The 57,012-nt window shown below is 67.4% G+C and carries 49 protein-coding genes (2 of these 49 only partly in view); 33 read left to right on the top strand and 16 right to left on the bottom strand.

Annotation, left to right across the window (positions count from 1 at the left end; genetic code table 11):
* The 8 genes from argE to FHR73_RS06380 all read right to left on the bottom strand — a co-directional run.
* On the bottom strand, positions 1-780 hold the 5' portion of the coding sequence (gene argE, locus FHR73_RS06415) for an acetylornithine deacetylase (protein WP_183630074.1). 372 nt of this gene lie to the left of the window's left edge; only the first 780 of its 1,152 coding nucleotides appear in the window; it begins with the start codon at positions 778-780; the stop codon falls past the left edge of the window.
* A complete protein-coding gene (locus FHR73_RS06410; protein ID WP_183630073.1) occupies positions 777-1,454 on the bottom strand; it encodes a DUF1028 domain-containing protein in 678 nt (225 codons plus the stop codon). Before FHR73_RS06410 ends, argE begins: the two co-directional genes overlap by 4 nt.
* A gap of 9 nt (positions 1,455-1,463) precedes the next feature.
* Entirely contained in the window at positions 1,464-1,880 is a 417-nt protein-coding gene (locus FHR73_RS06405) for a RidA family protein (protein ID WP_183630072.1), read from the bottom strand.
* Positions 1,881-2,015: 135 nt separating this feature from the next.
* Entirely contained in the window at positions 2,016-3,308 is a 1,293-nt protein-coding gene (locus FHR73_RS06400; protein ID WP_183630071.1) for an NAD(P)/FAD-dependent oxidoreductase, read from the bottom strand.
* Positions 3,309-3,388: 80 nt separating this feature from the next.
* Positions 3,389-4,120 (bottom strand): class II aldolase and adducin N-terminal domain-containing protein, encoded by a 732-nt coding sequence (locus FHR73_RS06395; protein ID WP_183630070.1) that lies wholly within the window; start codon positions 4,118-4,120, stop codon positions 3,389-3,391.
* Positions 4,121-4,139: 19 nt separating this feature from the next.
* Complete coding sequence (locus FHR73_RS06390) at positions 4,140-4,979, bottom strand: ABC transporter substrate-binding protein (RefSeq protein WP_183630069.1); 840 nt, start codon at positions 4,977-4,979, stop codon at positions 4,140-4,142.
* 29 nt (positions 4,980-5,008) lie between these two features.
* On the bottom strand, positions 5,009-5,881 hold the full coding sequence (locus tag FHR73_RS06385) for a phytanoyl-CoA dioxygenase family protein (protein ID WP_183630068.1): 873 nt from the start codon (positions 5,879-5,881) through the stop codon (positions 5,009-5,011).
* 29 nt (positions 5,882-5,910) lie between these two features.
* Positions 5,911-7,431, bottom strand: coding sequence for an amino acid ABC transporter permease/ATP-binding protein (locus FHR73_RS06380; protein ID WP_183630067.1), 1,521 nt, complete (start codon positions 7,429-7,431; stop codon positions 5,911-5,913).
* Positions 7,432-7,810: 379 nt separating this feature from the next.
* Between FHR73_RS06380 and FHR73_RS06375 the strand changes: the two genes are divergently transcribed.
* From FHR73_RS06375 to FHR73_RS06295, 17 genes are all read left to right on the top strand, one after another.
* Positions 7,811-8,740, top strand: a complete 930-nt coding sequence (locus FHR73_RS06375) for a LysR family transcriptional regulator (RefSeq protein WP_183630066.1) — start codon at positions 7,811-7,813, stop codon at positions 8,738-8,740.
* A 129-nt stretch (positions 8,741-8,869) separates the two neighbouring features.
* Complete coding sequence (locus FHR73_RS06370) at positions 8,870-9,382, top strand: sigma-70 family RNA polymerase sigma factor (protein WP_133861742.1); 513 nt, start codon at positions 8,870-8,872, stop codon at positions 9,380-9,382.
* Complete coding sequence (locus FHR73_RS06365) at positions 9,379-10,323, top strand: FecR domain-containing protein (RefSeq protein WP_221191472.1); 945 nt, start codon at positions 9,379-9,381, stop codon at positions 10,321-10,323. Before FHR73_RS06370 ends, FHR73_RS06365 begins: the two co-directional genes overlap by 4 nt.
* A 71-nt stretch (positions 10,324-10,394) precedes the next feature.
* Complete coding sequence (locus FHR73_RS06360; RefSeq protein WP_183630064.1) at positions 10,395-12,791, top strand: TonB-dependent receptor; 2,397 nt, start codon at positions 10,395-10,397, stop codon at positions 12,789-12,791.
* Positions 12,792-13,130: 339 nt separating this feature from the next.
* Positions 13,131-14,504 carry a diaminobutyrate--2-oxoglutarate transaminase gene (locus tag FHR73_RS06355; RefSeq protein ID WP_183630063.1) on the top strand — a complete coding sequence of 458 codons (1,374 nt, stop codon included), beginning with the start codon at positions 13,131-13,133 and terminating at the stop codon, positions 14,502-14,504.
* Between the two features lie 70 nt (positions 14,505-14,574).
* A complete protein-coding gene (locus FHR73_RS06350) occupies positions 14,575-16,347 on the top strand; it encodes an IucA/IucC family siderophore biosynthesis protein (RefSeq protein ID WP_183630062.1) in 1,773 nt (590 codons plus the stop codon).
* Positions 16,340-17,548, top strand: coding sequence for a type III PLP-dependent enzyme (locus tag FHR73_RS06345; protein WP_183630061.1), 1,209 nt, complete (start codon positions 16,340-16,342; stop codon positions 17,546-17,548). Before FHR73_RS06350 ends, FHR73_RS06345 begins: the two co-directional genes overlap by 8 nt.
* Complete coding sequence (locus tag FHR73_RS06340; RefSeq protein ID WP_183630060.1) at positions 17,545-18,951, top strand: DHA2 family efflux MFS transporter permease subunit; 1,407 nt, start codon at positions 17,545-17,547, stop codon at positions 18,949-18,951. Before FHR73_RS06345 ends, FHR73_RS06340 begins: the two co-directional genes overlap by 4 nt.
* Positions 18,948-20,789, top strand: coding sequence for an IucA/IucC family siderophore biosynthesis protein (locus tag FHR73_RS06335; RefSeq protein ID WP_183630059.1), 1,842 nt, complete (start codon positions 18,948-18,950; stop codon positions 20,787-20,789). The genes FHR73_RS06340 and FHR73_RS06335 overlap by 4 nt, the downstream gene beginning before the upstream one ends.
* On the top strand, positions 20,783-21,559 hold the full coding sequence (locus FHR73_RS06330; RefSeq protein WP_183630058.1) for an HpcH/HpaI aldolase/citrate lyase family protein: 777 nt from the start codon (positions 20,783-20,785) through the stop codon (positions 21,557-21,559). The genes FHR73_RS06335 and FHR73_RS06330 overlap by 7 nt, the downstream gene beginning before the upstream one ends.
* Positions 21,556-23,406 (top strand): IucA/IucC family siderophore biosynthesis protein, encoded by a 1,851-nt coding sequence (locus FHR73_RS06325; RefSeq protein ID WP_183630057.1) that lies wholly within the window; start codon positions 21,556-21,558, stop codon positions 23,404-23,406. Before FHR73_RS06330 ends, FHR73_RS06325 begins: the two co-directional genes overlap by 4 nt.
* Positions 23,396-24,313, top strand: coding sequence for an ABC transporter substrate-binding protein (locus FHR73_RS06320; protein ID WP_260175612.1), 918 nt, complete (start codon positions 23,396-23,398; stop codon positions 24,311-24,313). The genes FHR73_RS06325 and FHR73_RS06320 overlap by 11 nt, the downstream gene beginning before the upstream one ends.
* Positions 24,310-25,311, top strand: a complete 1,002-nt coding sequence (locus FHR73_RS06315) for an iron ABC transporter permease (RefSeq protein ID WP_183630056.1) — start codon at positions 24,310-24,312, stop codon at positions 25,309-25,311. The genes FHR73_RS06320 and FHR73_RS06315 overlap by 4 nt, the downstream gene beginning before the upstream one ends.
* Complete coding sequence (locus FHR73_RS06310) at positions 25,301-26,332, top strand: iron chelate uptake ABC transporter family permease subunit (protein ID WP_183630055.1); 1,032 nt, start codon at positions 25,301-25,303, stop codon at positions 26,330-26,332. Before FHR73_RS06315 ends, FHR73_RS06310 begins: the two co-directional genes overlap by 11 nt.
* A gap of 10 nt (positions 26,333-26,342) precedes the next feature.
* On the top strand, positions 26,343-27,140 hold the full coding sequence (locus FHR73_RS06305; RefSeq protein WP_183630054.1) for an ABC transporter ATP-binding protein: 798 nt from the start codon (positions 26,343-26,345) through the stop codon (positions 27,138-27,140).
* A complete protein-coding gene (locus FHR73_RS06300) occupies positions 27,131-27,916 on the top strand; it encodes an IucA/IucC family C-terminal-domain containing protein (protein ID WP_183630053.1) in 786 nt (261 codons plus the stop codon). Before FHR73_RS06305 ends, FHR73_RS06300 begins: the two co-directional genes overlap by 10 nt.
* The gene (locus tag FHR73_RS06295) at positions 27,901-28,512 is read left to right on the top strand and encodes an RraA family protein (RefSeq protein WP_183630052.1); all 612 of its coding nucleotides are present in this window, start codon (positions 27,901-27,903) and stop codon (positions 28,510-28,512) included. The genes FHR73_RS06300 and FHR73_RS06295 overlap by 16 nt, the downstream gene beginning before the upstream one ends.
* Before the next feature lie 5 nt (positions 28,513-28,517).
* Here FHR73_RS06295 and FHR73_RS06290 read toward each other — a convergent pair whose 3' ends face one another.
* On the bottom strand, positions 28,518-29,414 hold the full coding sequence (locus tag FHR73_RS06290; protein WP_183630051.1) for a LysR family transcriptional regulator: 897 nt from the start codon (positions 29,412-29,414) through the stop codon (positions 28,518-28,520).
* Positions 29,415-29,500: 86 nt separating this feature from the next.
* On the opposite strand from FHR73_RS06290, the gene FHR73_RS06285 reads away from it, so the two are divergent.
* Genes FHR73_RS06285 through FHR73_RS06270 form a run of 4 tightly spaced genes read left to right on the top strand, consistent with a single transcriptional unit; the run spans position 29,501 to position 33,839 of the window.
* Positions 29,501-30,277, top strand: coding sequence for an SDR family NAD(P)-dependent oxidoreductase (locus tag FHR73_RS06285; RefSeq protein WP_183630050.1), 777 nt, complete (start codon positions 29,501-29,503; stop codon positions 30,275-30,277).
* Between the two features lies 1 nt (position 30,278).
* Positions 30,279-31,034, top strand: a complete 756-nt coding sequence (locus FHR73_RS06280) for an SDR family NAD(P)-dependent oxidoreductase (RefSeq protein ID WP_183630049.1) — start codon at positions 30,279-30,281, stop codon at positions 31,032-31,034.
* A gap of 40 nt (positions 31,035-31,074) precedes the next feature.
* Positions 31,075-32,475 (top strand): aspartate aminotransferase family protein, encoded by a 1,401-nt coding sequence (locus FHR73_RS06275; protein ID WP_183630048.1) that lies wholly within the window; start codon positions 31,075-31,077, stop codon positions 32,473-32,475.
* On the top strand, positions 32,472-33,839 hold the full coding sequence (locus tag FHR73_RS06270) for a glutamine synthetase family protein (protein ID WP_183630047.1): 1,368 nt from the start codon (positions 32,472-32,474) through the stop codon (positions 33,837-33,839). The genes FHR73_RS06275 and FHR73_RS06270 overlap by 4 nt, the downstream gene beginning before the upstream one ends.
* Before the next feature lie 9 nt (positions 33,840-33,848).
* On the opposite strand, the gene FHR73_RS06265 is transcribed toward FHR73_RS06270, so the two are convergent.
* Positions 33,849-35,174, bottom strand: coding sequence for a tetratricopeptide repeat protein (locus FHR73_RS06265; RefSeq protein WP_183630046.1), 1,326 nt, complete (start codon positions 35,172-35,174; stop codon positions 33,849-33,851).
* Positions 35,175-35,506: 332 nt separating this feature from the next.
* On the opposite strand from FHR73_RS06265, the gene FHR73_RS06260 reads away from it, so the two are divergent.
* The 3 genes from FHR73_RS06260 to FHR73_RS06250 all read left to right on the top strand — a co-directional run bounded on the left by FHR73_RS06260 (position 35,507) and on the right by FHR73_RS06250 (position 38,826).
* Entirely contained in the window at positions 35,507-36,223 is a 717-nt protein-coding gene (locus FHR73_RS06260) for an HAD-IA family hydrolase (protein ID WP_183630045.1), read from the top strand.
* Positions 36,224-36,296: 73 nt separating this feature from the next.
* A complete protein-coding gene (locus tag FHR73_RS06255; RefSeq protein WP_183630044.1) occupies positions 36,297-37,580 on the top strand; it encodes an FAD-binding oxidoreductase in 1,284 nt (427 codons plus the stop codon).
* A gap of 157 nt (positions 37,581-37,737) precedes the next feature.
* On the top strand, positions 37,738-38,826 hold the full coding sequence (locus FHR73_RS06250) for an ABC transporter ATP-binding protein (protein WP_183630043.1): 1,089 nt from the start codon (positions 37,738-37,740) through the stop codon (positions 38,824-38,826).
* A 253-nt stretch (positions 38,827-39,079) separates the two neighbouring features.
* Here FHR73_RS06250 and FHR73_RS06245 read toward each other — a convergent pair whose 3' ends face one another.
* From FHR73_RS06245 to FHR73_RS06225, 5 genes are all read right to left on the bottom strand, one after another.
* Positions 39,080-39,874 (bottom strand): ABC transporter permease, encoded by a 795-nt coding sequence (locus FHR73_RS06245; RefSeq protein ID WP_183630042.1) that lies wholly within the window; start codon positions 39,872-39,874, stop codon positions 39,080-39,082.
* On the bottom strand, positions 39,874-40,803 hold the full coding sequence (locus FHR73_RS06240; RefSeq protein WP_183630041.1) for an ABC transporter permease: 930 nt from the start codon (positions 40,801-40,803) through the stop codon (positions 39,874-39,876). The genes FHR73_RS06245 and FHR73_RS06240 overlap by 1 nt, the downstream gene beginning before the upstream one ends.
* A 15-nt stretch (positions 40,804-40,818) precedes the next feature.
* The gene (locus FHR73_RS06235; RefSeq protein WP_183630040.1) at positions 40,819-41,871 is read right to left on the bottom strand and encodes an ABC transporter substrate-binding protein; all 1,053 of its coding nucleotides are present in this window, start codon (positions 41,869-41,871) and stop codon (positions 40,819-40,821) included.
* 483 nt (positions 41,872-42,354) lie between these two features.
* Positions 42,355-43,011, bottom strand: coding sequence for a response regulator transcription factor (locus tag FHR73_RS06230; RefSeq protein WP_183630039.1), 657 nt, complete (start codon positions 43,009-43,011; stop codon positions 42,355-42,357).
* Complete coding sequence (locus FHR73_RS06225) at positions 43,008-46,403, bottom strand: ATP-binding protein (protein WP_183630038.1); 3,396 nt, start codon at positions 46,401-46,403, stop codon at positions 43,008-43,010. Before FHR73_RS06225 ends, FHR73_RS06230 begins: the two co-directional genes overlap by 4 nt.
* Positions 46,404-46,698: 295 nt before the next feature.
* Between FHR73_RS06225 and urtA the strand changes: the two genes are divergently transcribed.
* The 9 genes from urtA to FHR73_RS06180 all read left to right on the top strand — a co-directional run bounded on the left by urtA (position 46,699) and on the right by FHR73_RS06180 (position 55,548).
* Positions 46,699-47,943, top strand: coding sequence for an urea ABC transporter substrate-binding protein (gene urtA, locus FHR73_RS06220; RefSeq protein ID WP_183630037.1), 1,245 nt, complete (start codon positions 46,699-46,701; stop codon positions 47,941-47,943).
* 63 nt (positions 47,944-48,006) lie between these two features.
* Positions 48,007-48,924 (top strand): urea ABC transporter permease subunit UrtB, encoded by a 918-nt coding sequence (gene urtB, locus FHR73_RS06215; protein WP_017640174.1) that lies wholly within the window; start codon positions 48,007-48,009, stop codon positions 48,922-48,924.
* A 10-nt stretch (positions 48,925-48,934) separates the two neighbouring features.
* Positions 48,935-50,098 (top strand): urea ABC transporter permease subunit UrtC, encoded by a 1,164-nt coding sequence (urtC, locus tag FHR73_RS06210; protein WP_183630036.1) that lies wholly within the window; start codon positions 48,935-48,937, stop codon positions 50,096-50,098.
* Positions 50,095-50,859 (top strand): urea ABC transporter ATP-binding protein UrtD, encoded by a 765-nt coding sequence (urtD, locus tag FHR73_RS06205; RefSeq protein WP_183630035.1) that lies wholly within the window; start codon positions 50,095-50,097, stop codon positions 50,857-50,859. Before urtC ends, urtD begins: the two co-directional genes overlap by 4 nt.
* A 50-nt stretch (positions 50,860-50,909) precedes the next feature.
* A complete protein-coding gene (gene urtE / locus FHR73_RS06200; protein WP_183630034.1) occupies positions 50,910-51,599 on the top strand; it encodes an urea ABC transporter ATP-binding subunit UrtE in 690 nt (229 codons plus the stop codon).
* A 187-nt stretch (positions 51,600-51,786) separates the two neighbouring features.
* Complete coding sequence (fmdA, locus tag FHR73_RS06195) at positions 51,787-53,016, top strand: formamidase (RefSeq protein ID WP_183630033.1); 1,230 nt, start codon at positions 51,787-51,789, stop codon at positions 53,014-53,016.
* 48 nt (positions 53,017-53,064) lie between these two features.
* Entirely contained in the window at positions 53,065-53,412 is a 348-nt protein-coding gene (locus FHR73_RS06190) for a zinc ribbon domain-containing protein (protein ID WP_183630032.1), read from the top strand.
* 33 nt (positions 53,413-53,445) lie between these two features.
* On the top strand, positions 53,446-54,489 hold the full coding sequence (locus tag FHR73_RS06185; protein WP_183630031.1) for an aliphatic amidase: 1,044 nt from the start codon (positions 53,446-53,448) through the stop codon (positions 54,487-54,489).
* A gap of 24 nt (positions 54,490-54,513) precedes the next feature.
* Positions 54,514-55,548: an AAA family ATPase gene (locus FHR73_RS06180; protein WP_183630030.1), complete on the top strand. Its 1,035-nt coding sequence runs from the start codon at positions 54,514-54,516 to the stop codon at positions 55,546-55,548.
* 53 nt (positions 55,549-55,601) lie between these two features.
* Here the strand turns inward: FHR73_RS06180 and atzF are convergent, their stop codons facing one another.
* Positions 55,602-57,012: the 3' portion of an allophanate hydrolase gene (atzF, locus tag FHR73_RS06175; RefSeq protein WP_183630029.1), read on the bottom strand. 392 nt of this gene lie beyond the right edge of the window; 1,411 of the gene's 1,803 nt are visible here — the last part of the coding sequence; its start codon lies beyond the right edge, outside the window; the stop codon is at positions 55,602-55,604.

Genomic DNA, 57,012 nt, shown 5'->3' with positions numbered 1-57,012 from the left:
CAGGGCGCGGATCTCGAAATCGAAGGCGCAGTCCTCGGGCACGATGTTCAGGGCCTGGCCGCCAGCGATCAGGCCGGTCTGGACCGTGGAGAAGGGCGGATCGAAGCGTGGATCCTGGCTTTCCGGGGCCTTGAGCGCCTCGCCGAGCCGGCCAAGTTCGACGACCAGGCGCGCGGCGTATTCGACGGCGTTGACGCCCTGGGGCGCATAGGCCGAATGACAGGCCGCGCCGTGCACCTGGCAGCGCATGGCCACCTTGCCCTTGTGGCCGAGCACCGGCTTGAGCTCGGTGGGTTCGCCGATGAGGCACAGCAGCGGCTTGACCGGGCGTTGGGCCAGCTGGTCGAGCAGGCTGCGCACGCCCAGGCAGCCGACTTCCTCGTCATAGGACAGCGCCAGGTGCAGCGGGCGGCGCAGGGCCGCGCGGCTGGCCGCCGGCACCAGCGCCAGCAGGCAGGCCAGGTAGCCCTTCATGTCGGCGGTGCCGCGGCCATAGAGGCGGCCTTCTTCTTCACTGAGTTCGAAGGCGGGGCGGGTCCAGGCCTGGCCGTCCACCGGCACCACGTCGGTATGGCCCGAGAGCACGATGCCCGGCACGTCCACCGGTCCCAGGGTGGCGAACAGATTGGCCTTGGTGCCCTCGGCGTTGTGGACCAGCTCATAGGGCACGCCGAAGCCCTTCAGGTAGCCGGCGACGAAGTCGATCAGCGCCAGGTTAGATTCGCGACTGGTGGTGTCGAAAGCCACCAGTCGCGCCAGCAGGTCGCGGCTGGCGCTCATCGGTCGTCCCCCGGTACGCCGTAACCGGGGGCGAGATCCGGGCGCACTGCGCGATCAAGGTAGTCCTGCAGTTGCGGCTCATAGGCGCGCCAGAGGGCAGCCAGTTGGCCGATGGGATCCGTCTCGGCCCAGTCGACGCGCAGATTGACGATGGGCCAGCTGGCGTCGCCCACCACCAGCAGCGCCGCCGAATGCACCGGACCGGCCTCGCCACCGGCGGCCATGGCCGCCTGCATGGCCAGCAGCAGGCGCTGGGCGAGGGCGCCCTGGCTGGTTTCGAAGCTTGCCACCAGCGCCTCGACCACCGCGGGGCTCGCCAGCATGTTGCCGGCGCCCACGCAGTTCAGGCCGCTCAAGGCCTGGTGCACGCCCAGGGTATGGGCACCGCTGTGGTGGGCGCTGCGGCCCTGGGCGTCGATGACGGTCACCTGGCGATACTCGGCGTAGCCGTCGCCGGCCAGGCTCTCGGCCAGGGCTGCCGCGGGTGTCAGACCTTGCGCCAGGCACTCCAGGGTGCGCGGCCCCAGGGCGGGCAGGGTGATGTTCTGCGAGCTGACCGCGCCGACCCCGGGTTGCAGCCAGGGGCAGCGGGCGCCCACGGCGATGCTCGATGAACTGATGGCGATACCGAACTGGCCGGTCGCGGCGCAACGGGCGGTAAGGGAAAAGGTCATGGCGTGGCCTCAGTCGGGGATCACGGCGATGACATCGATCTCCATCAGCCATTGGGGCTGGCCCAGGGCCGCCACCACCAGGCCGGTGGAGATGGGGAAGACGCCCTTGAGCCATTTGCCGACCTCCTGGTACACCGGCTCGCGATAGCGCGGATCGATGAGGTAGGTGGTGGTCTTGACGATATGGCTGAGGTCGCTGCCGGCTTCTTCCAGCAGTTGCTTGACGTTCTTCATCGCCTGCTCGGCCTGGGCGCGGGGATCACCCAGCCCGACCAGATTACCCTCGAAATCGGTACCCACCTGACCGCGTACATAGACGGTGTTGCCGGCGCGCACGGCCTGGCAGAGGTCGTTGTCCAGGGTCTGGTTGGGGTAGGTGTCCTTGGTGTTGAACATGCGGATACGGGTGTGGGTCGGGGTAGCCATGGGGATTCTCCTTGTTTCAAGGTAGGTTGGGCTGAGATGGCTTCATCGTCGAAGCCCAACACGGCGGACTTGATATCGATCCTGTTGGGCTTCGCCGGCGCTCAACCCAACCTACGCGCCCTGTAGGGTTGGCTGTCAGGCGCTGCGCGACTGCTGGGGGTGGGTGGTCGTCTCAGCGCTCGGACGGTAGTCCTGGTAGCGGCGCTGGATGGCGATCTGGTCGGCCACGTGGCGGGCGTCGTGCCAGCAGCCCCAGATGAAGGCCGAGCCGCGGCGACTGAGCCAGGGCAGACCGACGAAGTAGATGCCCGGCTCGGCGCCGACGCCGCGTTGGTGCTTGGGCTTGCCGTTGTCGCCGAAGGTATCCACCTGCAACCAGCTGAAATCGGTCGCGTACCCGGTCGCCCAGATTACCGATGTCACGCCCGCGGCCTGCAGGTCCAGTTCCTTGAGCGGTTCGCGGATGCAGGCGGCGTCCGCCACCCGTTCGCGGGCGGCGGGCTCCTCGGGCAAGTCCAGGCCGTGGCGGGCGGCATAGGCGTCGGCGGCGTCCAGCAGGGCCAGGTAGTTGGCGTCGCCGGCGTCGAGGTTCTGGTTTAAGTCCGGGCGGAAGCGCACCACCCCGTCGACGAAGGTGTCGGTGAGGCCCACCAGGGTCATGCCGGCCTGGGCCAGGCGGCGGAAGTCCACGGTATGGCCGCCGCGGGCACCGCTGACGGCGATGGTCACGTGCTCGCGACCCGGTTGCATGGTCTCGGTGTCCCACAGGCCGAGCACGCCCAGCCACCAGCAGAAGTCGCGGCCGCGATAGGCCCGCGGCGGCCGATCGTGAGGGCCGACGGAGAGATAGACGCGCTTGCCGGCACGCAGCAATTCCTCGGCGATTTGCACCCCGGAGGAGCCGGCGCCCACCACCAGCACCGCGCCGCCTGGCAGTTGCTGCGGATTGAAGTAATGGGCGGAATGGATCTGGTAGAGCCCCTCGTCCGTGGGCGCGATCGCCGGGATCACCGGTTTCTGGAAGGGGCCGGTAGCCACCACCACCCGCTGGGCGTTCAGGCTGCCCGCCGAGGTTTCCACCCGAAAGCCCGCCTGGCCGGCCTCGCGGGTCACCCGGGTGACGGCGACGCCGGTGCGGATCGGCGCGCCGATCTGCCGGGCATAGGTCTCGAAGTAGGCGGCGATCTCGTCCTTGCCGGGAAAGCCATCCGGCGCCGTCTGGAATTCCAGCCCGGGGAAGCGATCGTGCCAGGCCGGACCGTTGGCCACCAGGGAATCCCAGCGACCGGTGCGCCAGGCTTCGGCGATGCGGTTCTTTTCCAGCACCAGGTGCTCGATGCCGAGGCGTCCCAGGTGCTCGCTCATGGCGACGCCGGCTTGGCCAGCGCCTATCACCAGGGTGTCGATCGTGGTCGGTAATGTGGACATGAGGGTACCCTTCGGCCGCTCCGCAGGGTGCGGCCGTCATCTAAGCAGTAGGAGGGCGGAGCGCTGAGGCTCCGCGGCGATCAATCCAGCACGGAAGGGTCCTGCTGGATCATCAGTTCTTTCATCTCGGCGAAGTGCTGCTCGGAGAAGTCGGTGATGCCTTCCCAGGCGCGGGCGGTCTTTTCGGCGACCTCGGCGGAAAGCACCCTGAGCGGCTGGCCGGTGGACCAGGCGGTGACCAGGATCTGGCAGGCGCGCTCCAGGGTCCAGATGTCGTCAAAGGCCTGGCCGATGGTGGGGGCGATCACCATGACGCCGTGATTGCCCATCAGCAGCCGCTGCTTGCCATCCAGCAACCCGGCCAGGCGCGCGCCCTCGGCCTCGGTGTCGGCCATGCCCCCATAGAGTTCGTCCACCGCCAGGCGATTGAAGTAGCGCGCGGTGTTCTGGTCGATGGGCGGCACCTCGGACTTGGCCAGGCAGGCCACCGCCGTGGTGTAGACCGGGTGCAGGTGCAGCACCACCCTGGCCTCCGGCAGCCGGCGATGGATCTGCCCGTGGATCGACCAGGCCGTGCGGTCCACGTCGGGCCGCTCGGCGCCCTGCGGATCGTCCGCGTCGAGCAGCAGCAGATCACTGGCGCGGATGCGCGAGAAGTGCTTCCACTTGGGATTGGTCAGGAACTGCTTGCCGTCGGCGGAGACCGCGGCGCTGAAGTGGTTGGCGACGGCTTCGTGCATGCCGAGGTGGGCGATGACGCGAAAGGTCGCCGCCAGATCGATGCGCAGCCGTTCCTCGGGAGAAAGTGCCATGGTCGTGACTCCGGAAGGCTCAGGGCTTGGGCATCAGGGCGGCGATGTCCGCCTCGGTGGGTGCCTGGAAGTTGTACTTCTTCAGCAGCGCGGCGTACTCCGGGGTGGCGCTGTACTGCTTGAGCGCATCCACCAGGGCGGTCTTGACCGCGTCGTTGCCCTTTTTCACGCCGAAGCCATTGAGCACCGGGTAGATCAGGCTGTCCGAGGAAATCACCACGCGATTGCCGAGCTTCTCCACCAGGCCGCGGGCCACGGCGGCGTCGGTGATCTGCGCCTCCACGGCCTTGGACAGCAGTGCCTGGGTGGTCTGGGGATCGGTGCCGTATTCGCTCACGGCGATCGGCTGCAGACCATTCTTCACACAGTACTCGTCGGAGAGCTTGTGCAGCTGCTGCAGCCAGGAGGTGGCGCCCATGGAGCCGATCTTGTGGCCGCAGAAGTCTTCCGGCTTCTTGGGCTGATAGCTGCTGCCCTTGAGCGCGATGATCGACTCGCCGCTCTTCAGGTAGGGGATCATGTCGATCACCTTGAGGCGGTCCGCGGTGATGTACATCGAGGAGTTGGTGATGTCGAAGCGCCCGCCCTGCAGCCCGGTGATGAGGTTGGGGAAGCGGGTGTCGATCGTCTCCACGGAGCGGCCCATGAGCTTGCCCAGTCCCTCGACGAATTCGATGTCAAAGCCTGCCGGCTTGTTGTCCTGCACATATTCGTAGGGGAAGAAGGTCAGGTCGGATCCGGCGACCAGCTTGCCCGGCTGCAGGAAATCGGCCGAGGCCAGGCTGGAGACCAGCGCCAGGCCGGCGCCCGGTACGGCGGTGGAGAGGATTCGAATCGAGGCGCTGCTGACTCTTTGCATGGCGGTGCTCCTTGAGGGGGTAGGAAAGATCAAACGGCAGCCTGGTCGAGCCCGGCCTGCTGGACGAAGAAGGACGCGCCGCGCGGTTTCTGCGGCAGCCGCACGCTGTTGGCCACGCTGCGCACCAGCCCGCTTTCCTGACCGGCCACCAGCACGCCGGCGTGCTCGCTGGGCAGCGGATTCTCGCCAAAGGGCAGGGCGTCCTCGGCGGCATAGACGCTGATGAACAGGGTGCGCGGCAATTCGGTCTGGTTGGGGCTGGAGGCGTGCAGCAGGCGGGTGTGCATGAAGCACACCGAACCGGCCGGGCCGAAGCAGGCCACGGGCTGGCCGCAGTGCTCGGCGACTACCTCGTCATCGACGGCGCCGCTGAAGCGGCCGTCCTGCCAGTGCGACCACAGCGGCCCGCGGTGGCTGCCGGGAATGACCGTCAGCGGGCCGTTCTCAGGGGTCACTTCGCTCACCATCAGCAGCGCGGTAACCACGTCATCGTTGCTGTGCGGGGTAAAGAGGAAATCCTGGTGCCACTTCACCTGGGTGGCGGTATGCGGCAGCTTCGAGTTGATCTTGCTGTGGTGGAAGCGCGTACCGTTGCCACCGATCAACTGGGCGGCGACCCGGGCCATGCGTGAGGACAGGGCAACCTGACGATAGGCCGCGGAGATCTCGGTCGGCGAACTGACCCGGCGCAGGGAGGGGTGGTCGGGCCGGTGGTCCAGCTCCACGTCGAAACGGGCGCGGCCGTCCTGGGTCTCGCCCCAGGCCTCGGCGTGGCTGCGGCTGTCCTCCACCCAGAGATCGAAATCGGCCTGCAGGGTGGCGATTTCCTCGGCCGTCAGCAGATTCTCGACCACCAGGTAGCCGTCGCGGTGAAACTGGTCCAGTTGCGCTTGCTCGATCATAGGGGTTCTCCAGAAGCCAAGGGGTGGGGTCAAGCCAGGGACACGTCCTTGAGAAAGGCCTCGACGCGCGGATGCTGGCCGTTACGCAGTACCTGGGGCGCGTCGTCGCAGACCACGCGGCCCTTTTCCATGAAGACGATGCGGTCCGAGACCTTGAAGGCGAAGTTCATCTCGTGGGTGACGATCACCATGGTGATGCCCTCCTGGGCCAGGGCCTCGATCACCTGCAGCACCTCGTTGACCTTTTCCGGATCCAGCGCCGAGGTGGGTTCGTCGAACAGCATGATCTGCGGTCGCATCATCAGCGCCCGGGCGATGGCCACGCGCTGCTGCTGGCCGCCGGACAGCTGGTGCGGATACTTCCAGGTGTGGTCGAGCATCCCGACCTTGTGCAGCAGGGCATAGGCCTGCTGCCTGAGCGCTGCGAGGGTATCCAGGCGGTGATAGCGCGGCGCGAGCAGCAGGTTGTCCAGCACCGTCAGGTGGGGGAAGAGGTTGAAGCTCTGGAACACCATGCCGATGTCCAGGCGGTGCTCGCTGTGCTCGATGAAGCGCGGCTTCTGGGCGCCGTCCTTGCGGAGGTGGATGAACGGCTGGCCGTTGATGCGGATCTCGCCGTTGTCCAGTTGCTCCAGGCCGTTGAGCAGGCGGATCAGGGTGGTCTTGCCCGAGCCGGACGGGCCGATCACCGAGACCACCTCGCCAGGCTGGATGCGCAGGTTGACCGAGCCCAGCACCTCGACGTCGTTGTAGGCCTTGTGCAGGCGCGCCGCCTGCAGCGCAGGGGTGCTGGCGTCCCATTGCGGCTTGGCGCTGGCGGTCGACGCCTGGGTGGCCAGGGCCAGCACCTGGGCGTCGGGGGTCCGCACCACCTTGCGCTGGGTGACGTCGAGGAAGCGCTCCAGGCGTTTGAGCAGGAAGTCGAACAGGGTGACGATCAGCACGTAGTAGAAGGCCACCGCCACCATGGTCTCCATGACCAGGAAATTCTGCGAATAGAGGCGCTGGCCGACCATCAGGATCTCGGTGAGGGAGATCACCGACACCAGGGAGCTGAGCTTGACAATGGAGATGTATTCGTTGGCCAGCGACGGCAGGGCCACGCGCAGGGCCTGGGGAATGACGATGCGCCACTGGGTGCCGAGAAAGCGCAACCCCAGCGCCCGCGCCGCCTCGCCCTGGCCCTTGGGAATCGACAGCAGGCCACCGCGGTGGATCTCGGCGACATAGGCAGTCTCGCTGATGACCAGGCCGATCAGGCCGGCCCAGAAGGGATCCGCGAGCACCACCGAGGTGGCCGGCAGCGCCTGCGGCAGGTTGTAGATGAAGATCAGCAGCACCAGCAGCGGCACGCTGCGAAAGAACCAGATGTAGGCGCGGGCCGGCAGGTTGAGCGCGGGATGCCGGGACTGCTTGGCCAGGGCGATGAAGAAGCCCAGGGCGATGCTGATGACCCAGGTGAGGGTGCTGAGTTTGATGACGGTCCAGGTTGCCAGCCAGAATTGAGTGTCGCCGATAAGGCCGAACATGTAGTTCCAGTCGAAAGTCATCGTCAAAACCTGTCGCCATTCATTGTAAGGACACCTTCGAAGAGGGCTGTCCGGTCGCTGCAATTACAGAATTGGCAATCAGCTGACTTATCGTCAATTAACAAATTACGGGCCTCTGTATAGGACTTTGCTATACAGGCACGGCAGCGGCTGGAGGACTTTTCCAATATGCCCTCATAAGGGGCAAAGTGCCGCCATTAAAGGCTGTAGTGCAGGCTTTTGGTGCACTGGCGCGACCGGAATGCAGCGGACATCCGCTGGATTTTCAAGGGTTTGCTGGGTGTGGGCGGCAGGCGCAGGCCGCCTGGCACAGCTTTCGCTTCGAGAGTAAAGGCTATGCAGAGGCGAGCTTTGCACAGGTTTTTCCTATAGGCGATCCGTGACCCACTTTACGCTCAGGCAACTTCGTTATTTCGTCGCGGTGGTCGAGGAAGACAGCATTGTCGAGGCGGCGCGACAACTGCACATATCCCAGCCGTCGATTTCCGTCGCCATCAAGAATCTCGAAGAAAGTTTCGAGCAGAAGTTGTTTATCCGCCATCACGCCCAGGGCGTGTCCCTCACCGCCAGCGGGCGCCGACTCTACGAAAAGGCCAAGGAACTGTTGCGGCTGTCCCATGAACTGGAACAGAACGCCAAGGCGGAAAACGAGATGGTTTCGGGGACCGTGGCCATCGGCTGTTTCGAATCCGCGGCACCGCTCTACCTGCCCAAGCTGGTCGCCGGGTTCAAGCGGCTCTATCCGGAAATCACCATCCAGCTGCACGACGGCGAACAGCACGAACTCATGCACGGGGTGCACCGGGGGCGCTTCGACCTGGTGTTTCTCTACGATCTGGAGCTGGGCGATTCCATCACCAAGGAAAAGCTCAATGCACCGCACAAGCCCTATGCCCTGTTGCCCATCGCCCATCCCCTGGCCGGCAAGAAGGCGGTGACGCTCAAGGAGCTGAGTCGCGAGCCCATGATCCTGCTGGACGTGGTGCCCAGCCGTAACTACTTCATCGACATCTTCAAGGAAAAGGGCTACCACCCCACGGTGGCCTACAGCTCCCCCTCCATCGAGATGGTGCGCTGCATGGTGGGGCAGGGGCTGGGCTTTTCCGTGCTGGTCACCCGGCCGACCACCGACATGACCTACGACGGCAAGCGCCTGGCCCAGGTCAACATCCACGACGACATGCCGGCCTCGACCTTCATCATGGCCTACCTGCGCAACAACGAGCCGACCAAGGCGACGCGGCTGTTCATGGACTATTGCCGGAGTGTCGATCTGTCGCCGGTGCCGGTAGAAAGTCCGTCAGGCTGAAAGCCGTGCTGGCCTTTACCCCTTTTCCGGGCGAAAGGGCAGGGATAGACGGCCCCGGGCTGGTCGCCGCCGATCAATGTAAAGTAGAATCAATATCATCTAAGCATCATCGCGCAGGCAGCACCCGTCATGAGTGATATGGCTCTCGCATCCTCACGCCATCTTCATCGGCTCTATTGCGACCACAGCGGCTGGCTACAGGCCTGGTTGCGGCGGCGGCTGGGCAGCGAATGGGATGCGGCCGATCTCAGTCAGGAGGCCTTTCTGCGGCTGGTGCGCAATCCCGAGGTGCTTGGCGAACTGCAAGAGCCGCGGGCGTATCTGGTAACCATCGGCAAGCGCCTGCTGATCAATTTCCAGCGCCGGCGCAGCCTGGAGCAGGCTTATCTCGACGCCCTGGCCGAACTGCCCGAAGCCTGCGCGCCATCGCCCGAGCAACGTTGGGTACTGCTGGAAACCCTGCAGGCCCTCGATGAGCTGCTCGACGGCCTGCCCGCCACGGTGCGCCATGCCTTCCTGCTCAGCCAGCTCGAAGACCTCACCTATCGCGAGATCGCCGAGCGCTTGCAGGTCTCCGAGCGCACCATCAAGAGATACATGGCGCAGGCCTATGAACATTGCCTGCTGGCGGAGCTGTGCTGAACAGTGCCCAGGACCGGCGGCGGACAGCGATCCGCGAGGCCGCGGGCTGGCTGGCGTTGCTGGAATCCGGCGCGGCCGGCGAGCGCGAACACCAGCAGCTGCAGGCCTGGCGCCAGGCCCATGCCGAGCACGAGCGCGCCTGGCAGGCGGCCTTGGCGCTGCAGCAACGCTTCGCCGCGGTGCCGTCGCGGCTGGCCATGGCCAGTCTGCAACCGGCCGATCGCGGTCGGCGTAGCGCCTTGCGTCAGTTGCTCGGCCTGGCGCTGGTGGTACCGACGGGGTGGTGGCTGACCCAGGAAGTGCCGCTGGACGCCTGGACCGCCGATCTCGGCACCGCCACCGGCGAACGCCGCAGCCTGACCCTGGCCGACGGCAGCCTGCTGCAACTCAATACCGCGACCGCCGTGAACCTGGATCAAGCACGGCGGCGGCTCACCCTCGTGCAGGGCGAGCTTTCGCTGCAGGTGCCCGGCGCCCAGGCCCTGACGCTGGACACCCGGTTCGGGGCCCTGACGGTGCGCCAGGCCGAGGTCTGCGTGCAGCAGGATGACGAGGGGTGCGACGTGCGCGTGGTCAGCGGTAGCGTCGGCGTGCAGCCGCTGAGCGGGCCGGGGCTGGACCTGGGCAAGGGCCAGCAATTGCGCCTGAGTGCCCTGGGGATCGGTGCCATCGAGCCGTTTTCCGCGACGCTGCTGAGCTGGCGCCAGGGCGTGCTGATCGCCCAGGACCAGCCCCTGGACGAATTCCTGCAGGCACTCGGTCGCTATCGCCGTGGCCTGCTGCGCTGGGATCCCGCGCTCGCCAGCCTCAGGGTCACCGGTAGCTTCCAGCTCGCCGATACCGACCGGGTACTCGCGCTCCTGGCCGCGACGCTGCCGGTGGAGCTGCACTGGCGCAGCCGCTTCTGGGTGACCGTGAAACCCCGCTCGGTCAGCGTCTGAAAAAAATCCTGTCCCCTTTTCCGTACTCGTCGGTCATTAACGGCATAGGACAATCAAAGGAGGGGGATTCAATGGTGGCGTTGGTATTGCGTCCGTTGCTGCGCACGGGCTTGCTGGTGGCATTGAGTGGTACTCCCTGGTGGGCGGGTTCTGCCTGGGCCCAGGAGGCCGCCCGCCGGCACTATGAGATTCCCGCCGGCAGTCTCGCCCAGGCGCTGACGCGCTTCGCCGCGGAGTCCGGCGTCAACCTGGCGGTGGATCCGGGGCTGGTGGGCAAGCGCAACAGCGCTGGGCTCAATGGCGACTATGGTGTGGAGGAGGGCTTCAGCCGCCTGCTGGCCGGCTCGGGGCTGCGGCTGCAGCCGCTGGGCGAGCGCGACTTCACCCTGGCGCCGGCGCCGCAGGACAGCGGTGTCCAGGAGCTGGCCAGCACCTCCATCGTCGCCACCAGCCTGCAGGCGGACGACGCGCCCTACGCCGGTGGCCAGGTCGCGCGGCAAGGCTCCCAGGGGCTGCTGGGCCATCGCGACTTCATGGACACGCCCTTCAGCCAGACGTCCTACACCGCCCAGACCGTGCAGAATCTCCAGGCCCGCACCCTGACCGACCTGATCGCCAGCGATCCCTCGGTGCGCTCCACCAATCCGTCGGGTGGTCGCTTCGAGCAGTTCACCATCCGCGGTTTCAGCCTGTTCAACAGCGACGTCGCCTACAATGGCCTCTATGGCGTGCTGCCGACCTATTCCATCGACATGGAGATGGCGGAGCGGGTCGACATCCTCAAGGGGCCGAGCCAGCTGCTCAACGGCATCTCTCCGCGCGGCAGCGTCGGCGGGGGCATCAACGTGGTGCCCAAGCGCGCTACCGACCAGCCCATCACCGAAATCACCGGCAGCTATGCCTCCGACAGCCAGGTGGGCGGGGCGGTCGACATCGGGCGGCGCTTCGGCGAGGACAATCGCTTCGGCATGCGCTTCAACGGCGTCAAGCAATCCGGCGACACCACCTGGGATCACCAGCACGTCGATCGCCAGATGGGCGTGCTCGGTCTGGACTATCGCGTGGAGCGCCTGCGCCTGGGCCTCGATCTCGGCCACACCGAGCGCGACACCGATGCGCCTCAGGAGCGGGTGCTGGTAGGCGCCAGCGCCCGGGTGCCCGATGCCGACGACGTGCGCCACAACTACGCCCAGCGCTGGACCCGCGCCCAGACCAAGGACACCTTCGGCGCCCTGCGTGGCGAATTCGACATCGACGATTCGCTGATGGTCTATGGCGCCGTGGGCGCGCGTCGCAGCGATCATGATTTCCTGCGCCACAATGTTTCCATCACCAACGACGCCGGCGATTTCAGCGTCCAGCCGCGCGACTTCACCCGCGACGAGGACGTGCGCACCGCCAACCTGGGCGCGCGCAAATGGCTGCAGACCGGCCCGGTCAGCCACGAGCTCAATGTCAGCGCCGACTACTTCTACATGGACTTCGAGAACGGCGGCGGGCGCTACGCCAGTGGGGCGAGCAACCTGTACAACCCCAGTGACCTGCCCGCGCCGGGCATCCAGACCCGCTCCGACGGCAAGGACTACACCGAGAACCGCTTCAGTGGCGTGGCCCTGGCCGACACCCTGGGCTTCTTCGACGATCGCCTGCTGGTCACCCTCGGCGCCCGCTGGCAGCGGGTCAAGGTGGACGACTGGTCCGACGGCGTGAAGCAACCCACCGCCTACGACGAGGAAAAGGTCTCGCCCTCGGCGGGCGTGCTGTTCAAGGCCACCGAGCGGCTGTCGCTCTATGCCAACTACATGGAAGGCCTCAGCCAGGGCAAGATCGCGCCGTCCACCGCGCTGAACGAGGACGAGATCTTTCCGCCCTTCATCAGCCGCCAGGCGGAGGTGGGCGCCAAGTACGACTTCGGCGCCGTGGCCGTGACCGCGAGCGCCTTCCGCATCAAGCAGCCGGCCTACGAGACCAACGCCACCAGCCGCACCTTCGGTCCCAATGGCAAGCGGGTCAACGACGGGGCGGAGCTGAGCGTGTTCGGCGAGCCGCTGGCGGGCTTCCGCGTGCTTGGCGGCCTGATGTACATCGACAGCGAACTCAAGGACACCGTGGGCGGCACCTTCGATGGCAACCGCGCCCCAGCCACGCCTCGGCTCAATGCCAACCTCGGTGCCGAACTGGACATCCCGGCGGTGCCGGGCCTGACCCTGACCGGACGGGGGATCTACACCAGCTCCCAGTACCTGGACCAGGCCAACAGCAAGGAAATCGACGCCTGGCATCGCTTCGACGTGGGCGCGCGCTACGCCTTCAAGGTCGACGCCACCCGCGTGACCCTGCGGGCCTCGGTGGAGAACGTGATGAACGAACGCTACTGGGCCTCTGCCGGCGCCTCCGACGACAGCGAACCCGGCCTGACGATCTCCACGCCGCGGACTTTCGTCTTCTCCACCACCCTGGCGTTCTAACGCCGCCGGGGCCCGCCGCGGCGCAAGGCTCGTGCAGTCCTGCGCAGCGGCAGATTTAGGGGCAGTCAATTACGGGCGGAACATGGCTGCGTAATTTAGTTGAAGTCCGTTATTCATCGACAGGAGTGTTATGCGGATATAGCTGAAACAAGAGCCTTATCAAGATTATTGCCGAGCTATTTCAATAACGGACTGCAGTGAGTTCGGGCCTCTTATCGTGCGCATATTGATGAAAGTTGGGCGAGTTCAAAGACTGCGTTATTAGTGGGAATAGCGGTTGAAGGATGAGAATGAAACTGATTATCGTTACCGAAGATAAACGTCCCGAGGTCTGACGCCATGCTTCAACCATCCCTCAGTCGAGATACCGCAGTACCTGATAACGCCTTCTTTCTCGCTCGCCAGGCGCGCTTCGAATCCAGGGTCCGCAGCTATCCGCGCAAGCTGCCGCTGGCCATCGCCAAGGCCGCCGGCGTCTGGGTGACCGACGTCGAAGGCAAGACCTACCTGGATTGCCTGGCCGGGGCAGGCACCCTGGCCTTGGGGCACAACCATCCCGCCGTTACCGCCGCCATCACCGACTTTCTCGGCAGCGGCCTGCCGATGCACAGCCTGGATCTCACCACGCCGCTCAAGGACGCCTTCAGCGAGCGCCTGCTGGGCCTGCTGCCGGGTCGGGCAGAAGACTACTGCCTGCAATTCTGCGGGCCGTCCGGCGCCGATGCGGTGGAAGCGGCGCTGAAGCTGGCCAAGAAGGTCACCGGACGCAGCAACGTGGTCGCCTTTTCCGGCGGCTACCACGGCATGACCCATGGCGCCCTGGCGGTGACCGGCAATCTCGCGCCCAAGCAGGGCGTGGCGGGGTTGATGCCCGGGGTGCAATTCCTGCCCTATCCCCACGAATACCGCTGCCCGCTGGGACTGGGCGGCGAGCTGGGCTCCGATGCCCTGGCGCGCTATCTGGAGCGCTTTTTCGGCGACGTGGAAAGTGGCGTCTGCCGGCCGGCGGCGGTGATCGTCGAGGCGGTGCAGGGGGAGGGTGGCGTCAACCCGGCACCGGTGGCCTGGCTGCGCACCCTGCGCCGGGTCACCCGGGAACACGGCATCCTGCTCATCGTCGACGAAGTCCAGACCGGCTTCGGCCGCACCGGCGCGCTGTTCGCCTGCCAGCATGCCGGTATCGAGCCGGACATCCTGGTGCTGTCCAAGGCCGTGGGTGGTGGCTTGCCGCTGGCGCTATTGGCGATTCGCCGCGAATTCGATGCCTGGGAGCCCGGTGGCCATACCGGGACCTTCCGCGGCAATCAGCTGGCCATGGCGACCGGGCTCGCCACCCTGGAGGTCATCGAGCGCGAGGGTCTGGTCAGCCATGCGGCCCAGCTCGGCGGTTGGCTCAGGCGTCATCTGGAGCGGCTGCGCGAGCGTTTCCCCGCCATCGGCAACGTCCGTGGCCTGGGCCTGATGCTGGGCCTGGAGATCGTCGCTGCGGGCGGCGCGGCGGATGCGCTCGGCAGCCTGCCGGCCGATCCGGATCTGGCCGCCGCCATTCAGCGCCACTGTTTCACCCAGGGGCTGCTGCTCGAACGCGGCGGCCGCGACGGCAACGTGGTGCGGCTGCTGCCGCCGCTGATCCTGCAGGAAAGCCACTGCCTGGTGCTGCTCGAACGCCTGGAGACGGCCCTCGTCGCGGCGCTGGCCGAGCCCCGTGGCTGAGCACAAGGCACCACCCGAGTGCCGTGACACCGGATCGCTCCCCGCGACGCGCAACCTCCTGGACACTGCCATGACTTCTTTCGAATCCACGCTGCTTTCCCGCATCGTCAGCGAGCTGGCGTCTTCCCATGCCCTGATGAATTGCCTCATCAAGGAATTCGCCCTGCCGGAAAAGTGCCTGACTTATATTTGGCCGGAAGATCGGCGTGGTATAGCCCCGGCCAACTATCTAAGTTGGTTGCAAGACGGCGGCGTACCCTTGCTGATCAACTTTCCCGGAGACCGCCAATTCTTTCTGGTCGTCGATCGACAGGATGAACTCGGCAGCCAGCGTTATCTATCCGATATCTATGTAAGACGCGGTGACCAGGCCTGGTATTGCCCGGACTTTCCCGCCTTCATCGATTTCCTGCTGGAGGCCTGCGAAGAACTCGCCGGCGCCCACAATGGCGAGTTGTTGCAGCAGGTCCTGCAGAGCCAGCGCCTGACGGCGGCCATCGTCGACCACGTGCAGGTCACCCGACATCCCGCGCCGCTCAGCGACTACCTGGCCAGCGAGCAGGGCCTGTGGTTCGGCCATCCCAATCACCCGGCGCCCAAGGCACGCCGCTGGCCGGAGCCCCTGCCGGCCGAAGCCTATGCCCCGGAGTTGCACACCAGCACCCCCATGCACGTGCTGGAGGTGCCGCGCGCCGGATTGCAGGTGGCCGGCAACGGCCTGAGCGACGCCCAGGTGCTGCAGGGCTTCGTGGACCAGGCGCAGGCCGCCCCGGAGCGGGCGCGTATCGTGCTGCACCCGGTCCAGGCGCAGCTGTTCCTGGGCGATCCGCGGGTCCAGGCGCTGGTCAGCCAGGGGGTGATCCGCGATCACGGCGCCAGCGGCGCCCTGGCCAGTCCCACCGCCTCCATGCGCACCTGGTACCGCCCAGGCCATGCCTTCTTCATCAAGGGCTCGCTGAATGTGCGCATCACCAATTGCGTGCGCAAGAACGCCTGGTACGAACTGCAGAGCACCCTGATCGTCGATCGCCTCATGCAACGCCTGCAGGGGCGGGTGGTGGGGCTCGACATGGTGCGCGAGCCGGGTGCCCTGAGCTGGGCACCGCCAGCCGCCAGTGCCGAGGACGAGCGCTGGTTCCGCGAGCAGACCGGCGCCATCCTGCGCGAGAATTTCTGCCTGGAGCATGGCGCCGACTGCTGCCTGCTGGCCGGCACCCTGTTCGCCCGCGACACCCGCCTGCAGCCGTTGCTGCAGGACTTCCTCGGCCGCTGCGGTGGCGAGGAGCCGAGCGATCAGGCGCGGCTCGCCTGGTTCCAGGATTACCAGCGGCTGTTGCTGGGGCCGGTGCTGCGACTGTTCTTCGAGCACGGCGTGGTGCTGGAGCCGCACCTCCAGAATTGCGTGCTGGTGCATGACAATGGCCGGCCCGTCCGGCTGCTGCTGCGCGACTTCGAAGGCATCAAGCTGACCGATACCCTCGGCGCCGAGGCCCTGGACGCCCACGTCCATCCGCGGGTGCGCCAGTCGTTGCTCTACAGCCGCGGCCAGGGTTGGCGGCGCATCGCCTACTGCCTGTTCGTCAACAACCTCGCCGAGGCGGTGCTGGCGCTGAGCTGGGAGCGTCCGCACCTGGCGCCGCGCCTGTGGCGGCAGGTGGAAGCCGAGCTGATCGCCATCCGCCGCGACCTGCAGCGCGCCGCGCCCGAGCTGGATGCGCTGATCGCCGGCCAGCCGATTCCCTGCAAGACCAATCTCAAGGTGCGCCTCGCCGCCCAGGCCGACCGCCACGCCGGCTACGTGCAGTTGCCTTGCCCCTGGGCCGCTGAGGTGCGTCATGGCTGAGCTACCGACCGCGGTCCGCGCCGCCCTGGTGGAGGCCCAGGCGCAGTCCGGCGATCCGCTGGCGGCCTTCGTCTATGACCTCGACGCCCTGCGGCGGCACGTCGCCGCGCTGATGGCCGAATTGCCCCCGGGCGTGGAGCTGTACTACGCCATCAAGGCTAACAGCGAGGCGCCGATCCTGGCGGCCCTGGCGCCGCTGGTGCATGGCTTCGAGATCTCTTCCGGTGGCGAGATCGACCGCCTTGCCGCCTGCCCGCAGCGCAAGCCGTTCATCTTCTCCGGTCCGGGCAAGCTGGATTCCGACCTGCGCACCGCCCTGAGCGCCGGGGTCGAAGCCATCCACCTGGAGAGCCTCGGCGAGATCCAGCGCCTGCAACGCCTGGCGCTTTCCCTGGGACGGCTGCAGCCGGTGTACATCCGCATCAATCCGCAATTGCCGGCCGGGTTGACCAGTACCCTCGCCATGGCCGGTACGGCGACGCCCTTCGGCTTCGACGAGACCGATCTGCCCGCCGCGGTGGCGGCGGTGGAGGCGGCCAGTCACCTGCAGCTGCAGGGTTTCCATGTGCATGCCCTGTCGCACCAGCACTCGGTGGAGCGCCATCTGCAACTGCTGGACTTCTACCTGCAGCGCTGGCCGCACTGGCGCGGCCTGGCCCGGCGCCCGGAGAGCCTGGTGCGGCTCAACGTCGGTGGCGGCATCGGCGTGGACTATCGCGAAGGCCGGCCATTCGACTGGGCGCGGTTGTGCGGGCACCTGCGCGATCGTCTGGCCGAACAGGCGCAGCCCCCGCTGATCCGCTTCGAACCGGGACGGTTCCTCGCGGCCTTCTGCGGCTACTACGCCATGGAGGTGCTGGATACCAAGACCAGCCACGGCCAGCACTTCCTGGTCTGCCGCGGCGGGACCCACCAGTTCCGCCTGCCGGTGGCCCAGGGGCACGATCATCCGGTGCTGCACCTGCCCCGCGAGGGGCGGGCGACTGCGACCGGAGGCAAGGCCTGGACGGTGGTGGGCCAGCTCTGTACCCCCAAGGACATCCTCAGCCGTGGCCAGCCGCTGGGTGAGGTCCGGGTCGGCGACCTGCTGGTGCTGCCCCTGGCCGGCGCCTATGGCTACAACATCTCCCACGCGGATTTCCTCTGCCATCCGCGTCCGCGGCAGCTGTTCCTCGACGGGAACGGGAGTGTCCCGGCGTGAGCGCAGTGATCCCGCGGGTCTGGGTCGCGGTGAACGTGCTGCTGGGCACGGTCACTGTCAGCCTGGCCAATACCGCGCTCAACCCGGCGCTGCCGGCCTTTATCGCCGCCTTCGACCTGGGGCCGCTGCTGGCCAGCTGGATCGTCGCCGGCTTCATGGTCGCCATGGGCATCACCATGCCGCTGACCGGCTTTCTCGCTGGGCGCATCGGGCGGCGGCGACTCTATCGCCTCGGGCTGCTGGCCTTCATCGCCGGCTCGGCGCTGGGCGCCCTGGCCGATTCCATCGCCGGCGTGCTGCTGGCGCGCATGGTCCAGGGGGTGGCCAGCGGCCTGATGATTCCCCTGGCGCTGGGCATCATCTTTTCCGTCTATCCCAAGGAAGAACGTGGCCGGGTGACCGGCTGGTGGGGTGGGGCGGTGATGCTGGCGCCGGCGGTGGGGCCGCTGTGCGGCAGCCTGCTGCTGGAGGTGTTCGACTGGCGCGCTCTGTTCCTGCTCAACGTCCCGGTGGGCCTGCTGGCCCTGGCCATGGGGCAGGTGGTGCTGCCGGCGGATGGCCCCCGCGAACATAAGCCCTTCGACCTGGCCGGCTACCTGCTGATCGCCAGCGGCCTGGGACTGCTGCTGGTGACCCTCGGCCGGCTGCGCGATCTGGCGGCGCTGGCCGAACCCCTCAATCTGCTGGCCCTGGCCGCCGGTTTCCTGTGCCTGCTGGCCTTCGTCCGGCTGCAGTTGCGACGTAGCCATCCGCTGCTGCCGCTGCGCCTGTTCGCCCTGCGCGGCTACCGGGCCAGCGTCATCATCGCCGTGGTCCAGGCGGTGGGCATGTTCGAGTGCCTGGTGCTGCTGCCGCTGCTGATCCAGCTGGTGCTGGGCCACAGCGCGCTCTGGACCGGCCTGGCGCTGCTCTGCACGGCCTTGGCGGCGGCGCTGTTCGGCCAGGTCGGTGGTCGGCTGCTCGATCGCCGCGGACCCCGTGGCGTGATCGCCGCCGGCCTGACCCTCAGCGGCCTGGCCACCCTGGCCCTCGGTGTGGTCGGCAGCCATGCCGGACTGGCCTGGATCTGCGCGCTGATGGTGCTGCGCGGCGTCGGCCTGGGGCTGTCCTACATGCCGGCCACCACCGCCGGCCTCAACAGCCTGCCGGACGCCCAGGTCACCCAGGGCGCGGCCATGAACAACATCGCCCGACGCCTGGTGTCCTCGGTGGCCGTGGTGGCCGCCTCCCTGTGGCTGGAACTGCGCCTGGGCGGCGCGGCCGGCTGGGGACCGCGCCAGGCCGCCACCGGCGTCGCCATCCAGGACGCCTTCATCGCCACCGGCCTGTTCATCCTGCTGGCCTTGCCCTCGGCCTGGCGCTTTCCCGCCGCTCAACCCCTTTCCGTTCGGAGGTACTCATGACCGCTCAGCTTTCACTTCCCGCGCAGCCCTGGCCGTCGCCCGCCGACGCCGCCCTCTATCGTCAGGTCGAGCAGCGCGTGGTGGCGCAGCTGCTGCAGACGCTGATCTACGAAGAGGTGCTCAAGGCCCAGGTCCAGCCGCAGGCCGAGGGTCTGGCAGCGTATCGCCTGGCCGGTACCGCCGCCGATGGCACACCGGTGCAGTACCTGGGCTATGCGCCCGCAGATGCCAGCTTCGGCCTGATCCGCCTGGACCCGCAGCGCCTGGTGCGCCAGGACGCCCAGGGCAGCCGCGCGCCGACGCTGCACGAGACCCTGGCCGAATTGCTCGGCGAGCAGAGCGATTCGCCGCTGTGGCCGCGCTTCGTCCAGGAGCTAGAGCAGACGCTGCTCAAGGATCTGCAGTCGCGTCGTCAGGACTATCGTCCTGACCGTCCGGCCCACGAGCTGGACGTGGACGCGCTGGAGCGGCACTTCATGGACGCCCATGGCTACCATCCCTGCTACAAGTCGCGCATCGGCTTCTCCCTGGCCGAGAATCGCCGCTACGGACCGGAATTCGGCGAGCCGATCCAGCTGGTCTGGCTGGCCCTGGCGCGCGAGCGGGCCTCGGTGGGGCACTCCAGCCGCCTGGACTTCCCGGCCTTCATCGCCGAGGAATTCGGCGCCCAGCGTTGGGCGGCCCTGGCCGCAGAGTGGCGCGAACAGGGGCGGGCGCTGGACGATTACCAACTGATCCCGGTGCATCCCTGGCAGTGGGAGCAGCACCTGGTCGCGCTGTTCCAGCCCGAACTGGTGAGTGGCGAGCTGCTCTACCTGGGTACCTCCCGCGACAGCTACGCGGCCCAGCAATCAATCCGCACCCTGGCCAATCGCAGTACGCCCGAGCGGCCCTACGTCAAGCTGGCGATGTGTCTGACCAACACCTCCAGCACCCGCATCCTGGCGCGCCACACGGTGCTCAACGGCCCGCTCATCACCGACTGGCTGCAGCGCCTGATCGAAACCGATGCCACGGCCCGGGATCTGGACTTCGTGGTGCTCGGCGAGGTCGCCGGCGTCGCCTACGACAGTCGCCCGCTGCCGGTCAGCCGCGCGGGCCAGGTCTACGGCACCCTTGGCGCCGTCTGGCGCGAGAGCATCCATGCCTATCTGCGCGCGGATGAACAGGCGGTGCCCTTCAACGGCCTGACCCAGGTGGAGAATCGCTACGGCCAGGACGCGCCGCGGCCCTTCGTCGCCACCTGGATCGAGCGCCACGGCCTCGACGCCTGGCTGCGGCAGTTGCTCAAGGTCACGGTGACGCCGCTCATGCACATGCTCCACGCCGAAGGCATCGGCATGGAGTCCCATGGCCAGAACATCGTGCTGATCCACCGCGACGGCTGGCCGCTGCGCATCGCCCTCAAGGACTTCCACGACGGCGTGCGCTACGCCGAGCGCCACCTGGCGCGTCCGGCACTGCGCCCGACGCTGGAGCCCTTGCCGGCGAGCCACGCGCGGATCAACCGCAACTCCTTCATCCTCACCGAGGACGTGGACGCGGTGCGCGACTTCACCTGCGATGCCTTCTTCTTCATCGCCCTGGGCGAGCTGGCGGTGTTCCTGCGCCAGCACTTCACCCTGGCCGAGGCCGACTTCTGGCAGGCGACCGCCACGGTCATCCTCGACTACCAGCGCGCCCATCCCCAGCACCGGGAGCGCTATGCACTGTTCGACGTCTTCGCTCCCACCTTCGAGGTGGAGGAGCTGACCAAGCGGCGCCTGCTGGGCGATGGCGAGCGACGATTCAAGGCGGTGGCCAACCCCCTGCATCCCTATCGGCTCGCCGCATGCTGAGGCGCAATCGACTCAAGGCCGCCCTGGCGGCCGGCACGCCCAGCCACGGCCTGTTCGCCTCGTTGCCCACGCCCGCCAGCATCGAGCTGATCGCCGAAGCCGGCTACGACTTCGTGATCATCGACATGGAGCACGTGCTGATCAATCCGGAAACCCTCGAGAACATGATCCGCACCGCCGAGAGCTACGACCTCACGCCGCTGGTGCGGGTACCGGATGCCGAGCCCAAGCGGCTGCTGCGCCTGCTTGATGCCGGCGCCCAGGGGATCGTGCTGCCCTGCGTGGAAGACCCGGCGGTGCTGGCCGCCGCGGTGCGCGCCTGCAAATACCACCCGGAGGGTGAGCGCAGCCTCAATGCCGGTCGCCCGGGCTCCTTCGGCAAGACCAGCCTGGCCGACTACGTGACCCGCGCCAATGCGCAGATCCTGGTGGTCGCCATGATCGAGAGCGCCGCGGGCGTCGCCCGGGCGGCGGAAATCGCCGCGTTGCCTGGGGTGGACCTGCTGCTCGAAGGGGCGGCGGACCTGTCGCAATCCCTCGGCCGCCCCTGGCGCATCGCCGACCCGGAGGTGCAGGAGGCCCTGCGCCAGACCTGGGCCGCCGCCCAGCGCCAGGGCACGCCTTATTGCGCCATCCCCCGGCGCCCGGAGGATCTCGACCTCTGGCGCGCCCGGGGCGTCACCACCTTCGTGCTCGGCGACGAGCGCGGCATCGCCTTTCGGGCCCTGCAGGCCCGCCTGACCGCCCATTCCTGCGGAGAATCCCCATGAACGCCCAGACCCTCGCCACCGACCTGATCCTGCAGGACCTATTCGACTGCCTGCTGGCCGAAGACGTCTTCGCCACCATGGCCGTGACCCTGACGGCCGCGACCGCGGAACATCCCGCCACCTTGCAGCTGGCGGCCCCCGAGGAGCGCCTCTGGGAGTGCTGCTGCGATCCCCGCGAGCAGCGTTTCATCGCCGCGCGGGTGCGCCCGGGCATTACCCAGGCCTGGGTGAAGGTGCCCGGTACGCCGATCCTGGCGCGCCAGGGCGACGCCTGGAGCACCCTTACGCCCGAGGCCTTCGTCACCCTGGTGTTCGCCGAGGCGGCCGCCGATCCGGAGCAGGCGCGGGGCATCGCGCTGTTGCGCGAGACCCTGGCCACCAGTCTGCGGCAGACCCGGCTGTCCCTGGAACAACCCCTGGTCCCGGGTCCGCTGCTGGAGGGCGACGGTAAGGCCGCCTTCCTGCAACTGGAACGCTGGGCGGCCCTGCGGGATCGACCCTATCACCCCCTGGCCAAGGCCAAGCTGGGGCTGAGCGATGCCGACTACCAGGCCTACCAGGCCGAATTCGGTCAACCCGTGTGCCTGGCCTGGGTCGCGGTGCGCCGCGATCAGCTGCTGTGTGGGGAGGGCGTGGTGGCCGATTCCCAGGGACCGGCGGCCGACTTGCTGACCCCGGCGGCGCTGGCCGAGTTGCAGGCCGAATTGCAGCAGCGCGGCCTGGCGGCGACTCACGTGGCGCTGCCGGTACACCCCTGGCAACTCGCCGAAGGATTACCGGGCCGGCTGGACGAGGCCTTCGCCGGTGGCGTCTGCCAGCAGCTGGATTTCGCCGGCGCACGCTGCCACGCGACCTCGTCGCTGAGATCCATGCTCATGGAGGAAGGCGCGGGCGTGGCGCAGCTCAAGCTGCCCATGGCGGTGCATTCCCTGGGCGCCTCGCGCTACCTGCCGGCGGTGAAGATGATCAATGGCTCGCGCAGCGAGGCGCTGCTGCGCCAGGCGCGGGCCCTGGACCCAGTGCTCGCCGAGGGCCTGCACCTGTGCGACGAGTCGCGCTGGTGGGCCTTCATGCCGCCAGCGGCGACCCTGTTCGACGAGGCGCCGCGGCATCTCTCGGCCATGGTGCGCGGCTATCCCGCGGCGCTGCTGGCCGATCCGGACTGCCGCCTGCTGCCCATGGCCGCGCTCGGTACGCCGTTGCCGGGCAGTCGCCGGCATTTCTTCGATGACTGGCTGGCGGCCCGGGCGCTGGCGCCGACGCCGGCCAACGTCCACCTGTTGCTGGGTGAGCTGTGCCACAGCTTCATCGATCTCAACCTGCGGCTGTTCCGCCTCGGCCTGCTCGGCGAGGTGCACGGGCAGAACGCCGTGCTGGTCTGGCGCGCCGGACGCATCCAGGGCCTGCTACTACGCGACCATGACTCCCTGCGCCTGTACGTGCCCTGGCTGGAGCGCCAGGGACTGGCCGATCCGCAATACCGGATCAAGCCCGGTCATGCCCAGACGCTCTATCACGAGCATCCGCGCGAGCTGCTGTTCTGGTTCCAGACCCTGGGCATCCAGGTCAACCTCAGGGCCATCTTCGAGACCGTCTCGAGCTGCTACGCTGTCCCCCTGACCGCCGCCTGGACGCTGCTGCGCGAGGTACTGGAGGAGCGCATCGCGGCCCTGGACTTCGACGCCGAGGCGCGGGCGCTGCTCCGGGAGACCCTGTTCGAGGCGCCGGACTGGCCGCAGAAGTGGCTGCTGCGCCCGATGATCGAGCGGGCCGGTGGGCCCGGCAGCATGCCGTTCGGCAAAGGCAGGGTGGTCAATCCCTTTCATCAGGTGAGCCATGCCCGCTAGTGTTTCCTCCGCCATGACCCGCCGCCGGCTCCTCGGGCTCGGCGGCGTTCTTGCCACCGGCCTGGCGCTACAGCCGGGCGTCGCCCGGGCGCAGTCCGCGCGCGTGGCCACGCTGTTCCAGGGCGCCACCGACAGCGCCGTGGCCCTGGAGCTCAGGCCTTGCGGGGTGGTCGAGTCCTGGAGCGAGAAACCCGTCTATCGCTATCTGCGCCCGGCGCTGGCGGGGGTGCCTTCACTGGGTCTGGAGACCCAGCCGAGTCTGGAGGACCTGGCGCTGCTGGCGCCGGACCTGATCGTGGCCTCGCGCTTTCGCCATGGCCGCATCGCTCCCTTGCTGCAGCAGCTGTGCCCGGTGGTAATGCTGGAGGAGGTCTTCGAATTCAAGCAGACCCTGCTGGCCCTGGGCACCGCCGCGGGGCGTGAAGCGGACGCCACGGCCCTGCTGCAGGGCTGGCAGGCGCGCATCGCCCGTCTGCGCGAGGCGCTGCAACGCCACTACGGCGCCCAGTGGCCGCCGACGGTGGCGGTTCTGGACGTGCGGGCCGATCACCTGCGCAGCTATCTGCCCGACAGCTTCGCCGGGCGGGTGCTCAGCGAGCTGGGCTTCGCCTGGCCGGCGGCCAGCCAGGGCAGCGCCGCGCCTTCGATCAAGCTGACCTCGCGGGAAAGCCTGCCGGTGGTGGAAGCCGACGTTTTCTTCCTTTTCCTGCGTGCCGACCAGGCCGCGGTGCAGCGCAACTACGCGAGTCTGGTCGAGCACCCGCTCTGGCAACGCCTGAGCGCTCCCCGAAGCGGGCAGGTCTGGCGGGTCGATGGGGTGGCCTGGAGCCTGGGCGGCGGCATGCTCGCGGCGAATCGGCTGCTGGACGATATCGAGCGCGTCCTGGCCGAACAGGGGGCCGCATGAGCGCGCCCTTCAGATTGCTGCTGCTCGCGCTGGCCCTGGTGCTGACGGCCGTGCTGAGTCTCTCGGTCGGCGCCCGCTGGATCGCGCCCGGTACCGTGGTGGCGGCGCTGGTGCAGGATCCCTCGCTGGCGCTGGACGCCACGCTGGTCAACACCACCCGGCTGACGCGCCTGCTGGTCGCCCTGGTGGTGGGCGCCAACCTGGCGGTGGCTGGCGCCCTGATGCAGGCCATGACGCGCAATCCCCTGGCTTCGCCGGGGCTGTTCGGCATCAACGCCGGGGCCACCTTCGCCCTGGTGCTGGGCATCACCCTGCTGGGGCTGTCCAGTACCGAAAGCTGGGTGCTCTGCGCGCTGCTGGGCGCAGCGGCGGCCGGCACCCTGGTCTGGACCCTGGGCAACCAGGGCCAGGCGCGCCTGACGCCGCTGCGCATCGTGCTGGCCGGCGCCGCCCTGGCGGCCCTGTTCACCGCCTTCAGCCAGGCGCTGCTGGTGATCAACCAGGAGGGCCTGGACAGCGTGCTGTTCTGGCTGGCCGGTTCGGTGGGTGAGCGCAACCTGACCACGGCTGCGCCCCTGCTGGTGTTCAGCCTGCTGGCCCTGGGCGCCGCCGCGGTCCTGGCCGGGCAGCTCGATGTGCTGGTCGCCGGTGACGACCTGGCCCGCGGCCTGGGCCAGCCCATCGGGCTGATCCGGCTGCTGGCCGGGGTGCTGGTGATCTGCCTGGCCGGCAGCGCCGTGGCCCTGGCCGGCAACATCGGCTTCATCGGCCTGATGGTGCCGCACCTGATGCGCGGGCTGTTGGCCCGCGCACGACACGAGCATCGCTGGCTGATCCCCGGCTGCGCCCTGGGCGGGGCCCTGCTGCTGGTGCTGGCCGACAGCCTGGCGCGGGTGGTGATCCTGCCCCAGGAGGTGCCCGTGGGCATCATGACCGCGCTGTTCGGCGGGCCCTTCTTCATCCATCTCGCGCGCCGGGGAGGTCACCATGGCCGCTGAGATCGTCTGGCGACTCGGCCGCTTTTCCCGCCGCCTGGCCCCGGCTACCCTGGGGCGGCTGGCCGTCGCCGCGCTGGTGGCCCTGGCGGGCTTGCTGCTGTGCCTGTGCCTGGGCAAGGTCTGGTTGACGCCGACCCAGGTGTTCGCCGCGCTGGTCGAACGGCAGGGCGGCGGCCTGGGCTTCATCGTTACCCAGTTGCGCCTGCCGCGGGCGCTGCTGGCGGCCCTGGTCGGCAGCGCCCTGGCGCTCTCCGGCCTGCTGCTGCAGGGCCAGGTGCGCAATCCCCTGGCCTCGCCGGATTTGCTGGGCATCACCAGTGGCGCCAGCGCCGGGGCGGTCTTCTACCTGGCGGTTCTGGCCGGCAGCCTGGGGCCGCATGGCCTGCCGCTGGCCGCGATGCTCGGCGCGGGCCTGGCGGCGCTGCTGGTCTATGGCCTGGCCTGGAATCACGGCGCCTCGCCGTTGCGGCTGGTGCTGGTGGGGGTAGGGGTGTCGGCCATGCTCGCCGCGGCCACCACCTTCCTGCTGGTGTTCAGCCCGCTGACCACCACGCTGTCGGCCTACGTCTGGCTGACCGGCAGCGTCTATGGCGCCAGCTGGCCGGAGGTGCGCGCCCTGGGCCGGTGGTGGCTGGCCCTGTTGCTGCCACTGGCGGCCCTGGCGCGCCACGCCGTGCTGGCGCAACTCGACGACGACCTGGCCCGTGGTCTCGGGGTGCGCCTGCAGCGGCAACGCGCGGTCTTGCTGGCGCTGGCCGTGGCCCTGGCCGGGGTGGCCATCGCCTGGGGGGGCGCCATCGCCTTCGTCGGCCTCATCGCGCCCCATATCGCCCGCCGCCTGCTGCCCGCCGGTTTCGCCGCTCAGGCGCTGATGGCGGCCCTGGTGGGGGCGTTGCTGGTGATGCTCGCCGACCTCCTGGGTCGTACCCTGTTCCTGCCCCTGGATCTGCCGGCCGGCATCTTCGTCGCCGCCCTGGGGGCGCCCTTTTTCCTCTACCTGCTGATCCGGCAGCGTCCCTGAAGGAGTCTTCATGGCAACCCTGGCCAGCCGCGGCCTGACCCTCGGCTACGGCACCCAGACCATCATCGAGGCCCTCGACCTCGAATTACCGCCGGGGCGTGTCTCGGTCCTCATCGGCAGCAACGGCTCCGGCAAGAGCACCCTGCTCAAGGCCTGTGCCCGGCTGCTGGAGCCGCGCCAGGGCCAGGTGCTGCTCGACGGCCAGGACATCCACCGGCAGTCCACCGCCGCCCTGGCCCGGCAACTGGCGGTACTGCCACAGACCCCGGTGGCGCCCGAGGGCATCAGCGTGCGCCAGCTGGTCAGCCTGGGCCGCTATCCCTACCAGAACTGGATGCGCCAATGGTCGGCGGACGATGCCGCGGCGGTGGACAAGGCGCTGCGCCTCACCGACCTGCTGGCGTTGGCGGAGCGACCGGTGGACGACCTCTCCGGTGGGCAGCGCCAGCGCGCCTGGATCGCCCTGACCCTGGCCCAGGACACCGATTGCCTGCTGCTGGACGAACCCACCACCTACCTGGACCTGGCGCACCAAATCGAGGTGCTGGACCTGCTGCGCCAGCTGAATCGGGAGGAGGGCAAGACCATCGTCATGGTGCTGCACGACCTCAATCTCGCCTGCCGCTACGCCGATCACCTGGTCGCCGTCCACCAGCGTCGCGCCCATGCCCAGGGCGCGCCCGCGGCGGTATTGACGGAAGCCCTGGTACGGGAGGTGTTCGCCCTGGAGTGCCGGATCATCGCCGATCCCTATTTCGGCACGCCGCTGTGCATTCCCTTCGGTCGCGAGGTCCCGCCATGTGCCTGAGGCCCACCCTCGACTGCGCCCAGCGGGACACGCTGCGCGCCACCTTCGGCCTGCGCGAAGCCAGTGAGCGCGACGGGCAGCACAGCCACCCGGTCGCCGCCTGGCTGGACGCCGCACGCTGCGCCGAGTTGCTCGACGACCTGGCGGCGCGGATGGACGCGCCCACGCGGCGGGTCGCGGCGTCGCTGCTGACCAAGCGCCTGGGCTTTCTCACCACCGGGGTGGCCTTCCAGGCCCTGTCGGCCTATGACCGGTGCCTGGACCTGACGCCCGGCAATGTCTGGATCGAGGCTGGGCACGTCCAGGGGCGTTGGCGATCGGCCCTGCCGCTGAGTGATACCCGACCACTGCCCGCCGTGGACGATCACGCCACGGCCCGGGCGTTGCTGGCCCGCACCCTGTTCGGCGAGCTGCTGCGGCCGCTCTGGGAGAACTTGGCACGGGTCGGCCGCGTCTCGCCCCGCATCCTCTGGGAGAACGCGGCGGTGCGGCTCTATTCACTGTATGACCGGCGCCTCGCCGAGCTGGAGGATCCGGCCCTTCGTGCCCGCTGCGCCGAGGACTTCGCCTGGCTGCTGGCGGCGACGCCGGCGGAGCTGGGGCTGGAGACCAATCCGCTGGCGCAGTTCCGCCGGCCCGCAACGGCCAATACCGTGGGACGTCCCGTTCGTTTCCGGCGCACCTGCTGCTTCTACTACCAGGCCACGGCGCCCGCCGAATACTGCACCAACTGCCCGCTGATCCGTCCCCGGGAGGCCGTATGCCCGGCCCCCTGAGCGAGCTGCCGGCCGAGCTGATCGCCGGCTACGCCGAGGTATCCGCCTCGACCCTGGGCCATCTCGGGCGCACGGGCTACCTGCCCGAACTCAAGCCGGTGGTAGCCGATACGCGTCTGCTGGGCCGGGTGGTGACGGCGCGCATTCCCTTGCCCCACGGCGCCCTGTTGCGCGAGGCGCTGATCGCCAGTCGGCCGGGCGACGTCCTGGTGATCGAGGCCGTTGGCGATCCCCACTGCGCCTGCTGGGGCGAATTGCGCACCCTGGCCGCCCTGGTCAAGGGCCTGGCCGGTGTGGTGGTGAGCGGCGCCATCACCGACGTCCAGGCGCTTCGTCAGCTCGGCCTGCCGATCTTCCATCGCGGTATCAGCGCCATCACCACCCAGGGTGGCGAGGCGCTGGGCGAACTGAATGTCGAACTCCAGCTCGGCGAGACCCGCGTCTGCCCGGGCGACCTGGCCCTGGGAGACGACGACGGCCTGTTCGTCCTGTCGCCCGCCCGGGCCGTAGCCTTGCTGCCCGGTGCGCTGGCCAAGGAGGCCGCGGACCAGGCGCGACGGGCGCAATTGCTGCAGCGGCTCACCGAAGGGCGCTGAAGCCGCTATTCCGGCTTGGTGCCGATCTGTTCGCGCAAGAGGTGCAGATAGCGCCGCGCGCCCAGGCCCTGGGGGCGATTCTTGATCCAGATGACGTCGATCCAGCGGCGGATCTGGCTGGCCATGTTGTCGAATTGCACCTGTTCGAGCAGGCCGGCGGCAATCAGCGGCCGCACCAGTGGGTGGGGCAGATAGGCCCAGCCCAGCCCGGCCTGTACCAGATCGAGGGTGGCCAGGTAGCTGTCGGTCAGCCAGACCCGTTGCGACAGCACGATCTGCGGATCCGAGGCATTGCGATCGCCCCCGGCCACTACGATCTGGCGGGTGTCGGCCATCAGCGTTTCGCCTAGTGGCCGATCCTGGCGGGAGGCGGGATAGCCGGGCGCGGCCACCGCCGTGAGCAACTGGCTGCCGGCCTCGGCGAAGCCCTCCAGCGCGTTGATCCCCGGACGCTCGAAGATCAGCGCCATGTCCACGCTACCCTCGTGCAGCAGGCGGATCGCCTCGGCGCGTGCCGCCGAGCGGATCTCGATTTCCAAGGCCGGAAATTCCTCGGCCAGGGTCACCAGCGGCCGACTCCAGGCACCGGTCTGCAACTCCGGCGCCATCACCAGCACGAAGCGCCGTTCCAGCCCTGCGTGCAACTGCAGGGCATGGGCGTCGAGCAGCGTGAGCTGGCTGGCCACCTGCCGCGCCTGGGGTTCGAGGGCCCGCGCGGCGGGGGTGGGCAGGGCCTTGCGGGTGGCACGGTCGAACAGCACCAGGTCCAGCTCGGCTTCCAGTTGGGAGATCGCCATGTTCACCGCGGAGGGCACCCGCCCCAGGACGCGAGCCGCGGCGGAAAAGGAGCCCTCGTCGATCACGGCGAGAAAGACCCTGAGCGTTTCGCTGGTAAAGGCCATGATTGTCAGTTTCGTTGATAACGATCGTCTTTTTGTATCAGCCAGACCGGCTTAGAGTCCAGCCAGACCTTAACGGAGACAGTCACATGAGCGAGTCGATGGCGGGCCAGGTGGCCCTGATCAGCGGTGCCGGCAGCGAAGCCGGTATCGGCATGGCGATCGCCCGGCGCCTGGGTGCGGCAGGGGCGCGGTTGATCGTCACTGCCAGCAGCTCCCGGATCGCGGAGCGGGTGGCGGAATTGCGCGCCGCCGGCTTCACCGCTGAAGGCCGGGCGCTGGATCTCACCGAGGAGGCGGCCGTTGGCGACTTCTGCCAGTGGGCCGAGGCGCGTTGGGGCCGTATCGACATCCTGGTCAACAATGCCGGCATGGCCATGCAGGGCAGTCCCGAGCCCCTGGTCGAGGTGGCGCGGATGACCCTGGCCGACTGGAATCTGACCCTGGCGCGCAACCTGACCACGGCCTTCTTGCTGACCCGCGCCGTATTGCCCGGCATGCAGGCGCGCGGCTATGGCCGCATCGTCCACGTCAGTTCCGCCACCGGCACCCGGGCGGGCATTCCGCAGGCAGCCGCCTACAGCGCGGCCAAGGCGGCCATGGTCGGCATGAACATGAGTCTGGCGCTGGAGGTGGCCGGCCAGGGCATCACGGTCAACGCCGTGGCGCCCGGCTGGATCGAGACCGCCTCCAGCCTGCCGGAAGAATTGCAGGCCGCGACCCGGGTACCCGTGGGCCGCGCCGGTCGTCCCGCCGAGGTCGCCGCCGCCGTGGCCTTCCTCGCCTCGCCCGAGGCCAGCTACATCACCGGGGAATACCTGGTGGTGGACGGCGGCAACAGCCGCATCGAAAACAAGGGGGCCTGACATGCAGCCAGTCGTGCTGGTCAGTGGTGTACTGGGGGGTATCGGCCAGGCGGTGCGCGCGCATTTTCTGCAGGCGGGCTGGCGGGTCTTCGGTACCGATCTCGATGCCGCGGCCCTGGCGGCGCTGGAGACCGAAGGCGACCTTGCCGGCCAGCACGCCGCCGACCTGCGCCAGGCCAGCGCCAGCCGGGAGGTGGTCGCCAGCGCCCTGGACCGCCTCGGTCGGCTCGACGCCCTGGTCAATTGCGCCGGTGTCTGGCGCGAAGGCCCGGCCGAGACCTTCAGCGAGGAAGACTTCGACCTGGTGCTGGACGTCAATCTCAAGGCCAGCTTCTTTCTCTGCGCCGCGGCCATTCCCGCGCTGCGAGATACCCGGGGCGCCATCGTCAACCTGAGCAGCGATGCCGGTCGCCAGGGCAATCGCAATGCCGCCGTCTACTGCGCCAGCAAGGGCGCGGTGACCCTGATGACCAAGGCCCTGGCGCTGGATCTGGCGCCCAGCGGGGTGCGCTGCAACAGCATCTCCCCCGGCGACGTGGCGACGCCCATGCTGAGCTTTCAGGCCGAACGCTATGGCGACGGCGATCCCGCCGCCTATCTGCAGGAATTGCTGGAGAAATATCCGCAAGGCGAGCAGGCGCGCTTCATCCAGCCCGAGGAGGTCGCCGAGCTGGCCTTTTTCCTGTGCCAACCCGCCGCCCGTTCCATTACCGGCGCCGATCTGGCCATCGATTGCGGCGTCTCGGCCGGGCACTGAGCCCGGGCCGATTCGCCCTCCATCCCGAGAGGAATCCGACATGACCACCAGTGGTATCAGCGAAGCCGCCGTGCAGACCTTTGTCGCGGCCGAACGCGAGCGCTTCCTGGCGCGCAATCCCAAGTCCCTCGCCCTGGCCGAGCGGGCCCGGCACTCGCTGTTTGGCGGTGTGCCCATGCACTGGATGAACGACTGGTCGATGCCCAGCGCGCTGTTCGTCAGCCATGCCCAGGGCTCGCGCTTCCATGATGTCGACGGCCACGAATACATCGACTTCTGCCTGGGCGATACCGGCAGCATGTTCGGTCACTCGCCGGCGCCCATCGCCCGGGCCCTGGCCGAGCAAGGCGCGCGCGGACTCACCACCATGCTGCCCGGCGAGGATGCGGTGGTCGCCGGGGAATTGCTCGCCGAGCGCTTCGGCCTGCCGTTCTGGCAGGTGGCGACCACCGCCACCGACGCCAACCGCTATGTCATCCGCTGGGCGCGCGCCATCACCAATCGCAAGATGCTGCTGGTGTTCGACGGCTGCTACCACGGCACCGTCGACGATGTCATGGTGCGCCATCAGGAGGGGCGCACCGTGCACCGCGGCGGCCTGATCGGCCAGGCCCACAACCTTGCCGAGACCAGCCGGGCGGTACCCTTCAACGACCTCGCGGTGCTGGAGGCGGCATTGGCGAAAGGCGATGTCGCCGCGCTGATCTGCGAACCGGCCATGACCAACATCGGCATGGTGCTGCCCGCCCCGGGGTTCATGGAGCAGGTCCGCGCCCTGACCCGGCAGTACGGCACCCTGCTGATCATCGACGAGACCCATACGCTGTCCACCGGCCCCGGCGGCTGCACCCGCGCCTGGAATCTCCAGCCGGACTTCATCACCTTCGGCAAGCCCATCGCCGGTGGCGTGCCCTGTTCGGCCTATGGCTGCAGCCACGAGATGGCCCAGGCCATGCGCCTGGCCCAGCAGCACGCCAGCGAGACCAGCCACGGCCATGGGCACAGCGGCATGGGCACCACGCTGTCGGCCAATGCCCTGGCCATGCGCTGCCTGCGCGTCAGCCTGGAAGAGGTCATGACCCCGGCCGCCTATGCGCGGATGCTGCCGCTGGCGGCGCGACTGGCCGCTGGCCTGCGCCAGGTGATCGCCCGCCATGGCCTGGCCTGGTCGGTGACGGAGCTGGGCGCCCGCTGCGAATTCCAGTTCTGCGCCACGCCGCCCACCACCGGCGCCGAGGCGGAAGCCGCCTTCCACGACAGCCTGCAGCAGGCGCTGCACCTCTACCTGATCAACCGGGGCATCCTCATCACGCCCTTTCACAACATGACCCTGTGCTGCCCGGATCTCGATGCAGCGGACGTCGACTGCCTGCTGGCCACCCTCGACCAGGGCCTCGGCGAACTGCTGGCGCTGCCCGGCGCCCGGGAGTGTCAGCCATGAACTTCGCCGACGCCCAGGAAGCCCGCGACTTCCTCGCCGCCCACCCCGAGGTGCGCAGCATCGAACTCATGCTGATCGATGCCAATGGCGTGCCGCGCGGCAAGCTGCTGCACCGTGACGAATTGCTGGCCATCTACGAGGAGGGCCGGCCGCTGCCCAGCTCCATCCTGGCGCTGACCCTGCAAGGGGAAGACGTCGAGGCCACCGGCCTGGTCTGGGAGGTCGCCGATGTCGATTGCTGGACCTATCCGCTGCCCGGCAGCCTGACCCTGCAACCCTGGCGCAGCACCCCGACCGGCCAGGTGCAGGTGAGCATGCACCCGACCCAGGGCCTGCCGGCCACGCCCGCCGATCCCCGGCATGCCCTGGTGCGGGTGATCGAGCGGCTGCAGGCCGACGGCTTCCAGCCGGTGATGGCGGTGGAGCTGGAGTTCTATCTGCTCGACCGCAGCCGCGACGCCCAGGGCCGGCCGCAACCGGCGCTGCAGATGAATGGCGTGCGACCCGGCGCGCCGCAGGTCTACGGAGTCTACGAGCTGGAGCAGCTGCAACCCTTTCTCGATGACCTCTACACCGCCTGCGAGGTGCAGGGTCTGCCGGTGCGCACGGCCATCTCCGAATACGCCCCCGGCCAGCTCGAATTGACCCTGCTGCACCGCTTCGATGCCCTCCAGGCCATCGACGAAGGCATTCGTTACAAGCGCCTGGTCAAGGGCGTGGCCAACCGTCATGGCCTGCAGGCCTGCTTCATGGCCAAGCCGTTCGGCGACCAGGCCGGCAGCGGCCTGCACCTGCACGTCAGTCTGGCCGACGCCGAGGGCAACAACCTCTATGCCAGCGAAGATCCGCAGGGCACGCCGCTACTGCGTCATTCCATCGGCGGCATGCAGCACCGGATGCTGGAGGCCCTGGCGATCTTCTGTCCCAACGCCAACTCCTACCGCCGCTTCCAGGCCAACAGCTATGCGCCGCTGGCCAAGAGCTGGGGGGTCAACAACCGCAGCGTGTCCCTGCGCGTACCCGGCGGTCCGGCCAGCAGTCGCCACATCGAGCACCGCATCTGCGGCGCCGATGCCAATCCCTATCTGGCGGCCGCGGCCATCCTCGCCGCCATCCACGAAGGCATCCAAGACGAACGCGACCCGGGGCCGGCCATCGTCGGCAACGGCTACGAGCAGGCCACCGACTTCCTGCCCACCGACTGGCTGACCGCGCTGCAGGCGCTGGAGCGCTCCAGCTGGATCCGGGAGGCATTGGGTGAGCGCTTCATCGAGGTGTACCTGGCGATCAAGCGTGCGGAATACCGGCAATTCATGGCCGAGGTGGGCGAGCAGGACTGGCGCTGGTATCTGACCCACGCCTGACATCGTTCTTCAGAACGCCAGGCTGGCCTGCCAGCGCCGATCTCGGGTCGAGGGCCGCCGGTGCAGCCGCTCGTCCAGCAGCGCCGCGGCCCTGGCCTGTTCACCCCCGCGCAGCAGGGCGACCAGCAGGGTGTCTTCGATGACCTCGCGCTGGGCGCCGCTGCCGCCGATGCGGGGGACGTCGGCGCGCAGCGGCTCCAGCAGCCGGGCGCAACCCGGGTAGTCCTCCTCGGCAAAAGCCAGCAGGGCGCGGCAGAGCAGGGGGACAACCGGCCCGGCGGGCAGGGCGCCGTCGCGCAGACGACTTTCCAGTCCGGCGACCCGGGCTTCCACCGCCAGCCGATCTCCGGTCGCCGCGGCGATCAGCGCCATATGGACGTCGGCAAAGGCCAGTCCCGGCTGTTGGAACAGCCCGTTCGCACTGGCGGCCGTGGCCTGCCACAGCTCGGCGGGCACCTCATGGCCATAGAGCCCGAGGCGCCAGAGAAAGGAGGCATTGTCGCTGACTCTATTGAGCGGGCCGGCGGTGGACGCCGCCGGCGCCACGAAGCGCCGATAGAGGTCCAGCGCGCCCTGGTTGTCACCCTGTTCCAGGGCCACCAGGGCGCCGTGCCAGGCGATATGGCCATGCAGGGTGCCGTGGCGGGGATACTCGGGCAGCCAGCCGGCGATCAGGGCCTGCGCGGCCTGGCTGTCGCCGGACTCGTGCAGGACATGGGTCAGGGCGTGGGCCGCATTGACGTTGTGACGGCGCCGCTCGAGCGCCCGCTCGGTGAGCGCTCGGCCACGGGCCACGTCGTTGTTTTCGCCATGGGACCAGCCGCGGTAGGTCAGGAACCACCAGTCGTCAGCGGCGAAATGGTGGGCATGGCGCTCGCAGAGGTCGACCCGCGCCTGGTCGTGATCGGCCCGCCCGGAAAACGCCAGCAGGCCAAAGGCGCCCAGCGGCAGGCCGAGGATCAGGATGTCGCGCGGCCAGCGCTCGGCATGCTCCAGCGCGCCCTGCAGCGCCGGGGCGGCTTCCCCGGCGATCAGCCGCCGCACGACCTCGACATGACTGCGCTCGCGTTCCGTGCCATGCCGCTCGACCAGCCGCTGTGCCCGCGCGATGGTCTCCCGGGCCGCGCCGGCCTGGTTGTCGATCATTTGCAGCCGCGCCCGCGCTGCCAGCGCCAGGGCGAAGTCGGGATCGGCCGCGATGGCCTCGTCCAGCGCTTCGGCCGCCCCGGGCCAGAGCGACAGCAGCAGGTCGACGCCAGCTCGATAGCGGTCGGCGGCAAGGGCAGAGGAGGTGGACAGGGGCAGGTCGTAGCGGTCGGTGTAGAGGCTAGACATTTGCGGGTGTTTCTATCATCCAGGTGGGGAGTACTGCCTTGGCTCGCCAGCAAAGGGCGTGCTATCGAGGCTGGGCAACATAGATAGCAGCCAGGGCCCAGGACGCATAGCGGCCATTGTTCAGGCCAGCATGAACAGTCCTCATGGACGGTCGCGCGCAAGGGATGCCCGTGAGGGTAGCGGCGGTTCGGATTGACGGCGCCACATTAGGACGGACGAGCGCCTCGAAACAGTGGATTGTGTTCCGTCTCCCGCGCAAAACGACACAACTGCAGAACCCCGCACGCGGATACTGAGGGCACTTCACATCGCCCAGCGCAGGAGATTCGTCCATGTCCTTCCGCCCCTTCAAAGCCATGACATTCGATGTCGTCGGCACGCTCATCGATTTCGAAGCCGGCATCCTCAACCACGTACGCAAGGTCAGTGGCGAAGCCGGCGAGGCGCACAGCGACGACGATATCCTGCAGGCGTACCGCTATGCCCGCGCCCATAAGGAGGCAGGCTGGTTTCCGGACGACCTCGAGCGCTGCTACCACCTCATGGCCGCGCAGCTCGGCCTGCCGGACAGCGAGGCGCACGCCAAGGGGCTGGCCCAGTCGGTAAGGGAGTGGCCGGCCTTCGCGGATTCGGTAGAGGCCCTCAAGCGCCTGCGCAAGCACTTCAAGCTGGTAGCCATGACCAATGCCCAGCGCTGGGCATTGGACTTCATGGCCAAGACCCTGGAGAACCCCTTCGATCACGAATTCACCATCGACGACTCGCGCTACGAGAAACCCGATCCCCAGTACTTCGCCTTCGTCCGGGGCGCCCTGTCGGCCGACGGTATCCTGTTCGAAGACATCATCCACACCGCCCAGAGTCAGTATCACGATATTGGCGTCGCCATGCGCCTGGGTTACCCAACCTGCTGGATCGAGCGGCGCTTCGACAAGCAGGGCACCGGCGGCACCCTTGAATCCGAGCGCACCGAGCCGACCCATCACTTCCGCTCGCTGGCGCAACTGGCAGACGCCGTTGACGCGGAGCTTTCGAGCCGCTCGGCCTGATCGCCTCGCTCGCCTGGTCGGCGCTGACGGCCTTGCGGGCACGCTGTCCCTTTCTCTCCTGGCAGAGGCTGCGATGATTCCCGACTCCCTCTGGAACGCCACGGCGGTACCCGCGCCGAACGTTTCGTCGCTGCAAGGCGATCACCGCTGCGATGTGGCTATCGTGGGGGGTGGCTTCACCGGTCTGGCAGCGGCACACCACCTCGTGCAGGCCGGTCAGGCGCCGGTAGTGCTGGAGGCGAACAGCCTGGCCTGGGGGGCCAGTGGTCGCAATGGCGGCGTGGTATCGCCCAAGTTTCGCGCCAGCTTCGCCGGGATGATGGCCCGGCACGGTCGTGACGCGGCCCTGCAGATGTACCGATTGGGTTATGCCGCCATCGATGCCCTGACGGAAAACATCGAACGCCTGGGCCTGCACGAGGCCCAGTTGCAGCTGAGTGGGCACATTGCCGCTGCCCATACCGAGCATGCCCTGGCAGGGCTGCGGAGCACCGCCGACTGGATCAGTCGCGAAACCGGCGGTACATCCTCGGTGATGATCTCCCGGGAGGAGGTCCGTGAACTGACCGGTTCGACGCTCTACCATGGCGGGCTGTTGACACCGAAGGCCGGTGGTCTCCATCCGCTCAACTATGCACGAGGCCTGGCGCGCACGCTGCTCGAGCGCGAAGGCCGGCTGTTCGAGCACAGCCCGGTCACCCAGGTACAGCGGGAGGACAGCGGCTTTCGCCTGAGCACGCCGGCGGGCAGCCTGCTGGCCCGACAGGTGATCTACGCCACCAACGGCTACTCCAGTCAGACGCCGGCGACCGCCAGCCTGCACCGCCGGCTGATTCCCTTTCGCAGCGCCATCATCGCCACCGAACCGCTGGCGCCGGAAGTGCTCGCCCAGGTCCTGCCGGGCGGCCAGGTTTGCGGTGATACCAAGCGGATGCTGCGCTGGTTTCGCCGAGTCGGCGACCGCGTGATCTTTGGCGGGCGCGGCGCCTTTGGCAATACCGATTCGGCAGCCGCCTTCCGCGATCTGCAGCGCAGCCTGGGCACGGTGTTTCCATTGCTGGCCGATGTTCGCATCGACCATCGCTGGTCCGGTCTGGTCGCCATGACCCTGGACTATCTACCCCATGCCGGCCGCCTGGACGACGGTCAGTTCTATGCCGTTGGCTATAACGGCGGAGGCGTCGCGCTCTCGACCTATCTGGGCCAGCAGGTCGCCGCCCTCAGTCTGGGACAAAAGCCCGAATTCGGCCTGATGGTGGCCGAGGGCTTCCGCCCGATTCCCCTGCATGCCTTTCGCGCGCCGGGCGTCCGCCTGGCTGCCGGCTGGCAGCAATTTCTGGATGTGATCGGACGCTGATCGCCGGGCGCTGCTGGCAGCACAGAATCTGTGCGTGGTCCCCTGCAGAACAGCATGAAGCGATGGGGTCAGGGCGCAAAAGAGCATTTCCGCGAGCAGGCCCTATGGTCAGATGACAGCGTCACCGGCTCACGGCTCCTAGGCCGCAGGAGGAATCATGCAGGGCTTCAACGAAGGCTTCGAGTCCGTCACCATCGACCGGGTATGCAAGCACTACGGCACCCTCAGGGCACTGGACAACGTCGACCTCAAGGTCGAGGCGGGCGAATTCATGTCATTGCTCGGCCCATCCGGTTCCGGCAAGACCACCTTGCTCAGCATCCTCGGCGGCTTCAACCGCGTGAGCTCCGGCCGGATCCTCTTCGGGGAGCGCGACGTCACCCTGATGCCGCCGCACCGCCGTGACATCGGCGTGGTGTTCCAGAACTATGCGCTGTTCCCGCACATGAACGTGCTGGAAAACGTCGCCTTTCCGCTCAAGGCGCGCGGGGAGAAGGCGGCCAGTGCCCGCGAGCGTTCGTTGCGCGCCCTGGCCACGGTCGAACTGAAAGGCTACGAAGACCGCGATATCGCTGCGCTGTCCGGTGGCCAGCGCCAGCGGGTGGCGCTGGCCCGGGCCATCGTCTTCGAGCCCAGGCTGATCCTCATGGACGAACCCCTGTCCGCGCTGGACAAGCAGCTGCGGGACGTCATGCAGATTGAATTGCGGGCCCTGCACAAGCGCCTGGGTGCCACCATGGTCTATGTCACCCACGACCAGCGTGAAGCCCTGACCATGAGCGATCGCATCGCCGTGATGAAGGGCGGCCGGCTGGTCCAGGTGGACACCCCACGGCGCCTGCACGATCATCCGGGCGACGATTTCGTCGCCAGCTTCATCGGCGAAAGCACCCTGGTGCCGCTGGCCCGGGGTAATGGCGGCGAATTGCTGTTGGGCCAGACGCCGCTGCGTACGGCACGTCCCGTCCCGCCCTCCGGAGATCTCTTCCTGGCCGTCCAGGCCGAGAAGTTACTGCTGGACAGCGAGACGGCGGGCGGCGACTGGAACCGACTGCGTGGTCTAGTGACCGACATCGTCTTCCAGGGCGAAAGCCTGAAGATCTTCGTCGAACTCGAAGGCAAGCAGCGCATCAGCTTCCGCCAGTCCAGCCACCACGAAGGCAATCTGCGCCTGCCGCAGATCGGCGCTCCGTTGTCGCTGCGCCTGCACCCGGAAGACACCATCGTGGTACCCCGGGCAGCCTGAACCCGCCGTATCGCGCCGCTATCCAGTCCCGGACGCTGTCTGGGCCTGGTCTTCGCTGGTCGGCTGACGCTCTAAGGGTTTGTCTGCTGGACAGGGTCGGACGGGAAGTGGAAACCAAAAGGGACGCCGAGCGCAGGCTGGAGGCCAAAGGCGGCGCGCGTCTACCAAGGTCCTGTCGGATAGCCCGCTAGGCCGGCGACGCAGACGGTCGCAGCACGCAGCCTCCAGTCGGTCTGGAGGCCGCGTGCCTTGCCTAGGCCCGTTCCTTGCCGCCACGCCCGGCGATCAGCACCATCAGCAGGGTAATGGCGATCAGCAGGGTGCTGATCGCGGCGATGGTCGGGTCGATCTCGTCGCGCAGCGCAGTGAACATCCGCTTGGTAAGGGTCTCGTTGCTGCCACCCGAGATGAACAGCGCCACCACGGTTTCATCGAGCGACGTGATGAAAGCGAACAGCGCGGCCGAGACCACGCTGGGCTTGATCTGCGGCAGCGTGACCGCCATGAAGGCGCGGAATCGGTTCATGCCCAGGCTGCGCGCGACCATTTCCTGGGTCATGTCGAAATTGCGCAGCCCGGCCAGCACCGCAATGATCACATAGGGAAGCGCCAGCATGATGTGCGCCAGGACCAGCCCGGCAAGCGTGCTGATGATGCCTACCCGCGCATAGACGAAGAACACCCCCGCGGCGATCAGGATGATGGGCACCATCATGGGCAGCAGCAGAATGAGCTGCAGCGTCCGCATGATCCGCAGCGACGAATTGCTGATGGCGTAGGCGGCCGCGATGCCGATCGGCAGGCTGATCACGGTGGTGGCCAGCGCGGTGATGAAGCTCACCTTGGCCGCCGACATCCATTCCAGGCTGTCGAAGAAGGCCTGGTACCAGGTCAGCGAATAGGCCTTGGGCGGAAATTGCAGAAAGCGTGCTTCGGAAAACGACATCGGCACGACGATCAGGATCGGTAGCACCAGATACAGCAGGATCATCGCTACCAGCAGGGTGAACAGCAAGCGCGAGGGCTTGAGACCTTGGCGAATGTTCATTAGCGCACCCCCAGCACACGTTCGATGGGAATCACCTTGTTCACCGCCCAGAAGATGAGGAATACCACAGCCAGCAGTGTCAGGCCGACTGCGCTGGCGGCGCCCCAGGCGTGATAGAGCTCGACGTTGCGCTGGACCAGCATCGACACCAGCACGGTGCGTCCGCCGCCGAGCAGTTCCGGAGTGATGAAGAAGCCGAGGCAGATGACGAAGACCAGGATCGAGCCGGCCATAACCCCTGGTGCGGCCATGGGCAGGAATACCCGGCGGAAGGTGTAGAAGGGCCGGGCGCCCAGGCTGTCGGACGCCAGCAGCAGGTCGTTGGGGATTTTCTTCATCACCGAGTACAGCGGCAGCACCATGAAGGGCAGCATGACGTGCAGGGTGCCGATCACGGTGCCGGTCGCATTGTGCACCAGCTCCAGGGGTCGGCTGATGACACCCAGGTCGATGAGCGTCTGGTTGACCACGCCGCGACGCTGCAGGAGCACCAGCCAGGCATAGGAGCGGACCAGTACGCTGGTCCAGAAAGGCAGGATGACGCAGAGCAGGATGACGCTCGACAGCAGGCCGCGGGTGCGGGCCGCGGCATAGGCGACGGGAAAGCCCAGCAGGATGGACAGGACGGTCACGATGACGCTGATCTGCAGTGTCGTGCCAAAGGTGTCCCAGTAGATGGCTTCGGTGAAGATGCGGGTGTAGTTGGCCAGCGACAGGGCGTCCTCACCCTGTACGGATTGCACGCCCAGCCAGAGCAGCGGCAGGACCAGCAACACGACCACCATCAGCAGGGCGGGCAGCAGCAGGAGCACCATCGTCAGATGCTCGCGGCGCTCTTCCCGGGTTATCGCCGGGCTGGTGAACAGCGTCCGCGGCGATGCTGGCACCGCGTTGCCAGGCAGCGGCTGGATCGTCGTCAATGGGGTCATGGCGTGGCCCTCCGCTCATTTGGCCTGGACGAAGGACAGCCAGCGTTCTTCGGCTTTCACGCCCTCTGCCGACGCCCACCATTTGGCCGAGAGCACCGCCTGCCTGGCCAGGTTTTCCGGCGAGGAGGGCAGCACGGCTTGCCGCGCCGCCGGGATGGTGCCGGTCGTGAAGGCCTCCGGATTGAGCGGGCCGTAGTCGATGATCATCGGCAAGGCCGCCTGCAGCTTGGCGCTGATGGCCTCGTTGACGAACTTCATCGCCGCGTCCCGGTGCTTGGTGCCTTTCAGGACGCAGAGAGAGTTGGTCTCCAGGATGCCGTCGTTGTAGGTGAAGGCCACTGGCGCTCCGGCGGCCTGCACGGCTGAGGCACGACCGTTCCAGATCTGCACCATGTCCACCTCGCCATCGCTGATGAGCTGCGCCGACTGGCCACCGGAGGTCCACCAGGTGGTGATGTGCGGCTTGATCTCTTCCAGCTTTTTAAAGGCGCGATCGACATCGAGCGGATAGAGCTTGTCCGCCGGCACGCCATCGGCGCGCAGGGCGATCTCCAGGGTAGGGCGCGGTAGATTGCGCAAGGCGCGGGCGCCGGGAAAATCCTTGGTGTTCCAGAAATCCGCCCAGGTCTTGGGCGCGCTTTTCTCGTCGAAGGCATCGGTCCGGTAGGCCAGCACCGTGGAATAGCTGATATAGCCGGCCATGTAGTCGTCTTTCAGCTCGGCGGGCAGCTTGCCAAGGTTCGGGATGAGCTGGGGATCCAGCTTCTCGAACAGGCCTTCGGCCTGACCGCGGACGCAGTCGCCGGTAGGCAGATCGACCACGTCCCAGCTGACGCGCCCGCTTTCGACCTGGGTCTTGATGATCGGATAGGCCTTGGGCGAGCTGTCCTGCTTCAGCGTCAGGCCCAGGTTGTGCGCAGCCGGCTCCAGAATGGCCTTGGCCTGGGCGTCCTGATAGGCCCCGCCCTGGGAAACGAAGGTGATCTCTTCCGCGTCGCTGGCGGTCGCAAGACTTGCCAGCCCGAGGGCGACGGCCAGCGCGGTGACCTGTGTGCTGAGGTGAGACATGGTCCATCTCCCGTAGAGGCAGAGCTTGAGAATGGCGGAACCTTTGTTATCCCCTGATCGCACTGCGGGCGTTCTCGCCTCAGGTCACTGTAATGATTCTGTTAAATACGAATGCGCTGAAATCCCGGGCACGGGAACGCAATCTCCCGTTTTGCGGGAGGCAGGCGACATGTATTGCTTGGAGGTCGCTCGGCGATGCCTTGAGTCAAGGAACTGAAGCGCGGATGAGCGGGATGCCTTGCAGACGATCGACAGTGGCCTGGTCGTTGCGGTGCCCAGCCTGACTGAGCCGCTATGTCTCGAACGCCCTGAGGTCAGTTCTGTCGTAACGGCCACGGCGCAGCACCAGCGCGTCGTCCAAGCTGCGGATATCCTAGATCGTTGCTGGTCTGGGTCAGCGCCTCAACGGCAACTGACAGCCTTTGGCAAGACGGCCGAGTAACACGAGGCGCTATGTCCGGTTCCCAACGGGCCCTGCTGCCTCTACCGACACACCGCAATGGCCAATGTGGCCGCGGCGGTACGGGTTTCCACGCCGAGTTTCACGTAGACGTGTTCCAGGTGCTTGTTCACCGTGCGGGGTGAGAGGCCGAGGATGTCGCCGATGTCGCGATTGGTCTTGCCGCAGGCGACCCAATGCAGCACCTCGACCTCGCGGCCGGTCAGCTGGTAGCGACTGCTGAGCGGCGCCAGGTCCAGCGCGGTCCTGGTGTGCGGGTGGCTTGCTGGCAGGCTGCGCGCCGCCTGGAGTTCGCGCGCCGTGCGCAGGTGGGCCGCAACCCGTGCCAAGACTTCATCGGTCTTGAGTGGTTTGGTCACGTAGTCGATGCCGCCGGCGGCGAAGGCCTCCACCACGTGCTCGGTCTCGGTCAGTGCGGTCATGAACAGCACCGGGATGTCGGCGAGTTCGGCCTGCGCCTTGATCCGCCGGCAGGTCTCGAAGCCATCCAGTCCGGGCATCATGGCGTCCAGCAGCACCACGTCCGGGCGGCGCCGCTGCATGCGTTCCAGGGCACTGGCGCCGTCCAGGGCCACCAGTACCATGTAGCCGCTGGCGTCCAGGGCGTCGGAGAGCAGGGCGAGGTTGTCCGGCGTGTCATCGACGATCAGCACCACACTGGGCGGTAGGGCGGCGGTCATGGATTCTCTCCTTCCAGGGGCAGGTCGGTCGGCTGCAGGGCGTCCTTGAGACGGCGGTTGAAGTCGTTGAGCTGAAAGCGTTTCACCAGTGCGCGCAGCGTTTCGACATAGGCGGCGCTGGCCGGCTCTTCGCGCTCGATGCGATCCAGACAGGCGTGGATGCCTTTCACATAGCCCAGCGCGCCCAGCTCCTGTAACGCTTCCAGATTGGCAACGCTCGGTGATTGGAGCGACATCGATCGCACGCCAGGCGGCTCGGCGATCCGCTCCAGCCAGGTCAGATCCAGGTGCGTCCTGATCTTTTCCAGCAGCTGCGGCGTATGGACTGGCTTGGCCAGGTAATCGTCGCAGGCGGCCGCGGTGCTGCGTTCGCGATCGACGGCGAAGGCATTGGCGGAAATGACGATGATCGGCGCTTTGGACAGGCCGTTGCGGCGGATCAGCGCGCTGGTCTCCAACCCGTCGAGCAGCGGCATGGAAAGATCCATGAGGATGAGGTCCGGCTGCCAGAGGGCGACCTGGCGGATGGCATCCTGGCCATTAGCGGCCTCTGCCAGTTCGAAGCCCAGGGGTTCGAGCATGCCGGCCAGCACCCGGCGGTGATCCAGGTGGTCGTCCACCAGCAGCACCCGGCGCCGTGGGCCCTGATAGCCGCTGATGCTGTGTTCGACGTGAACCAGCGCCTGGGGCACCCGCACCTCGGACAGGAACAGGCGCACCACGAAGCGGGTGCCCTGGCCGGGCGTGCTGGTCACGTCCAAGGCGCCGCCCATCAACGTCACCAACATGCGGGTGATGGTCAGGCCCAGTCCCAGGCCGTTGTCCTGGCGCAGCGGATCGCCCCGTTCGAAGGGTTGGAACAGCCGCTCCAGCTGTTCCGCAGCGATGCCCAGGCCGCTGTCGATGACCTCGAAGGTGGCGGTTTCCCGCGCATAGGTGACCGCCAGGATCACGCCACCCTGGTCGGTGTAGCGCACGGCGTTGCCGAGCAGATTGATGAGGATCTGCCGCACCCGCTTTTCATCGCCGCGCACCACGGCGGGCAGGCGTCCTTCGACCTCGAGGACAAAGCTCAGGCCCTTGTCCTGGGCCTGGGGCGTAAATATCTGCTGCAGCTGTTCGAGAAATTCCGGAAAGGGGATTTCCGAGGGTTCCAGCTGCAGCTTGCCCGCTTCGATCCGGGCCACGTCGAGCAGGCCGTCGATCAGCGAGAGCAGGTGCGAGCCATTGCGGTAGATGGTGGCCAGGGCGTCCAGCTGACGGCCGCTGCTGGCCGGATCGCGCTGCAGGATCTGGGTGTAGCCGAGGATGCTGTTCAGCGGCGTGCGCAATTCGTGGGACAAGCCCGTGACGTAGCGGCTCTTGGCCGCGTTGGCAGCTTCGGAAGCCTCCTTGGCGCGCTGCAGGGCTTCGTCGGTCTTGCGGTGTGCCTCGATCTCCTGCATCAGCAGCGCGGTCTGCCGGTTCGATTCCTCGAGCGCCACGTGGCGGCTCTCGCGGGTCAGCACCACCCACCAGGCCAGGGCGCCGGCAAACAGCGTGAGCACCATGAAGGCCTTGAAGAAGCCCTGATACAACAGGTGGCGTTCATCGACCTGCAGCCCCTGGGAGACCTGACTGTAGATCAGCGCCAGGGCGCAGAACATCAGCCCGACCATGACCAGCAGCACGCCCAGGTAGTGCGCCAGGCGGGTATGCAGGCGCGGCACCGAGGTGTTCGGCAGCAGCCAGCGCAGCAGGGTGTCGACCTGCTCGGCGAGGCGCGCCCTGGGCTTGCAGAGATCGCCACAGCGCGCATCCAGGGCGCAGCAGAGCGAGCAGATGGGTGCGCCGTAGGCAGGACAGAAGGCGATGTCTTCGCGCTCGAAGGCGTTGGTGCAGAGTACGCATTCCAGATGGACCTGCGCGGGATGCAGCAATTTCAGCACACTGGTCCGGGCGATGTAGTAGCGACCCCGGGTGAGCCAGGCCAGCAGCGGCGCGCAGATCAGCGCGGAGACCAGGGATACCAGGGGCGAGGCGGCCTGGGCCAGGGCGCCGAACAGCCCCGCATGGGCCAGACCGGACAGCAGCGAGGCGAGCAGCATGGCGCCGACGCCGACCGGGTTGATGTCGTAGAGGTGCGCCCGCTTGAATTCTATGTGCCGGGGTGACAGCCCCAGTGGCTTGTTGATCACCAGGTCGGCGACCACGGCGCCGATCCAGGCGATGGCGATGTTGGCATAGAGCCCGAGCACCTCCTGGATGGCCTCGAACACCCCCAGCTCCATCAGCATCAGGGCGATCAGCACGTTGAACACCAGCCAGACCACCCGGCCCGGGTGGCTGTGGGTGACCCGGGCGAAGAAGTTGGACCAGGCCAGCGAGCCGGCATAGGCATTGGTCAGGTTGATCTTGACCTGGCTGACGATAACGAACAGCACCATGGCCCCCATGGCCCAGCCGGGCGAGGCGAACACGTAGCCGAAGGCGACCAGGTACATCTGGGTGGGCTCGGCGGCGCGCTCCAGGGGAATCTCGTGCTGCAGGGCGAGAAAGGCCAGAAAGGCGCCGGCCAGCATCTTCAGGGCGCCAGGCACTATCCAGCCGGGACCGGCGATCAGCAGCGCGGCCCACCAGCGCCGGCGGTTCTGCGCGGTCTTTTCCGGCAGAAAGCGCAGGTAGTCGACCTGCTCGCCCACCTGGGTCACCAGGGCCAGGGCCACGGTACAGGCGGCGCTGAAGGACAGCAGGTTGAAGGCCCCGGCCTCGCCCTCGCGACCGGCGAAGGTGGTCCAGTCCGCCAGGGCTCCGGGATTCCTGGCAATGACGAAGGCATAGGGCAGCAGCAGCAGGATCAGCCAGAGCGGCTGGCTCCAGAGCTGCAGGCGATTGATCAGGGTGATGCCATAGGTCACCAGCGGGATGACGATGATCGAGCAGATGACATAGGCCAGGGCCAGCGGAATGCGGAAGTACAGTTCCAGGGCCAGCGCCATGATCGCCGCTTCCAGGGCGAAGAACAGGAAGGTGAAGCTGGCGTAGATCAGCGAGGTGATGGTCGAGCCGATGTAGCCGAAGCCGGCACCTCGGGTCAGCAGGTCCATGTCCACCCCGTAGCGCGCCGCGTAGTAGCTGATCGGCAGCGCGGTGAGAAAGATCACCAGGCTCGCCGCCAGTACCGCCCAGAGGGTATTGGTGAAGCCATAGCTGATCGCCAGGGCGCCGCCGATGGCCTCCAGGGCCAGAAAGGACACCGCGGCCAGGGCGGTATTGGCGATGCGGAATTCCGACCACTTGCGAAACGACCGGGGCGTGTAGCGCAGGGCGTAGTCTTCCAGCGTCTCGTCGGCCACCCAGCTGTTGTAGTCCCTGCGGATCTTGGCGATGCGTTGCGTCCCGGTCTGCTGCACGGCAGGGCTCCTGGGGTCTGCGTGGCGGTGTTGAGGCAAGTTCCATGCCTCGGGCGTCCTGGCGGCCTGCCTCTCCGTGGCCACTGTCTGCCCGGCTTGGCGTGCCCCGCGCGGGCGCGCCACGGACAGAGCATGCCTCAGGGCGTTGCAGCGGGCTGTACGTCAGATGACGTAGGCCGTTACGTCATCCTGCGTATGTTCCGCGCCGGCTGTCCCAGCCCATCCTTGCTCCGCAGCGCAAGCCGCAGTCCCGGTCCCTGGGGGCGACCGGCACATCACCTAGAGGAGCGACAAGATGCACAGATCAGCGGGCGTGAAATCCAGTCTTCCGCGACGCCTGGCACTGGGCGCCGCGGCATTGTCCCTGTTGGCAGCCAGCGTGTTCAGTCAGGGCGTGATGGCGGACGCCGCCAATACCACCGGCCTGGCCGTGACCGATACCACCGTCACCGTCGGCCAGTTGCATTCCGCCACCGGCACCATGGCCATCTCCGAGACCGGGGCCATCCAGGCCGAGCGGCTGGCCATCGAGCAGATCAATGCCCAGGGCGGCGTCCTCGGGCGGCAGGTCAAGATCATCCAGGAAGACGGCGCCTCCGACTGGCCGACCTTCGCCGAAAAGGCCAAGAAGCTGCTGGAGGCCGACAAGGTCGCGGCGGTGTTCGGCTGCTGGACCTCGGCCTCGCGCAAGGCGGTGCTGCCAATCTTCGAGAAGGACAACGGCCTGCTCTACTACCCGACCTTCTACGAGGGCCTTGAACAGTCGAAGAACGTCTTCTACACCGGCCAGGAAGCCACTCAGCAGATCCTCTCGGCGCTGGACTGGCTGGCCAAGGAGAAGGGCGCCAAGACCTTCTACCTGGTGGGCTCGGACTACATCTGGCCGCGGACCTCGATGAAGATCGCCCGCAAGCACATCGAGAACGTGCTGCATGGCGAGGTGGTGGGGGAGGAGTACTACCCGCTGGGCGGCACCCAGTTCGGCTCCCTGACCAACAAGATCAAGCTGAAAAAGCCCGATGTGGTCTTTGCCGCGGTGGTCGGGGGGTCCAACGTCGCCTTCTACAAGCAGCTCAAGGCGGCTGGGATCACCTCGGCCAAGCAGAACCTGCTGACCCTCTCGGTGACCGAGGATGAGATGCTGGGCATCGGCGGCGAGAACATGGCCGGCTTCTACTCCTCGATGAAGTACTTCCAGACCCTGGACAATCCCAACAACAAGACCTTCGTCGAGGCCTTCAAGGCCAAGTACGGCAAGGATGCGGTGGTGGGCGACGTCACCCAGGCGGCCTATCTCGGTCCCTGGCTGTGGAAGATGGCGGTGGAGAAGGCGGGCAGCTTCGATGTCGACAAGGTGGTCGCGGCGTCTCCGGGCCTGGAGCTGAAAACGGCGCCGGAAGGCTATGTGAAGGTCCACGAGAACCATCACCTCTGGAGTCGCTCGCGCATCGCCCAGATCCAGCCGGATGGCACCTTCAAGGTGGTCCATGAATCCGCCGATCTGATCGAGCCAAACCCTTTCCCCAAAGGCTACCAGTAAGCCTTGCCTGACCGGAGGCGTCGCCTGACCGACGCCTCCGTCCACCTTCGCGGGGAGATCTCCATGGAAAGCTTATCCGACTTCGGCGCGATCGCCGTGATGCAGGGCTTCAACGGCCTTTCGGTATTCTGCGTGTTGCTGCTGATGGCGCTTGGGCTGGCGATCATCTTCGGGCAGATGGGTGTGATCAACATGGCCCATGGCGAATTTCTCACCGTGGGGGCCTACACCACCTACGTGATGTCTTCGCTGACCCTGCACCTGTTTCCGGCCTTGCAGCCCTATTACTTCTTTTTCGCCCTGATCCTGGCGTTCTTCGTCGCCGGCGCCATCGGCTGGCTGGTGGAGTGGGCGATGATCAGCCGGCTCTACCAGCGGCCGCTGGACACCCTGCTGGCCACCTGGGGCCTGTCGCTGATCCTGCAGCAGGTGTTTCGCTCGGTCTTCGGCGCCCGCGAGGTCAGCGCCGAACTGCCGGAATGGATCATGGGCTCCTGGAGTCCGACCGCGAGCATCGACATTCCCAAGAACGGCCTTTTCGTCATGGTCGTGACCGCGCTGCTGACCCTGACCCTGTTCTTCATGCTGTACCGCTCGCGCTGGGGGCTGCAGGTGCGCGCCACCATGCAGAACCGGGTGATGGCCCGCGCCGTGGGCATCAATACCCGCCGCGTGGATCGCCTGACCTTCGCCCTGGGCTGCGGCGTGGCCGGGGTGGCGGGCGCGGCCTTCACCACCATCGGCTCCATCGGTCCGACCTCGGGCTCGCTGTACATCGTCGATACCTTCCTGGTGGTGGTCTTTGGTGGCGCAGCCAGCCTGCTCGGCACCATCGCCTCGGCCTTCGGCATCGCCCAGGCGCAGTCGCTGCTGGAATTCTTCCTGTCCGGTTCCATGGCCAAGGTGCTGACCCTGTCGGCGGTGATCCTCATCCTGATGCTGCGGCCCCAGGGGCTGTTCTCGGCAAAAGTCCGCAAGTAGGGAGTCCACGATGAACAAGGCAATCGACAACCTGCTCGGTGGCCGGCAGGGCGCCTTCGGCCTGCTGGTACTGGCCGCGCTGATCCTGCTGGTGTTTCCGCTGACCCTGGATATCTTCCGCCTGAGCATGGTCGGCAAATACCTGACCTATGCCTTCGTCGCGGTCGGCCTGGTGCTCTGCTGGGGCTATGGCGGCATCCTCAGCCTGGGGCAGGGCATCTTCTTCGGCCTCGGCGGCTATTGCATGGCGATGTTCCTCAAACTGGAGGCCTCGGACCCGCAGAGCACCCGGATCCAGTCCACGCCCGGCATCCCCGACTTCATGGACTGGAACCAGCTCACCGAACTGCCCTGGCTCTGGCAGCCGTTCCACAGCTTCGGCTTTACCCTGGTTGCGGTGATCGCGGTCCCGGTGTTGCTGGCCTTCATCATCGGCCTGGCGATGTTCAAGCGGCGGGTAGGGGACGTGTACTTTTCCATCGTCACCCAGGCCATCGCCGCCATCCTGACCATTCTCATCATCGGCCAGCAGGGCCTCACCGGCGGGGTCAACGGCATCACCGACCTGAAGACGCTGCTGGGCTGGGACATCCGTTCGGACAGCGCCAAGGTGGTGCTCTACTTCGTCAACGCGGCGCTACTGTTCGGCTGCATCCTGCTCGCCCGCTTCGTGCTGGCCTCCAAGCTCGGCCGACTGCTCGTCGCCATGCGCGACAAGGAGGAGCGGGTGCGCTTCTCCGGCTACGACGTGGCCAGCTTCAAGATCTTCGTGTTCTGCCTGGCCGCGGCCTTTTCCGCGGTGGGTGGCGCCATGTTCGCTCTGCAGGTGGGCTTCATGTCGCCGTCCTTCGTCGGCATCGTGCCCTCCATCGAGATGGTCATCTTCGCCGCGGTCGGCGGGCGGCTGTCCTTGCTGGGCGCGGTGTACGGCGCGCTGCTGGTGAATTTCGGCAAGACCTACTTCTCCGAGTCCTTCCCCGAGCTCTGGCTGTACCTGATGGGCGGGCTCTTCATCGTGGTCGTCCTCTATTTCCCCAATGGCCTGGCCGGTCTGTGGAAGAGCCATGGCCAGCGTCTGGTGGCGCGCCTGAAACGCCAGCCAGCGAGTGCGCCGGTCGTCTCGTCAGCGCCGCCCACGGCAACCAAAGCCTCCCGCCTGGAGACCACGCCATGAATACCAGTCCCGTCGGTTTCCAGTTGGCCAAGCCGGTACTGGCCATCGAAGGCCTGACCGTCTCCTTCGATGGCTTCAAGGCGGTGAACGACCTCAATCTCTATGTCGATCGCAACGAGGTGCACGTGGTGATCGGCCCCAACGGCGCCGGCAAGACCACGGTACTGGACTTGATCTGCGGCAAGACCCGCGCGACCGCCGGCAGCATCGAATTCAACGGTCGGGAACTGACCCGGATGAAGGAATTCGACATCGTTCGCGCGGGTGTCGGCCGCAAGTTCCAGAACCCCTCGATCTACGAGAATCTCACTGTGTTCGAGAACCTGGAGATGTCCTATCCCGAAGGCCGCAAGGTGTTCGGCGCGCTGTTCTTCAAGCGCAGCGCGGCGGTGGTCGCGCGGGTGCAGGCGGTGGCCGCGGAGATCTTTCTCGCCGACCTGCTGCACCAGCAGGCCGATCTGCTCTCCCACGGCCAGAAGCAGTGGCTGGAGATCGGCATGCTGCTGATGCAGGACCCGGAGCTGCTGATGCTCGACGAGCCGGTGGCGGGCATGAGCGTGTCCGAGCGATCCCAGACCGCCGAGCTGCTCAACCGCATCAGTCAGGGACGCTCGGTGCTGGTCATCGAGCACGACATGGAATTCGTCAAGAGCATCGCCCACAAGGTCACGGTGCTGCACCAGGGCAAGGTGCTGGCCGAAGGCAGCATGGAGGCGGTGCAGAGCAATCCCAAGGTCATCGAGGTGTACCTGGGGCACTGAGCCTTCGCCTCCAGCCCTTTTCCTGCAGTCGATCACGGGAGATCCCGGTCATGTTCACTATCCAGAACCTCGCCTCCGGCTACGGTCAGAGCCGCATCCTCCACGACCTCAGCCTGGACGTTGCGCACAAGGAAATCGTCGCCGTCATGGGCCGCAATGGCATGGGCAAGAGCACCCTGTTCCGCAGCCTGATGGGCATCCTGCCGGCCTGGAGCGGCCACGTGGCGGTGGACGGCCAGGACGTCTCCCGGCTGGAGACCCATCAGCGCGTCGAGCGCGGCATCGCCTATGTGCCGCAAGGGCGGATGATTTTTTCCCACATGACGGTGCTGGAAAACATCCAGACCGGCCTGCCGGCCTCGGCCCGGGGCCGGGTACCGGACGACCTCTATGCGCTCTTCCCCGTGCTGCACGAGATGCGCCAGCGCAAGGGTGGCAACCTCTCCGGTGGCCAGCAGCAACAACTGGCTATCGCCCGCGCCCTGGCCACCAATCCCAAGGTGTTGCTGCTGGATGAGCCGACCGAGGGCATCCAGCCCTCGATCATCAAGGATATCGCCCGCACCCTCAAGGAGATCCGCGCCCTGCGTGACCTGACCATCGTGGTCTCCGAGCAGGTGCTGTCCTTCACCCTCGACATCGCCGACCGCTTCCTGGTGATCGAGAAGGGCCGCTTCGTGGTCGAGGAAACCCGCGACAAGGTCGATGAGGCGACCATCAGCCGCTATCTGTCGGTTTGACCCCAGCGCTGTGCGCGGCCGCCTTGCAGCAGCACGGCGGCCGCTTCGCGCGTGCCCGCGAAACGTCAGCTGCCCCTTGTCCCGCCTGGGCTTGCGCCTACGTCATCCAACGTATTTGCAGTCCCGACCCCAGCCTCGAGACTGAGCCGGAACCCTCCCGCTACCGCCAACAGCCAGGAGCTGCGCGATGACCGACACCCTGATCAAGGTCGACCTCAACCAGGCCGCCACCGACAACGAAAACGTCCACAACCGCTGGCATCCGGACATCCCCATGGCCTGCTGGGTCAAGCCGGGGGATGACTTCATCCTGGAAACCTACGACTGGACCGGTGGCGCGATCAAGAACGACGACGATGCGAGCGACGTGCGCGATGTCGACCTCTCCACCGTGCACTACCTGTCCGGACCGGTGGGCGTGAAGGGCGCCGAGCCGGGCGACCTGCTGGTGGTCGATCTGCTCGACATCGGCGCCAAGGCCGAGTCCCAGTGGGGCTTCAACGGCTTCTTTTCCAAGCAAAACGGCGGCGGCTTTCTCACCGATTACTTTCCCTCGGCGCAGAAATCCATCTGGGACTTCGAGGGCATGTTCACCAGGAGCCGCCACATCCCGGGCGTGCGCTTCGCCGGTCTGATTCACCCGGGTCTGATCGGCTGCCTGCCGGACCCCAAGTTGCTGGCCAACTGGAATACCCGCGAGCAGGAGCTGATCGACAGCAACCCGACCCGGGTACCGCCCCTGGCCAATCCGCCGTTCGCCGCCACCGCCCACATGGGCAAGCTCACCGGCGCGGCCCGCGACGCGGCAGCCGCTACCGGCGCGCGCACCGTGCCGCCCCGAGAGCATGGCGGCAACTGCGACATCAAGGACCTGTCGCGCGGCTCGAAGATCTTCTTCCCCGTGTATGTGGAAGGGGCTGGCCTCTCCGTGGGTGACCTGCACTTCAGCCAGGGCGACGGCGAGATCACCTTTTGCGGCGCCATCGAGATGGCCGGCTGGGTGCACATGAAGGTCGAGCTGATCAAGGGCGGCATGGCCAAGTACGGCATCAAGAATCCCATCTTCAAGCCCAGCCCCATCGTGCCCACCTACAACAATTTCCTGATCTTCGAAGGCATCTCGGTGGACGATGCCGGCAAGCAGCACTACCTGGACGTCAACCTGGCGTACCAGCAGGCCTGTCTGAATGCCATCGAGTACCTGAAGAAATTCGGCTACAGCGGTGCCCAGGGCTATTCGCTGCTGGGCTCGGCGCCGGTGCAGGGCCACATCAGCGGGGTGGTCGACATTCCCAACGCCTGCGCCACCCTCTGGCTGCCGACGGACATCTTCGAATTCGACATCAACCCCACTGCCGCCGGACCGACCCGCTACCTGGACGGCAGCATCGACATGCCCATCGCCTACGACAAGTGAGTGGTCCGGGTGCGGCCACCGGCCGTGCCCCGCCGCCAGGAGCCCGTCATGCCGATCTACGAATACGACTGTCCCGACTGCGGGGATTTCACCCTGCTGCGGCCCATGGCCCAGCGCGACGATCCCGGCAGCTGTCCCGTCTGCGCCACGCCCAGCCCCCGGGTGATCCTCAGTGCCCCTGGCCTGGCGACCCTGGCGGGCGGCGCGCGTCGCGCCCACGAGACCAACGAGCGTTCGCGCCACGCGCCTCAGTCCCTGGCGGAATACCAAGCCAGACGCAGTCATGGCGCCGGTTGCAGCTGCTGCGCGCCAAGCAAGCCGGCGGCGCGCAGCAAGGCCAATCCCCAGGGCCTGAAGACCAATCCGTCAACCCGCCCCTGGATGATCAGCCACTGATCCCCGGTCCAGCCCTTTCGAAGGAGCAACTCCATGCGCCATGGCGATATTTCCAGCAGCCCCGATACCGTCGGCGTCGCTGTCGTCAACTACCGGATGCCCCGCCTGCACAGCAAGGCGGAGGTGCTAACCAACGCCCAGCAGATCGCCGCGATGATCAAGGGCATGAAGCTTGGCCTGCCGGGCATGGATCTGGTGGTCTTCCCCGAGTACAGCACCATGGGGATCATGTATGACCGCGACGAGATGATGGCCACTGCCGCGACCATCCCCGGCGAGGAGACGGCGATCTTCGCCGCGGCCTGCCGCGAGTCCAGGACCTGGGGGATCTTTTCCCTCACCGGCGAACGCCACGAGGAGCATCCGCACAAGGCGCCCTACAACACCCTGGTGCTGATCAACGACCAGGGCGAGATCGTGCAGAAGTATCGCAAGTGTATTCCCTGGTGCCCCATCGAGGGCTGGTATCCCGGTGACCGCACCTATGTCAGCGAGGGCCCCAAGGGCTTGAAGATCAGCCTGATCATCTGCGACGACGGCAACTACCCGGAGATCTGGCGCGACTGCGCCATGAAGGGCGCCGAGCTGATCGTGCGCTGCCAGGGCTACATGTACCCGGCCAAGGAGCAGCAGGTGCTGATGGCCAAGACCATGGCTTGGGCCAACAACTGCTATGTGGCGGTGGCCAACGCCACCGGCTTCGACGGGGTGTACAGCTACTTTGGCCATTCGGCGCTGATCGGTTTCGATGGCCGTACCCTGGGCGAGTGCGGCGAGGAGGAAATGGGTATCCAGTACGCCCAGCTGTCGGTCTCGCAGATTCGCGACGCGCGCGCCAACGATCAGTCGCAGAATCACCTGTTCAAGCTGCTGCACCGCGGCTACACCGGCGTCTACAACTCCGGCGATGGCGACAAGGGCGTGGCCGATTGCCCCTTCGACTTCTACCGCACCTGGGTATTGGATGCGCAGAAGGCCCAGGCGGACGTCGAGCGGATGACTCGCTCCACCATCGGGGTGGCGGACTGCCCGGTGGGCGAGTTGCCGCATCCCCGTCAGGAACGTCAGCTGGGTTAGCGCCGGCGGCGCGAGGAGCGGGCCATGCCCTTCGTCAATGACCTGATCGAGCATAACCGTGGCCAGCTCGCCCGCGAGGCGCAGGCGCCCTTGCCCTCGCGCTTCCTGTTCGAGCCGGCAGCGGTCATGGCCGTGCTGCGAGCGCGCATCCTTGGCCAGGCCAGGGTACTCGACGAGGTAGAGGCCCTGCTCAAGGTGGTCAAGGCCGACATCGGTGATCCGGAAAGGCCCCTCGGCGTCAGTCTGTTCCTCGGCCCCACCGGGGTCGGCAAGACCGAGATCGTGCGTCTGCTGGCCCAGGCCATCCATGGTCGGGCGGATGCCCTGTGCCGCATCGACATGAATACCCTGGCCCAGGAGCACTACGCCGCGGCCCTGGCCGGCGCGCCGCCCGGCTATGTGGGCAGCAAGGAAGGCACCACGCTGTTCGATGCCGAAGCCATCGCCGGCAGCTACGGCCGCCCCGGCATCGTGCTGTTCGACGAGCTGGAAAAGGCCGATCGCCAGGTCATCCGTACCCTGTTGAACGTGCTCGACAGCGGCCAGCTGGTGCTCAGCGCCGGCAGCAAGCGCCTGGACTTTCGCAACAGCCTCATCTTCATGACCAGCAACCTGGGCGCCCGCGCCGTCCAGCAGCAGCGTGTCCGCTTCGCGCGCGGCTGGCGTCGCTGGCTCAGGCTGTCGGCGGATCCCGGACCTATCCTGGAAGAGGCGCTGCACGCGCACTTCGATCCGGAATTTCTCAATCGTATCGAGCGGATCCTGGCCTTCGAGCGCATCGACCAGGACTGGCTACCCGGGCTGCTCGCCATCGAACTGGACAAGCTCAATCAGCGCCTGGGCCGCCGGGGAAAAAGCCTGGAACTGCACGACAGTGCCAGGGCCTTCCTGACGCGTGATCACGATGCTCGCTTCGGCGCTCGCGATCTGGTCCGCCGCCTGCGCCGGCTATTGGAGCCGGCAGTGGCGGACTGTCTGCTGGCGCAGCCAATGGCTATTCGGCTGCTGGCGGTCCAGGAGGGCGGGCGTCTGGTGGTGCGTGAGGCAGACGCCGGCTGATGGCTTCCCATGGGGCTCGGGACCCGATCCGGGTTCCCGAGCCTGGGGCTGCGCTAGTGGGCGCTGCGACTGGCCAGCCACGCCCGCCACCCTCCGTGGGCGGTGATGTCCTCGGCGCCGGCCAGGCCATAGGGCTCGCAGATGAAGCCGGTTTCCCAGCTGCCGTCGGCCAGTTCCACCTTGCCCAGGCCGAGCGGGGCGGGGATGCCGGTGAGAAAGCTGCCCAGTTCGCTGCTGGGCAGCTCCCAGACTTCCACCTCGATGGCGGCGCCGTCTTCGGCGACTCGGACAATGCCGGGACGGAGCGGCGGACCGCCGGCCAGGGCATGGAGACGATAGTGCGGTGCACTCCGGGTCAGGACGAGGCGTCGGCCGCCACGGGCGAGCAACTGGCCGTTGAGGGGCAGCCCCTGCAGGTGGGCACCGCAGACCACCAGGCGGGCACGGTCATGGCGGGCGGGCCGCGCCGGCAGGCTGGCGTGCGGCAGGGCGCCGCCGACCAGGGGTAGACCCTGGGCTTCCTGCAGGGCCGCGGCCAGGCTTAGCAGGTACTGGTCGGTGAAGACCCGGCCGAACAGCGTCACGCCCCAGGGCAGGCCATTGGCTATGACACCGGCCGGCACGGCCACCGCGGCGTAGTCCAGCAGGTTCATGAAGTTGGTGTAGTAGCCCAGGTCGGCGTTGCGGGCGACCGGTTCGGCGGCCAGTTCGGCCAGGGTCACCGGTCGCGGATAGGTGGGGGTGAGCACGCAATCCAATTCGGCCAGCAGGGCATCGCACCGGGCTTTCAGCGCCTGCAGGCGATAGCCGGCGCGAAAGGCGTCCACTGCCGTGGTGCCGGGCGCCTTGTCCAGCACGGCGCGGATCACCGGCAGCACCGCGTCCGGCTCGGCCTCGATCAGGGCGCCGGCCACGCTGTAGCGCTCGGCCACCCAGGGACCCTCATAGAGCAGGCGCGCGGCTTCCAGGAAGGGCGCAAGATCCAGCGGCACGGCTTCGCCACCCAGGGCCTCCAGGCGCGCCTTGGCCGCTGCGAACAGCGCCGGGCTTTCCGGGCAACCGAGGAATTCCAGCTGGGTCGGGACGCCGAAGCGGAACGGCCGCGGGCGGCCGAAGGCGCTGGCGTCGTTCCACTGCGGATTGGTGCGGCTGTAGGGATCACGCGGATCGAGGCGGGCGGTGAGCGCCAGCAGCGTGCTGGCTTCGGCCGCCGTGGCGGTAAAGAAGGTCACGCAGTCCAGGGTCTGGCAGGCGGGCACCACGCCGGCGGTGGAGAGCAGCCCCTTGCTGCCCTTGAGGCCCACCAGGTTGTTCAGCCCCGCGGGCACGCGCCCGGAACCAGCGGTGTCGGTGCCCAGGGCGAAGCTGGCGACGCCCAGGGCCACGGCCAGGGCCGAGCCGGCACTGGAGCCGCCGGAAGGATAGTCCGGGTGGACGCTGTTGCGGCAGGCGCCATAGGGCGAA

It is taken from the genome of Pseudomonas sp. AS2.8, from assembly GCF_014190935.1.
Lineage (GTDB): Bacteria > Pseudomonadota > Gammaproteobacteria > Pseudomonadales > Pseudomonadaceae > Chryseomonas.
The sequence above is the reverse complement of the archived record's forward strand: the minus strand, read 5'-3'. Positions and strand labels throughout refer to the sequence as shown.

Excerpts from the sequence above, each read along its gene's own strand:
- FHR73_RS06410 (WP_183630073.1), bottom strand. The coding sequence starts at position 1,454 with ATGACCTTTTCCCTTACCGCCCGTTGCGCCGCGACCGGCCAGTTCGGT.
- FHR73_RS06405 (WP_183630072.1), bottom strand. The coding sequence starts at position 1,880 with ATGGCTACCCCGACCCACACCCGTATCCGCATGTTCAACACCAAGGAC.
- FHR73_RS06400 (WP_183630071.1), bottom strand. The coding sequence starts at position 3,308 with ATGTCCACATTACCGACCACGATCGACACCCTGGTGATAGGCGCTGGC.
- FHR73_RS06395 (WP_183630070.1), bottom strand. The coding sequence starts at position 4,120 with ATGGCACTTTCTCCCGAGGAACGGCTGCGCATCGATCTGGCGGCGACC.
- FHR73_RS06390 (WP_183630069.1), bottom strand. The coding sequence starts at position 4,979 with ATGCAAAGAGTCAGCAGCGCCTCGATTCGAATCCTCTCCACCGCCGTA.
- FHR73_RS06385 (WP_183630068.1), bottom strand. The coding sequence starts at position 5,881 with ATGATCGAGCAAGCGCAACTGGACCAGTTTCACCGCGACGGCTACCTG.
- FHR73_RS06380 (WP_183630067.1), bottom strand. The coding sequence starts at position 7,431 with ATGACTTTCGACTGGAACTACATGTTCGGCCTTATCGGCGACACTCAA.
- FHR73_RS06370 (WP_133861742.1), top strand. The coding sequence starts at position 8,870 with ATGAGTGATATGGCTCTCGCATCCTCACGCCATCTTCATCGGCTCTAT.
- FHR73_RS06360 (WP_183630064.1), top strand. The coding sequence starts at position 10,395 with ATGGTGGCGTTGGTATTGCGTCCGTTGCTGCGCACGGGCTTGCTGGTG.
- FHR73_RS06355 (WP_183630063.1), top strand. The coding sequence starts at position 13,131 with ATGCTTCAACCATCCCTCAGTCGAGATACCGCAGTACCTGATAACGCC.
- FHR73_RS06350 (WP_183630062.1), top strand. The coding sequence starts at position 14,575 with ATGACTTCTTTCGAATCCACGCTGCTTTCCCGCATCGTCAGCGAGCTG.
- FHR73_RS06345 (WP_183630061.1), top strand. The coding sequence starts at position 16,340 with ATGGCTGAGCTACCGACCGCGGTCCGCGCCGCCCTGGTGGAGGCCCAG.
- FHR73_RS06335 (WP_183630059.1), top strand. The coding sequence starts at position 18,948 with ATGACCGCTCAGCTTTCACTTCCCGCGCAGCCCTGGCCGTCGCCCGCC.
- FHR73_RS06330 (WP_183630058.1), top strand. The coding sequence starts at position 20,783 with ATGCTGAGGCGCAATCGACTCAAGGCCGCCCTGGCGGCCGGCACGCCC.
- FHR73_RS06325 (WP_183630057.1), top strand. The coding sequence starts at position 21,556 with ATGAACGCCCAGACCCTCGCCACCGACCTGATCCTGCAGGACCTATTC.
- FHR73_RS06320 (WP_260175612.1), top strand. The coding sequence starts at position 23,396 with ATGCCCGCTAGTGTTTCCTCCGCCATGACCCGCCGCCGGCTCCTCGGG.
- FHR73_RS06315 (WP_183630056.1), top strand. The coding sequence starts at position 24,310 with ATGAGCGCGCCCTTCAGATTGCTGCTGCTCGCGCTGGCCCTGGTGCTG.
- FHR73_RS06310 (WP_183630055.1), top strand. The coding sequence starts at position 25,301 with ATGGCCGCTGAGATCGTCTGGCGACTCGGCCGCTTTTCCCGCCGCCTG.
- FHR73_RS06305 (WP_183630054.1), top strand. The coding sequence starts at position 26,343 with ATGGCAACCCTGGCCAGCCGCGGCCTGACCCTCGGCTACGGCACCCAG.
- FHR73_RS06300 (WP_183630053.1), top strand. The coding sequence starts at position 27,131 with ATGTGCCTGAGGCCCACCCTCGACTGCGCCCAGCGGGACACGCTGCGC.
- FHR73_RS06295 (WP_183630052.1), top strand. The coding sequence starts at position 27,901 with ATGCCCGGCCCCCTGAGCGAGCTGCCGGCCGAGCTGATCGCCGGCTAC.
- FHR73_RS06290 (WP_183630051.1), bottom strand. The coding sequence starts at position 29,414 with ATGGCCTTTACCAGCGAAACGCTCAGGGTCTTTCTCGCCGTGATCGAC.
- FHR73_RS06285 (WP_183630050.1), top strand. The coding sequence starts at position 29,501 with ATGAGCGAGTCGATGGCGGGCCAGGTGGCCCTGATCAGCGGTGCCGGC.
- FHR73_RS06280 (WP_183630049.1), top strand. The coding sequence starts at position 30,279 with ATGCAGCCAGTCGTGCTGGTCAGTGGTGTACTGGGGGGTATCGGCCAG.
- FHR73_RS06275 (WP_183630048.1), top strand. The coding sequence starts at position 31,075 with ATGACCACCAGTGGTATCAGCGAAGCCGCCGTGCAGACCTTTGTCGCG.
- FHR73_RS06270 (WP_183630047.1), top strand. The coding sequence starts at position 32,472 with ATGAACTTCGCCGACGCCCAGGAAGCCCGCGACTTCCTCGCCGCCCAC.
- FHR73_RS06265 (WP_183630046.1), bottom strand. The coding sequence starts at position 35,174 with ATGTCTAGCCTCTACACCGACCGCTACGACCTGCCCCTGTCCACCTCC.
- FHR73_RS06260 (WP_183630045.1), top strand. The coding sequence starts at position 35,507 with ATGTCCTTCCGCCCCTTCAAAGCCATGACATTCGATGTCGTCGGCACG.
- FHR73_RS06255 (WP_183630044.1), top strand. The coding sequence starts at position 36,297 with ATGATTCCCGACTCCCTCTGGAACGCCACGGCGGTACCCGCGCCGAAC.
- FHR73_RS06250 (WP_183630043.1), top strand. The coding sequence starts at position 37,738 with ATGCAGGGCTTCAACGAAGGCTTCGAGTCCGTCACCATCGACCGGGTA.
- FHR73_RS06245 (WP_183630042.1), bottom strand. The coding sequence starts at position 39,874 with ATGAACATTCGCCAAGGTCTCAAGCCCTCGCGCTTGCTGTTCACCCTG.
- FHR73_RS06240 (WP_183630041.1), bottom strand. The coding sequence starts at position 40,803 with ATGACCCCATTGACGACGATCCAGCCGCTGCCTGGCAACGCGGTGCCA.
- FHR73_RS06235 (WP_183630040.1), bottom strand. The coding sequence starts at position 41,871 with ATGTCTCACCTCAGCACACAGGTCACCGCGCTGGCCGTCGCCCTCGGG.
- FHR73_RS06230 (WP_183630039.1), bottom strand. The coding sequence starts at position 43,011 with ATGACCGCCGCCCTACCGCCCAGTGTGGTGCTGATCGTCGATGACACG.
- urtA (WP_183630037.1), top strand. The coding sequence starts at position 46,699 with ATGCACAGATCAGCGGGCGTGAAATCCAGTCTTCCGCGACGCCTGGCA.
- urtB (WP_017640174.1), top strand. The coding sequence starts at position 48,007 with ATGGAAAGCTTATCCGACTTCGGCGCGATCGCCGTGATGCAGGGCTTC.
- urtC (WP_183630036.1), top strand. The coding sequence starts at position 48,935 with ATGAACAAGGCAATCGACAACCTGCTCGGTGGCCGGCAGGGCGCCTTC.
- urtD (WP_183630035.1), top strand. The coding sequence starts at position 50,095 with ATGAATACCAGTCCCGTCGGTTTCCAGTTGGCCAAGCCGGTACTGGCC.
- urtE (WP_183630034.1), top strand. The coding sequence starts at position 50,910 with ATGTTCACTATCCAGAACCTCGCCTCCGGCTACGGTCAGAGCCGCATC.
- fmdA (WP_183630033.1), top strand. The coding sequence starts at position 51,787 with ATGACCGACACCCTGATCAAGGTCGACCTCAACCAGGCCGCCACCGAC.
- FHR73_RS06190 (WP_183630032.1), top strand. The coding sequence starts at position 53,065 with ATGCCGATCTACGAATACGACTGTCCCGACTGCGGGGATTTCACCCTG.
- FHR73_RS06185 (WP_183630031.1), top strand. The coding sequence starts at position 53,446 with ATGCGCCATGGCGATATTTCCAGCAGCCCCGATACCGTCGGCGTCGCT.
- FHR73_RS06180 (WP_183630030.1), top strand. The coding sequence starts at position 54,514 with ATGCCCTTCGTCAATGACCTGATCGAGCATAACCGTGGCCAGCTCGCC.